The following is a 55,253-nucleotide window of genomic DNA, read 5'->3' as shown; positions in this document are numbered from 1 at the left end:
AGCGGATGGCTTTGCCGTTGCGCTGGGCCCACTCAATGAGCTTGCTCTTGAAGTTGGCCGTCGTTTCGGTGAGGGATTTCACGTCCACAAAAGGCTTCACGAGGCGGCTGAGCACAAATTTACGGGCCGCCTTGTAGCCCTGGTCGAGGTACACGGCGCCCACCAGCGCCTCCAGGGCGTTGCCGTTCACGGAGCGCGAGCGGGCGGCGCGGCCCTGGCCGGGGTCCAGCTGCACCAGCTTATCAAGGCCCAACTTGAGGGCCAGGGCGTTAAGGCTTTCCCGGTTCACGATGCGGCTGCGCATCTCAGTCAGGAAACCTTCCTGCTCGTACGGAAACTTCCGAAACAGGTATTCGGCCACCACTGTGCCCAGCACGGCATCCCCCAGAAACTCCAGTCGCTCGTTGCTTTGGTGGCGCCCAGCGGCCGTGGCCTGCTGCTTCACCACCGACGAATGGGTAAAGGCCAAATGGTAAAGCCGCACGTTTTGAGGCGTGCGGCCGGTTACCGTGGCAATTGCTTGACGGAAGGCCTTATCATGGCCCAGCATCCGCCGAAAAAACCCGAACAAGGGTAAGCCACTCATGGCTGCTACTCCTGAAACTTGCGGAACACCACCGACGTGTTGTGCCCGCCAAAGCCGAAGGTGTTGCTCATGGCCACCTTCACCTCGCGCGGCTGGGCCTTGTTGAACGTGAAGTTCAGCTTGGGGTCCAGTTCGGGGTCGTCGGTGAAATGGTTGATGGTGGGGGGCACGATGCCGTGCTGAATGGCCAGAATGCTGGCCACGGCCTCAATACCGCCCGCACCGCCCAGCAAATGGCCGGTCATGCTCTTGGTGGAGCTGATGTTAAGCTTGTAGGCGTGCTCACCGAACACCTTCTGAATGGCCTTCACCTCGGCGCCGTCGCCGAGGGGCGTGCTGGTGCCGTGGGTGTTGATATAGTCCACATCTTCGGGCTGAATGCCAGCGTCGCGCAAGGCGTTCTGCATCACCAGTACCACGCCTTCGCCCGTAGGGTCGGGCGCCGTGATGTGGTAGGCATCCGACGACAGACCGCCGCCGATGATTTCGGCGTAGATCTTGGCGCCGCGGGCCTGGGCGTGCTCGTAGGCTTCCAGAATCAGAGCCCCGGCGCCTTCGCCCAGCACGAAACCGTCCCGGTCTTTGTCGTAGGGGCGCGAGCCGGTTTCGGCATCGTCGTTCCGCTCGCTCATGGCTTTGAGGGCATTGAAGCCCCCTACTCCGGCCTCCGTAATAGCCGCTTCCGAGCCGCCCGTCACCACCACGTCGGCCATGCCGAGGCGGATGTAATTGTAGGCGGCCACAATAGCATCCGACGACGAGGCGCAGGCCGACGTCGTCACGAAGTTGGGCCCGCGGAAGCCGTTTTTGATGGAAATGTTGCCTGACGAGCTGTCGGCAATCATTTTGGGGATGAAGAACGGGTTGTAGCGCGGCGTGCCGTCGCCTTTAGCGAAGTTGAAGCACTCGTCCTGGAAGGTTTTCAGCCCCCCAATGCCCGAACCCCAGATAACGCCCACCCGGTCCTTATTCACTCCTTCGAGCAAGCCGGCATCCTTGATGGCTTCGTCGCTGGCGATAACGGCAAATTGCGTGAACAAGTCCATTTTCCGACCTTCCTTGGTGGGGAAGTAGTCATCCGGACTGTAGTTCTTCACTTCGCAGGCGAAGCGGGTCTTGAACTTGCTGGCGTCGAAACGGGTGATGGGCGCGGCACCGCTGATGCCTTGGCGCAGCCCTTCCCAGTAAGCAGGAACGGTGCTACCCAGCGGCGTGATGGCGCCCAGGCCAGTAACGACAACTCTCCGAAAAGCCATAGGCGGGGCAGAGATTACGAAAAAGGGGGAAAGCAAAACGGCCGGCGGCAGGCCGGCCGGAATGCACAAAAAACCGAAGGAAGTAGTGAGTATCGAGTAGTTAGTAGGTAGTCATCCGGAGTGCCGGGCTGCCCCAAAGGCAGGCATCACCAACTAAATACGCCATACTGTATACTCACTACTGCTTAATTACTTAGCGTGCTCTTCGAGGTAGCTGATAGCCTGGCCCACGGTGCCGATGTTTTCGGCCTGGTCGTCGGGGATAGACACATTGAATTCTTTTTCAAACTCCATGATCAGCTCCACCGTGTCGAGCGAGTCGGCACCCAGGTCGTTGGTGAAAGAGGCCTCCGGAGTTACTTCCGACGCTTCTACGCCCAGTTTGTCGATGATGATGGCTTTTACTTTTTCTGCAATTTCAGACATTTCCGTGGGGGTTTAGAGAAAACTCGCCACAAATAACATCATCTTCCCTAACATTTTCAAACCTGCCCCCCGATTCTTCCGGGCACAAGATTCTGGCCAGGGTGGTTCGTTTCGGATAAGGGGATGTGTACTTTTGCGCATCACCGCTTCGGCACCTGTCTATGAAAACCCTCACGCTGGACGTAGAATATGAGTGCGACTTCGACCTGTTCGGGGTCGTTTCATCGAGCCGGGAGCACACGCTGGCTTGGCAGCTCAACCAGGCGCTGCGCCTGCGCCTAGTCAAGCAGCAGGACCTGATTTACGACCTGCTTCACCAGGGCCGGCTGGTTATCAGCAACTACCTGCACGCCACTGAGCACCTCACCCTACGCCTGCTACGCAACCGCTCCATCGACCCCTCGGTGCTGAAAAAGCCGTTTCTGGCGCCCGATGTCAAGGAATACGATTACCTGATTCAGGTGAATAACGGCAGCGGCCAGCTCGCCGCCGAGGCACTGCTAGCCGAGCTCACTACGCTGCCCGTGGTGCAGTACGCCTGCCAATTCGACCCGAATTCGTTGAAGTTTAAAGAAAATCTGCTCTTTTGAGTTTACAACGCCCGGCTCCAGCCTGGCGGGCCTTCTGAGCTACTTGTTTCACCTAGCCACTGTCGTGCGCCGACTCGCCAAGCTGGAGCTTGGTGCCCCCTTCTATGGAACCTCTGCCTCATTTTAATAAAACTAAAATCGTAGCCACGGTTGGACCGGCCTCCAACACCTACGAGAAACTAGGCATGCTCATGCGCGAAGGCGTGGACGTATTCCGCCTCAATTTCTCGCACGGCAGCCACGAAGACCACCTGTCGGTTATCAACACGGTGCGCCGCCTCAACAAAGACATGCGCACCAATGTGGGCCTGCTCCAGGACCTGCAGGGCCCCAAAATTCGCCTCGGCGAAGTGGAAGGCGGCGCCGTGGAAATCAAGGCCGGCGACAAGATCAAGCTGGTGTGCGGCGAAAAGGAAATCACCACGGCTACCCGCCTGAGCACCATCTACCTGGGCCTGGCCCGCGACGTGAAGCCCGGCGACATGATCCTCATCGACGACGGCAAGATTGAGCTGCGCGTGCTGGCCACCGACCGCGACAAAGAGGTGGACGTGGAAGTGATTTACGGCGGCCTCGTGAAGCCCCGCAAAGGCATCAACCTGCCCGACTCCGAAGTGTCGGCTCCGAGCATGACCGAGAAGGACATCGAGGACCTGAAATTCGGGCTGGCAAACGACGTGGATTGGGTGGCGCTGTCGTTTGCGCGCCGCGCCGAAGACATCCGCTTCATCAAGGGCCTGATTGCGGAGAGCGGCAAATCGGCCCGCGTGATTGCCAAGATTGAGACGCCGGAAGGCCTCAAAAACCTCGACGAAATCATTGCCATTGCCGACGCCGTGATGGTAGCCCGCGGCGACCTGGGCGTGGAGGTGAAGATGGAAGAGGTGCCGATGGCCCAGAAGCTGATTGTGGAGAAGTGCAACATTGCCGGCAAGCCGGTGATTGTGGCCACGCAGATGATGGAAAGCATGATTACGGCCCCCCGCCCCACCCGGGCCGAAACCAGCGACGTGGCCAACGCCGTCCTCGATGGGGCCGATGCCGTGATGCTGTCGGCGGAAACGGCCGTGGGCGCGTATCCGGCCGAGGTAATCCGCTCGATGGTGGGCACGATTCTGAGCGTGGAAACCCGCCGCGAGTCGCTGTATCACCGCTGGCACCCTATCTCGCCCGAGTCGCCGACGTTCATGGTCGACAGCGTGCTGTCGGCGGCCTGCCACCTGGCCAAGAACACGGGCGCCAAAGCCATTACCGGCATGACGCACCGCGGCTATACGGCTTTCCAGATTGCCAAATACCGCCCCAAGGCCAACATCTTCATCTTCACCGACAACCGCTCTTTGCTCACAACCCTGAGCCTGATCTGGGGTGTGCGCGGCTTCTATTACGACCGAATGGTGAGCACCGACAGCTCGGTTTCGGACATCAAGTACGCCCTGACCGCCACCGGCAACCTCAACAAAGGCGACGTATTCATCAACACCGCCTCCATGCCCATCAACGAGAAAGGCAAGACCAACATGGTGAAAGTAAGCGTAGCCTAACGCTGATGTAGCACAGGCTTTAGCCTGTGCCGCACAACACACGAAAAAGCCCGCCGGAATAGCTTCCGGCGGGCTTTTGGTTTTAGTGCTCAGTATGGAGTACCGAGTACTCAGTACCGAGTATTAAGGCAATCATCAAGCATCTCGATACTCCATACTAAATACTCGGCACTCACTACTCCCGCACGGCACAGGCTGAAGCCTATGCTACTTTTCCAACTGCAGGCGCAGGTGCTGCGGCCGCTCGCCGATGGCCTGTACCTCCACTACGTACATGCCGGCCGCCAGGGCCTGCAGGGGCAGCACCATGGCGGTTTGGCCGGCGGCCAGTGGCCAGGTGCCGGCCGTGCGCCCCAGCGCGTCGAGCAGGCGCACGGTGGTGGCGGTGCGAGCCGGGCCGGCCAGCGTGAGCGTGGCGCTGCTGCCCGCGGGGTTAGGATAGAGCTGGAACGTGGCCGCCGCCCGCGCCGCTCTGGTAGGCAGCAGCGTGGCGAAATCGGTGCGGGAGCCGCAGGTCTGCAGGGTGCCGCTGCTGGTACGGCGGGTATAGGTGAGCTGGTATTCCAAATCACGCACGAAGCCCACGCCCGGTGCGCTCAGGGTTTGCTGATTCAGGGCATCCAGCCCTGGCGTATAGCCAATACCGGTGCGGTTGTACAGCACTTCTGTCTGCAACGCCGCGGGCCCGCTACAGGCGCCGCCCGGCCGGTTGCTGACCACCGGATAGCCCATGAGCACCGCATTAAAAGGCAACTGCTGGTAAGCGTAGGACAGCAACGGGGCGCGCAACGGACTCAGCCGGTCGCTGCTGCTGCCACGCCACTGCCCGGTGCGCAGTGAGGCCGACATGCGCACCCGCGATACGGGCGAAACGGTAGTACTGGCAGGAACGCAGCCCGGCGCGCCACTATACACCGTTCGGCTTTGCTCCTGGCAGATGTAGGTCAGACTGTCGGCCGTGAGCTGACGCATGAGTATGCGGCGCAGTACGTTGCCGCTGCCGCACCCGATTGGATTGCTGGTGAACTGCGTGTACTGGTACCCCAGCTCGTCGCCTAGCTGCAGATTCAGCAGCGTGAGCGGGTTGTAGTAGCTGAGGCCGGCGGGTGCGGGGCGGCGGGCCAGGGTGAGCTGCCGGGCCGCTGGCACCCCAAACCGCAAATCAGCCGGTCCCGATACCAGCCCGTTGTTTTTGCTCAATACCACCAGCACGCCGGGATTATTGCCGGCCCGAAAAGTGGCTACGGAATCCTGCACACCATCAAGCATCATCGTGCCGCGTGACACCAGCGTGGTGGTTAAGCCATAATCGGTGAAAAAGCTGCTCCACGTATCACCAACGCGGGCAAACGGCTTCAATACCAAAGCGTAACTGAGACTCAGGCCGGTATCGGGGCCGCCGTCCCAGAACAGCACGTAGGTGCGCGTGGCGGGCGTGTAGCGCAGCTGCTGCCCGAATTGGTTGTTGCGAGCCTTCTGCCAGGCAAAGCTGCCGGTGCGCCGCATGATGCGGTTGAAGTAGTACACCGAGTCGGTGCCGTGCACGCCGGCTGAGTCGAGTCGCAGGGTCAGGACGGTGTCCGCAGAGGTACCGCGGAAGGCGTGCACGTCGCCGTTGGGCCGGAAAGGGCGCCAGTTCTGGGCGGTGGCGGGCAAGGCTGTGAGGCTGCTCAAGAGCAGCAATAATTGGTACAGATGTTTCATATAGCGCTAGGAAAAGATATGACTGCCAAAAGATAGGAAATAAACTATGCGCCCGAAACACGAGAAGGCCCCGCGCTTGCGCACGGGGCCTTCTCTATCAAAAGAGCAGAAAGTTACTGGTGCTGCTTAGGCGGCCAGCGACTTCACGAACTTAGCCAGCTTCGACTTATTGTTGGCGGCTTTGTTCTTGTGGATGATGTTCTTTTTGGCCAGGCGGTCCAGCATCGACGATACTTTCTTCAGCAGCTCCTGAGCAGCCGAAGCATCGGTGGTGGCGCGCAGCTTCTTAACAGCTGTGCGGGTAGATTTTGCCTGGTAACGGTTCAGCACGCGCTTAGCTTCGTTGGAACGGATGCGCTTGAGGGCTGACTTATGATTTGCCATGTGTAGGAGAAATGAACGTTCTGCTCGGTTTCAATTCGGATTGGGTGGGCAAAGGTAAGGGTTTGGATGGAAAGTGCAAACAGACCGCCCGGAATTTGCGCCTCGGACGCCGAATAATCTCGCGGGACTTGCTTACCTGAGCAGTAGGCATGCCGAACTTTATTTGTAAAACAGGGTTGACAATCGCGCCAGAAGCACTAAATTCTATACAGATCTGCCGGGCATCCTACCAACCACACCGCACCCTAGTTAGCCGCCCTCGCCCATGCCACTCGTTGCCGACTCCCGCTATCAGCCGCCGTTCTATATGTTCAACGGCCACCTGCAAACCATTGTGCCCAGCCTGTGGCGCGAGGTGCCGGAGGTACACTACCAGCGCGAGCGGGTGGAAACGGCCGACGGCGACTTTCTCGACCTCGACTGGTCGCGGCAGCCGCATGCCCCGGCCGATACGCTCTGCATCGTGTCGCACGGGCTGGAGGGCGACGCCTCGCGGCCGTATGTGCGCGGCATGGTGCGAGCCCTTAACCAGGCCGGCTTCGACGCGCTGGCCTGGAACTACCGCAGCTGCAGCGGCGAAATGAACCGCCTGCTCCGCTCCTACCACCTCGGTGACACCGACGACCTCGACTTTGTGGTGCGCCACGCCCTGGCCACGCCCCGCTACCAGCGCATCTTCCTGACTGGCTTTTCAGCCGGCGGCAATGTCACGCTCAAATACCTGGGCGAAAACCCGGCGCGGGTGCCGGACGAGGTGGAGCGCGCCGCCGTGTTTTCGGTTCCTACCGACCTCAGGGCCAGCTCCTATCACATCGGCCGCCTCGAAAACCGGGTGTACCTCAACCGCTTTCTGAAAACACTGCGCGGAAAGATGCGCCAGAAGGCGGCCCTGCTGCCCGACCAGATTGACCTCACCGACCTCGACCAGCTCCTGGATTTCCCACAATTCGACGACCGATTTACGGCACCGATGCACGGCTTCAAGTCGGCGGAGGACTATTACGAGCACGCCAGCTCCGGCCGCTACCTGAGCGGCATCCGCATCCCGACACTGCTCGTGAATGCCGAAAACGACCCGTTTCTGCCGCCTACCTGCTTCCCGCGCGACGCGGCCGCCCGCAGCGAGTTCGTGTTCCTGGAAACGCCCTCCGACGGCGGCCACGTGGGCTTCGGCGAAGGCACGCCGGACGGCGCGTACTATTCCGAGCGCCGCGCCGTGGAGTTCCTGACGGCCGCCGTGCCGGCCTGACTTTTTAGCGGCCGGATGGCACGAACACTACCTTCTTAGTTTCGAAGAAATCCTCGGTGTAGAAGTCGCTCAGGTTGTGGATGGTGGCCTTCAGACCCGATTCGTCGATTTCCTCGGTCAGGTCGCCACCTTTGAGGTAGTAGAGGCCACTGTTGGACGCGGCTTCGTGCTGGGGCTTGTAGCGGTGCGCAATCCAAGTGTGGAAGGTGGCTAGGCGCGCCACGGCGCGGCTCACCACGTAGTCGTATTTGGGGCGCAGCTGCTCGGCGCGGGTCTGCTCGGCCGTGACGTTGGTGAGGCCCAGGTCGCGGGCCATTTCCTGCACGGCATGAATCTTCTTGCCGATGCTGTCGACCAGATGAAACTTCACCTCCGGAAACAGAATGGCCAGCGGCAAACCGGGCAGGCCGCCGCCCGTACCCACATCCAGCACCGACGAGCCCGGTACAAACTCCACCACCTTGGCAATGCCCAGCGAGTGCAGAAAATGCCGCTCGGCCAGGTTATCGACGTCGGTGCGGGCTACCAGGTTAAGCCGCTCGTTCCAGCCGCGAAACTCGGTATCGAGCTGGCTGAACAGCTGGCGCTGGTGGTCGGTGAGGTGCGGGAAGTAGTGGGGAAGCATGTGCATAGTGGGGCAAAGGTAAACACCGACGGCATCTGTCATCCTGAGCTTGCGAAAGACCTTATCACGTTGAACTGACTCGGTCAGCGGCAATGCAGACGTGATAAGATCCTTCGCAAGCTCAGAATGACGGGATAAAAAAAGCCCCTTGCGGGGCTTTTTTTACTTATATGATTTCCTTTTTATTTTTCACCATGTCATAAAGCAGCTCGCGGGCGCGGTGCAGCTGGGCTTTCACGGTGCCAAGGGGCGCTTTCAGCTCCTGGGCAATTTCCTCGTAGCTCAGCTCATCGAAGTAGCGCAGCGTCACGAGGCGCTGATACTTATCAGGCAGCCGGGACACCACGTGCTGCATGATTTCGATCTTCTGGTTTTTGATGGTCGTCTCCTGCGGGTTCAGGTTCTGGTCGCGGAAGTCGATGGTGATTTCGTCGCCGTTGTCAATCTTGATGGCCGAGTCGATGGACATCGTTTTGATTTTATTCTTGCGGATAAAATCAATGCAGTTGTTGGTGGCGATGCGAAACAGCCAAGTGCTGAAGGCAAACTCGGGGTTGAACTTGTGCAGGTTGCGGAAGGCCTTGGCGAAGGCTTCGATGGTAAGGTCGTCGGCGTCGTCGGGGTTGCGCACCATCTTCAGCACCACGTGGTACACCGGCTTCTTGTAAATCTGCATCAGCTCAGCGTACGCCTTTTCGTCGCTGTTTTCCACGGCGGCGCGGATCAGCTTGAAGTCGTGCTTGGCTTTGGCAGAGAATTGTTTTTCCTGATTATTTACTTCCATCGGAGGTTGCGGTAGAGGAACAGCGACATTCCTAAAGCGAGATAATAAAAAAAGTAGACAACGTCTAACACCGGCAGCAGCGCCACCGGCAATGGGTCATCGAGGCGCCGGCTCAGACGCTGGTAGGTGGCGCACACCAGGCCGGTGCGTACCACCCAGAGGCCGGCCAAAGGTATCCAATCGGGCTGGGAAAACAGCAACCCTAAACTAACCGCGTAGAAAAGCAGATTGCTTCCGATAAAGTTTCCCAACCGCAGCCGGTCGGCCAGACGGTAGCTGCGGCCGGCCGACAGATGCCGCCGTTTCTGCCGCCACCAGCCGCCCCAGGTGGTGGCGGGTTCGCTGAGCGTGTGGGCCACCGGCTCGGCCACCACTGCCACGCGCGCACCCCGCGCCACGGCATCCTGCACCAGCAGGTCGTCGTCGCCGGACAGGCTGCGGATGTGGGAAGCAAAGCCCTTAGTTGTGGCAAAGACCCCGCGGGTATAGGCCAGGTTGCGCCCCACGCCCATGTAGGGCTGGCCGCGCCACGCAAACGAGAGGTACTGCGCGCCGGTCAGCAGGGTTTCAAACCGCACCAGCTTGTTGAGAAAACCGGGCTCGGCGGCGTAGGCCGAGTAGCCCAGCACCATATCGGCGGGCTGCCGGAAGCCGGCGGCCAAGTGCTGCACCCACTGGTTGGTGGCCGGAATGCAGTCGGCATCGGTGAAGAGCAGCTGCGGGTAGCGGGCCGACTTGATTCCCAGCGTGAGGGCGTATTTTTTGGGCGACAGGCCGTCGGGCGTGCGGCCGATGGTGACGAGGCGGAAGTTGGGGTAGTACTGGCTGAGCTGCTGGGCGTAGAGGTAAGTATCGTCCTCCGACCGGTCGTCGATGAGCACGATTTCCAAGCCGGCGGGATACTCTTGCCGGAGCAGCAGCGGCAGCAGGCGGCGCAGGTTTTCCAGCTCGTTATGGGCGCACACCAGCACCGAAACCGGCTCGGCCCCGGCCTCGGTGGGCTCGGGCGGGCGGGTGGCGAAGGGCCAGAAGTAGTAGGCGGCGTAGTAGAGCTGCACCAGCACCGTGGCCAGCAGCAGCCAAAGGGCCGGGGAGAAATGAACGGGCAACACGCAGCGTGGGAATTAGCCCGCAAAAGTAGGCATTCGGGATGGGCCGAGTACCTTTGCACGCATAATCAGTTGGCAGTTGCTCGTTGTCAGTTGGCAGTTTGTTCTTCCGATCATAGCAAGGACTATCTGACAATTGACCACCAGCAACCGACCACCGGCTACTGCCCCACCATGACTTTCGACTTAGTAACGCAAGACCCGCACACCAAAGCCCGCGCCGGGGTGGTGCACACGGCCCACGGCGCCATCGAAACGCCCATTTTCATGCCCGTCGGGACGGTCGGCACCGTGAAGGCCGTGCAGCAGCGCGACCTCAAGGACGAGGTGCAGGCCCAGATCATCCTTGGCAACACCTACCACCTCTACCTGCGCCCCGGCCTAGAGGTGCTCAGCAAGGCCGGCGGCCTGCACAAGTTCAACGGCTGGGACCGGCCCATTCTCACCGACTCGGGCGGCTACCAAGTGTACTCGCTCAGCGGCACGCGCAAGATCAAGGAGGAAGGCGTGAAGTTCCGCTCCCACATCGACGGCTCGCAGCATTTGTTCTCGCCCGAGGGCGTGATGGATATTCAGCGCACCATCGGGGCCGACATCATCATGGCCTTCGACGAGTGCACGCCCTGGCCCTGCGAGTACGACTACGCGGCCCGCTCCCTCGACATGACCCACCGCTGGCTGAAGCGCTGCATTGCCCGCTTCGACAGCACCGAAGGCCACTACGGCTACCAGCAGACCCTGTTCCCGATTGTGCAGGGCTCCACGTTCAAGGACCTGCGCGTGCGCTCGGCCGAGTTCATTGCCGAGCAGGGGCGCGAGGGCAACGCCATCGGCGGGCTGAGCGTGGGCGAGCCGGCCGAGATGATGTACGAAATGACCGAAATCGTCTGCGACATTCTGCCCAAGGACAAGCCGCGCTACCTGATGGGCGTGGGCACGCCGGCCAATATTCTGGAGAACATTGCGTTGGGCGTGGATATGTTCGACTGCGTGATGCCGACCCGCAACGCCCGCAACGGCATGCTGTTCACCACCCAGGGCATCATGAACGTGACCAACAAGAAGTGGGCGCTGGATTTCGAGCCGATTGACGCCGAACTCGGTGGCCACGTCAGCACGTTTTACTCGCGCAGCTACCTGCGGCACCTGTTCCAGAGCAAGGAAATGCTGGGGCCGCAGCTGGCCTCCATCCACAACCTGAGCTTCTACCTGTGGCTGGTGAAGCAGGCCCGGGAGCAGATCCTGGCCGGCACCTTCCGCGAGTGGAAGGAGAAGATGGTGAAGCAGGTGATGACGCGGCTGTAAATCGCTGATTCGCGCTGATTAACCGTGATTTCGCTGATTCCCACCTTTCGACAATCGCTGATTCGCGCTGATTAATCGTGATTTCACTGATTTTCACCTTTTGACAGTTGAATTACTGCAACAGCGAGCTTTCTTCCTGCCCTTGTCGATTCCTGCATTTTCGCTGATTTTGCGAATCGATATTTCAACTTCCAAAATCAGCTAAATCACGGTTAATCAGCGCGAATCAGCGATTTATGCGAATTCTCGATAAATACATTCTCCAGAAATTCCTCACGGCCTTCTTCTTCACGGTGCTGGTGCTGGTGATGGTGATTTGCGTGATTGACTTCACAGAGAAGAACGACAATTTCATTCAGCACAACTTGGGCGCGTGGCAGATCATCACGGAGTATTACGTGAACCTGTTTCCGTATTACGCCAACCTGCTCTCCCCCATCACCGTGTTTATTGCGGTGGTGTTCGTGACGGCGCAGCTGGCGGCGCGTACCGAAATCGTGGCCATTCTGTCGTCGGGCGTGAGCTTCAAGCGGCTGCTGGTGCCCTACCTGATGGGCAGCTTCGTGCTGGGCGTCGCCACCGTTGCCCTCACCGGCTGGATCATTCCGTACGCCAACAAGACGCGGGTGGAGTTTGAGCGCAAGTACGTTAAGAATCCCTACCGCTTCAAGGGGCGCGACGTGCACATGAAGATCGGGCCCAGCAGCTACGCCTTCATGGAAAGCTACGACAACGTCAACAACATCGGCTACAAGTTTGCGCTCGAAACCATTGAGGGCACGCTGCTCAAGCGCCGCATGACGGCCGAGGCCATCACCTGGGACTCTACCAAGCGGGCCTGGCGCCTCTCGCCGCAGCTGGTGCGCACGTTCCGGGGCCAGAAGGAGGTGCTGCTGTCGTTGCCGGCCCGCGACACCACGCTCAACCTCTTCCCCAAGGACTTCGCCAGCACCTACCGCCTGAGCGAAACCATGACGCTGCCCGAACTGAACCGCTACATTCAGCAGAAAATAGACCGCGGCTCCGACGACACGCAGGTGTACCTGAGTGAGAAATACGAGCGGTACGCCTACCCCTACGCCATCTTCATCCTCACCATCATCGGCGTGATTATGAGCGCCCGCAAGAGCCGCGCCGGCGTGGGCGGGCAGATTGCGCTGGGCTTCGTGCTGGCCTTTGTGTTCATCATCTTCGTGATTCTGAGCCGCAACTTCGCGCAGGTCGGCTCCCTTTCGCCGCTGCTGGCCGCCTGGATTCCAAGCATCGTTTTCACCGGCATCGGGCTGGTGCTCTACCGCGTGGTGCCACGTTAAAGAGTAACTGAGTAAGGGAGTAGCTGAGTAAGGACTCCTTGCTGGAAAAGCTTACTCAGCTGCTCAATTACTCGATTTTACTCAGCTACTCCCTTACTCAGTTACTCCATGCTGAAAGACTACCTCCGCCTGCATTTTATCGTCCTGCTTTGGGGCTTTACGGCCATTCTGGGCAAGCTGATATCGGTGCCGCCGGTGGAGCTGGTGTTCTGGCGTACGCTGCTGGCCGCCTCGGGGCTGGCGGTGCTGCTGGTGGCGCGCCGCCAGCCCTGGCACGTGGCCGGCCGCGAGGCGCTGAAGATGCTGGGCATCGGGGTGCTGGTGGCCGCCCACTGGATTACGTTTTTCCTGGCCGCCCGCCTGTCATCGGTGAGTGTGTGCCTGGCCGGGCTGGCCACGCTGGCGCTGTGGACCTCGCTGCTGGAGCCGCTGGTGCTGTGGCGGCGGGTGCGCCCGTATGAAGTGGGTTTGGGCCTGCTCACGATGGCAGGCCTGTACTTGGTGTCGCAGGCCGAGCTGGACCAGATGGCTGGCTTGCTGGTGGCTATTGTGTCGGCGGGGCTGTCGGCCCTGTTCAGCGTGCTCAACTCCCAGTTGGTGAAGCGCCACACGCCGTTTCAGCTTACGCTGTATGAAATGACCGGCGCCTGCCTGAGCATCGTGCTGTTTATGCCTGTGTACAGCCACTATTTCACCGACGGCCGGGGGCTGCAGCTGGGCCTGCAGGGCCTCGACTGGCTGTGGCTGCTGCTGCTGGCCGGCGTGTGCACGGTGTATGCGTTTTCCGCATCGGTAGAGCTGATGAAGCGCATTTCGGCCTTCGTCGTGAACCTGACCATCAACCTGGAGCCGGTGTATGGCATTCTGCTGGCCGTGCTCATGTACACGCTGCGCATCCCCGGCTTCGGTCAGGAAAAGCTATCCACCGGCTTCTACCTGGGCACCGTGGTCATCCTGCTCAGCGTGCTCATCCACCCCGTCCTCGACCAGTGGATGAAGCGCCGCCAGCGTAAAGCTGAAGCCGCCGAGGTGTTGGTGGGCAAGTAGCCCGACGGTAGCACGATAGTAGCGCGAACTTTGTAGTTCGCGCTACTGCTGTATTACAGCCGCCCCCGCCACACCTGATACTCCGTCGGCAGCTCCAGTTGCGGCGGCAGCTCCAGGCCCGGAAACAGGCCGTACACCGCCGAGCCGGAGCCGGAGAGACTGGCGTACACCGCACCAGCGTCATAAAGCTGCTGCTTGATGTTAGCCAGAACGGGATAAAAAGGCGTCAACGCGTCCTCGAAGTCGTTGCTGACGGTGTCGCGCCATGTGTTGAGGGGCTGGCTGAGGGCCGTGCGCAGGTCGTGGCGCGGGTTGCGGGGCTGCACGCGGCTGTACGCTTCGGCGGTGCTGATGTGCAGGCCGGGGTACACCACCAGGCAGGCCATGCCGGTCAGGTCCAGCGAAACGGGCTCAAATACGTCGCCTTTCTCGTAGGCAAAAACCGGTTTGTTGCGAATAAAAAAGGCGCAGTCGGAGCCCAGCCGGCGGGCGTAGCTTTCCAGGGTTTCGGCGGACAGGTTCAGCGTAAATTGCTCGTTGAGGGCCCGCAGCGCAAACGCGGCATCGGCCGAGCCGCCGCCCAGCCCGGCCCCAATGGGCACCACCTTATGCAGGTGCAGCTGCACGGGCGGCAGGTCGAAATCGGCCTGCAGCAGCTCGTAGGCCCGCACGCAGAGGTTGGTGGCCGGGTCGCTGGGGATGGGCAGGCCGGTGAGCGTCAGGGCCGTGTCGGCGCCGGCCGGGGCGGGCAGCACCTCCAGCGCATCGGCCCACGGCAGCGGCACAAACACCGATTCGAGGTTGCGGAAGCCGTCGGGCCGCTGGCTGGTGATGTACAGGCCCAGGTTGAGTTTGGCGTTCGGAAAAACGAGCATGGCGCAAATGTAGTGCTAGCTTTGCGGATGCGGCCGCCGCAGCGGCCGGCATTTTTTGCGTCGCAACCGCCATTGGCCCCGCCGTTTTTTCGTTAGCTGCGCTGAGCCGTGGCCGGCCCCGACCAGAGCCGTTTCCCAAACCACTTCCACCGCCGCCCGCGTATGTCTACCGCTGCTACCTGGTACCGCCGCTGGGGCAAGCGCCTGCTGGATGTAGCACTGGCCGGACCGCTGCTGCTGCTGGCACTGCCGCTGCTGCTGCCCGTGGCGCTGGCGCTGGCCGTCCAGAACGGCGGGCCGTGGCTGTTTCGGCAGGCGCGACCGGGCCGGCACGGGCACCTGTTCACGCTCTACAAGCTCCAGACCATGACCTCCACCCGCGACGCCCACGGCCAGCTGCTGCCCGATGCCGCGCGCCTGCCGCGCCTGGGCCGCTGGGTGCGCGCCACTAGCCTCGATGAGCTGCCCCAGCTGTGGAACGTGCTGCGCGGCCACATTAGCCTGATCGGCCCCCGGCCGCTGCTGCCCGAGTACCTGCCGCTGTACTCCGCCACGCAGGCCCGCCGCCACGAGGTGAGGCCCGGAATTACGGGCTGGGCGCAAGTAAACGGGCGCAACGCCATCAGCTGGGAACAGAAATTTCTCTACGACGTCTGGTACGTCGATAACCTCAGCCTGCGCCTCGACCTGCGGATTCTGCTGCGTACCGTAGGCCGCGTGCTGGGGGCCCACGGCATCACGGCAGCCGGCCAGGCTACCACCGAAGCCTTCCGGGGCTCTTCTACTGTTTGATGCACGCCATGCCCGTTTCTGCCTCCCCTGCTTCTGCTGCGCCGCTGGCCCCGCTCGTTATTTTTGGCGCGGGCGGGCTGGGGCGCGAAGTACTGATGCTGGTTCACCAGATCAATGCCGCCGCGCCCACCTGGCATGTTCTGGGATTTTATGATGACGCGCCCATCACCGCCGCCACCGCCCTGCACGGCCTGCCCTACCTCGGCACCGCCGCCGACCTCAACGCCACGCCCGGGCCGCTGCACGTGGCCGTGGCCGTGGGCAGCAGCAGCAGCCGGGCCGCCGTAGTAGCCCGCCTCACATCCCCCAACCTCTCCTTCCCCACCCTTATTCACCCCGGCGTGGCGTGCGCCCCGTACCAGCAGCTCCGGATCGGGGCCGGCTGCATCATCAGCCAGGGCTGCATTCTCACCTGCGACATCACGCTGGGCCGCCACGTGCTGCTCAACCTGGGCTGCACCATCGGCCACGACGCCGTGCTGGAAGATGGCTGCTCGCTGATGCCGCACGTCAACGTGGGCGGCGAAGCCCACTTGGGCGCGGGCGTCTACCTCGGCACCAACGCCACCGTCCTCCACCAGGTAAAAATTGGGGCGGGCACCATCCTGGGCGCGGGCGCCGTAGCCATCCGCGACCTGCCGGCCCACTGTACGGCCGTGGGCGTGCCGGCTCAAATTATCAAACAGCATGTAGCATAACCCCGCCCGTTGCCGTTTACCTCCTGCTACAGGCACTTATTCCACTACCTGAGAATGGCGGCCTGCCGGCCCTGTTTTCGTGTTTCCCCGCTTACAGTTTAGGCCAGAGCCTGAGCTATACTTTCTCCGATGCGCAGCCAGGATTACGACCGAATTTACCTTTCCCCGCCCCACCTCGGCCGCCACGAGCTGAACTACCTGCACAAGGCCATCGAAGACAACTGGGTGGCCCCGGCCGGCCCCAACCTGGATGGATTTGAGCGCGACATCTGCGAGTTTACGGGCGCGGCGCACTGCGTGGCCCTCACCTCGGGCACGGCCGCCATTCACCTGGGTCTGCGGCTGCTGGGCGTCGGCCCCGGCGATACGGTGCTGTGCCCATCGTTTACGTTTGTGGCCACCGCCAACCCCATCAGCTACCTCGGGGCCACGCCGGTGTTCATCGACAGCGAAGCCACCACCTGGAACCTGTGCCCGCAGCGGCTGCGCGAGGCCATCGAGGCCAGCCTCCGGCAGGGCCGCCGCCCCAAAGCCCTCATCATCGTGCACCTGTATGGCATGCCGTGTCAGCTGCGCGAAATCCTGGCTATAGCTGCCGAATTTGACATTCCGATACTGGAAGATGCCGCCGAAGCCCTGGGCGCCCGCTACGACGGCCAGCCGCTGGGCACCTTCGGGGCAGTGGGCGTTTTCTCCTTCAACGGCAACAAGATCCTGACCACCAGCGGCGGCGGCGCCCTCGTCACCAACAACGCCGACTGGGACAAAAAGGCCCGCTTCTGGGCTACCCAGGCCAAGGACGATGCCCCGCACTACCAGCACTCCGAGCTGGGCTACAACTACCGCCTCAGCAACCTGCTGGCCGGCATCGGGCGCGGCCAGATGGGGCTGCTGGATGACCGGGTGAAAAAGCGCCGCGAGATATTCAGCTGGTACCAGAAGCATCTGGCCGACCTGCCGGGCCTGTCATTCGGGCCCGCCGAGCCCACCGGAGGCCGCGCCAACCGCTGGCTGACCTGCGTGCTACTCGACCCCACCCAAACCACCGTCACGCCGGAGCTGCTGCGGCAGCACCTGGAAGCCCGCAACATCGAGAGCCGGCCGCTGTGGAAGCCGCTGCACCTGCAGCCGCTCTTTGCTGGTGTGCCCATGTTCGGCGGTGAGGTTTGTGCCGATTTATTTACCCACGGCTTATGCCTCCCTTCGGGCTCGGCCCTTACCGAAGCCGACCTGCAGCGCATTGCGGAAACCATCCGCGACGCCTTTGCCTGCCACCACCACGCCTGACAGCCCCTGCCCGCTGCCGGTGGCCGCCAAACGCAAACGGGCCGCGCCTGTTGCAGCAGGCGCGGCCCGGGAGCAGCTTTGAGCAGGAAAGTGGAGCCCGGCCGCCGGAAAAGGCAGACCGGCCAGCACACCACCTGTCAGGGGCTAACCAGGTTGAGGCTCAGGTTGAAGTACAACGGGTTGCCCAGCTCGTTTTCATACAGCGGGTCGTTGTCGCCGCTGGGGTTCTGCTTGCTGAAGGCATCGAAGCGGTAGTTGTAGCGGAAACCCGCCTGCGCCGACAGCCACACGAAGCCCGCCAGCTGGCGCTCGTAGGTGATGCGCGGCTTCAACTCGCCGCGCCGCAGGTACACGTCCTGGCCGTTCACGGGGCCTAGGTAGTAGGCGTTGCCTTCCAGCTCGTAGCCGAGCATGAGCAGCGAGTTGGCCCCGAAGCTGCGCCGCACGTTCACGCGGGCCGGGAAGATGGCCTCCACGCCCCACTTCGGGTTGAAGGTGCGGAAGTAGTACACCACCGGAATGTGCAGCAGCTGCCCGGCCCGGTAGGTGCGCGTCAGGCCCAGGCCCCACATATACGATTCGCTGGGTTTCCAGCCGTAGATGGCCGTGCCGCTGTAGGTCAGGGCCTTGGTGCTGATGGCGTCGAAGTTGCGGTAGGTACCGTTCAGGTCGACGTTGCCCTGCACCAGCAGGAAGTTCTTGTCGTTGAGCGGCCGAAACACCGTGGCGTTGAAACCCGTGGAGCGCAGCCCGTCTTCCAGACGCCGAAACAGCGGTATACGCTCGGCGTTGGCTACCCGCACGCCGGTATTCCAGTACGTGAGGCCCAGGTTTAGAATCAGGCTGGAATTGGATATCACCGGGGCATTAAAGCCCAGGCGCAGGCCTGCGAAGCGGTCCACCTGCTCGGTAACCTTTTGAGGACCGCCGGTAGTATTTGTCAAAGGGCCGATCGACGTCAGATCAAAGGGCAGCTGCGCCTCGTAGCCCACCGAAATCAGCTTGGTGGGGCTTTGCAGCAGTACTTTCTGGCTGGCGTAGGGGCGGTTGGCGGTGGCGTCGGCATTGCCGAAGCTGCTGAAATCGTCCAGCCCCAGCGAGTCGGCGGGGGCGGTGGGCAGGTCCTGGGCCCAGGCCGGCGCGGCCAGCACCGTGCTCAGCGCCAGAAGGGCGCCGGGAAGCAGGAAACGGGAGAGATGCTGCATGAGGCTACTTCTTTACCTGCCGCTTCCACACGTCGGTCCGGCCGAAGAGCGACACCCCGATGTAGCCACGCACTTCCAGCGTGTTCGGGTCGGTCAGGGCCATCTCGCAGGAATAGTCGCTGCCGTTTTTGGGGTCGTAGATCTGGCCGCCCTCCCACTTATTTTCCCCAACGTACTTGAAGTCGCGCATGTTCACCAGGCCGCGCAAAGGCTTGGTGCGGGCCGATTCGGTGGGGTTGTTGACGTCGGTGCGGGGCGTGCCGTCGGGGTTGTTGAGCACTTTCAGCCACACAATACGGCCGAAGTACTTGTCGCCGCTTTTGTAGATCTGAATCATACCCGTTCCTTCCCCGTTTTTCCACACGCCCAGTACGGCGTCGGGGTTATCTGCCAGGGCGGCGGCCGCCGTCAGCACAACAAGCAGTAAAGTGAGCAGGCTTTGTTTGATCAGCTTCATAATAGGTACTGAAAAAAGAGGGTGAGAGGAGAAAAGAGGAGCAATGATTTTCCAAATAGAAGTAATAAAACAGAATCATAATAATGTTAATCTCCTTTTAATATTATTATAACGCTATTTTAATCTTCTCTCTCAGGCACTGCTGCCAACAGGAAGCCGGGCGATACGGCCGCACCCGAAAGCGCGCAGCACCGGGCAGCGGGAGCCGGCCGCTCTGGAAGCCGCCAAATTTGGCCGCTCTTTGTCGGCGGGCGCATATTCGGCGGTAAGGTCATTGCCAGTTTATTTACCGGCGGGTTGTACCTTCCTTCCGGTTCGGCCCTTACCGAAGCCGACCTGCAGCGCATTGCGGAAATCATCCGCGACGCCTTTGCCTGCCACCACCGCGCCTGAAATCAGCACAAAGCCCAGATTGGCGGTATATAAAGTTCAAACGGCAGTACACCCAGCACAAAACGTCAGCCTGCCAGTACAAGCTCCCGGCAGGCAGTATTAAACTACCGTAGCTTCCAGCGCCTGATGCAGGTCGACCAGCAGTTCTTCCACGGGCTCGATGCCCACGCTCAGGCGCACCAAACCAGCCGTAATGCCCAGCTCCTGCCGCTGCTGTTCGGTAAGTGCCCGGTGCGAGGTGCCCGCCGGATACGACAGCGACGAGTCGACGCCGGCCAAGGACGGTGCGAACGGGAACCGCTGGCTGGCCCGCATGAAGCGGCTCACGGCGTCGGTGCTGTCGTCCAGCAGCCGGAACGAAACCATGCCCCCGAATCGGCCCGCCCCCTGCTCCCGCGCCAACGCCTGCTGCGGGTGCTGCGCCAGCCCCGGATAAAACACCTCCTGCACCGCCGGATGCTGCGCCAGCAGCTCGGCTACGGCCTGGGCATTGCGGCTGTGCGCTTCCATCCGCAGCCGCAGCGTCTTGATACCACGCACGGCCAGCCAGCTTTCCATGGGGCTCAGCGTGAGCCCAAACAGCGTCCCGATTTGCCGCAGGCGGGCGGCATCCTCAGGAGTGCGCGCCACTACCACCCCGGCCGTCACGTCGGAGTGGCCCGCCAGATACTTCGTAACGCTGTGCATCACCAGGTCGGCGCCGTACCCAAAGGGCTGCGTAAGCACCGGCGAGGCAAACGTATTGTCCACCACCAGCTTCAAACCCAGCGCATGGGCGGCCGCGGCCGCGGCACGCAGATCCACCACGCGCAACAGCGGGTTGCTGATGGTTTCGCAAAGCAGCAGCCGGGTGCGGGGCTGTGTGTACGTGGCCAGATTGGTGGTCAGGTCGTCGAAAGGCACGTAGCTGACGGCAATGCCCAGCCGGTCCAGCTCCTGGTTGAGCAGCGCGGCCGAGCCGCCGTAGATGTCGGCCGCACACAGTACATGGTCGCCGGCCGTACAGTAGGTCATCAGAGCCGCGAAGATGGCCGCCATACCCGAGCCCGTGGCCACCGCCCCGGCGCCGCCTTCCAGGTGCGTCACGGCCTCGGCCAGCTCGTCGGAGTTGGGGTTGCCGTTGCGCGAGTACAGGTAGCGGCTGCCGGGCTCCCCGAAGTACAGCTCCAGCTCGTTGAGGTCTTCAAACTTGAAGACGGAGGTCTGGTAAATCGGGGTGATTTTGGGGTGGATGTGCATGGGCGGGAGAGTGGGCGGAAAATTGGGCGCGGGGCAAAACAACGGCAAAGTACGGCGCTGGTTGCAGCCGGGCACTATTTCATCTGCCGCACCTCCTTGCCCAGCTGAGCAGCAGCCGGCCGCCCCGCCGGCAGCTTCTGCAGCGCCGCCAGGTACTGCTGAGCTTCGGTTTTGTGGTTGAGGTTGATGGCCAGACGGGTGAGGTTGGCCAGCGTCTGCCAGTCGTTGGGTTTGCTGGCATTGGCCCGCTGATACAGCGCGTAAGCCTTGTCCTCCTGCCCATGCAGGCTGTGGTACATGGCTAGGTTGAAAGGACCGAGGGAGCTTTCCGGGTAATACTCGCTGACGAGCTCCGCCAGCTGCCGCGCTACCTCGGCGTCTTCGGGCGTGTCGGCCTGCCAGTAGGGCAACATGTATTCTTCCAGATTTTCGGGCAGAAAAACTGCTTCCGGCCCCGGCAAAGGTTTGCCTTCCTGCCAGCGCCACGGCTGGCCGCTGGCTTTGCGCGCAGCCAGGGCCTCGCGCAGCACCTGCACTTCCGGCGCCGGCTCGTGGGTCATCTCGTAAGTCTTGGCCAGCCCAAACCGCATATCCAGCCGGTCCGGGGCCAGCCGTATGCCTTCGCGCAGCGTGTTGCGGGCGGCCTCCAGCAGGCGCGGCTCGTAGCCCTCGTTGAGAGAGCCGGCGGCACTGCCATCCTGCTTCTGCAGCGCCACGCCCCGCCCGGCAGCCGGGGACGTGCTCACCACTACACGGCAGGACTTGCGCAGCAGGTAGTTGAACTGGGCCACGTACCGGTCGGGGTTGTTGGGCTCTTTCAGCTGCCAGGCCTCCAGCACCCGCCGCTGCTTGGCGGTATCCTGGGCCTGCGCGGCCCGCCGGTAGTCAATGGGAAAGGTTTGGGCAACAACCGGGGCCGCCGCAAGCAGCAAACCCATCAGGGGTAGAATAGCGCGCACAGTAGCTGGCAGAGCGTAAAAAGAGTGGCGCAAGCTACGCGCCGTGGCAGATTTCCCGGTTAGCGAAGCCACATAATTTCTACCCCAGCCTCCTCCCCTACCAGACGCACAAAGCCCCGCACCTGCTGGCAGGTACGGGGCTTTGCTGAAACTGCTTCGGGCCGCGCTTACGCCGAAGCGCCTTCTGCCAGCACGATTACGTTGTTGCGCAGCACCTCTACCACCCCACCGTCGATGCGGAAAGTAGTAGCGCCGCCGTTCAGCACCACGTTGCCGGCTTTCAGGGCCGAAATCAGCGGGGCGTGGTTGTTGAGAACCTCGAACAGGCCATCGGTACCCGGAAACTGCGCCGACGTAACCTCGCCTTCAAAAACCTTGCGGTCGGGGGTGATGATTTCTAAATGCATGATGTATGGAATTATCAGGCTAAAAAAGAACGTCATGCTGAGCTTGTCGAAGCATCTCTACCGCAGCAGTAATTAAATACTTGCGCGGTAGAGATGCTTCGACAAGCTCAGCATGACGTTCCGCTTGACGTTCTGACGACTACTTGGCTTCTGCTATCAGACGCTCACCTTTGGCTACGGCATCCTCGATGTTGCCCACCAGGTTGAACGCCGCTTCTGGCAGGTGGTCGTGCTTGCCGTCGATGATTTCGTTGAAGCCGCGGATGGTGTCCTTGATGTCAACGAGTACGCCTTTGAGGCCCGTGAACTGCTCAGCCACGAAGAAGGGCTGCGACAGGAAGCGCTGCACGCGGCGGGCGCGGTTTACTACCTGCTTGTCCTCCTCGGAGAGTTCGTCCATACCCAGGATGGCGATGATGTCCTGCAGTTCTTTGTAGCGCTGCAGAATCTCTTTCACGCGCTGAGCGGTGTTGTAGTGCTCTTCGCCCAGTACCTCTACCGACAGAATGCGCGAGGTGGAGTCCAGCGGGTCAACGGCTGGATAGATGCCCAGCTCGGCGATTTTGCGGCTCAGTACCGTCGTGGCATCCAAGTGAGCAAAGGTGTTGGCCGGGGCCGGGTCAGTCAAGTCATCGGCAGGCACATATACGGCCTGTACCGACGTGATGGAACCGCGCTTGGTGGAGGTAATCCGCTCCTGCATGGCACCCATTTCGGTGGCCAGCGTGGGCTGGTAACCTACGGCCGACGGCATCCGGCCCAGCAGAGCCGATACTTCGGAGCCAGCCTGCGTGAAGCGGAAGATGTTGTCGATGAAGAACAGGATGTCGCGGCCAGCGCCGGTGCCATCACCGTCGCGGAAGCTTTCGGCAATCGTCAGACCCGACAGGGCTACGCGGGCACGGGCTCCGGGAGGCTCGTTCATCTGGCCGAACACGAGAGTCGCCTGCGACTTCTCCATCTCAGCCATGTCTACTTTGCTCAGGTCCCAGCCGCCTTCTTCCATCGAGTGCTTGAACTCCTCGCCGTAGCGAATGATGTTGGCTTCGATGAATTCGCGCAGCAGGTCATTGCCTTCGCGGGTACGCTCACCAACACCGGCAAACACCGACAGACCCGAGTAGGCCTTGGCTACGTTGTTGATCAGCTCCTGAATCAGTACGGTTTTGCCTACGCCGGCACCACCAAACAAACCAATCTTGCCACCCTTTACATAAGGAGCCAGCAAGTCGATTACTTTAATGCCGGTGAAGAATACTTCCGAGGAAGTAGCGAGGTCTTCGAAGCGCGGAGCCTGGCGGTGAATCGGCAGGCGCGTGGTGCTCGTGGGCTGTGGAATGCCGTCGATGGCGTAGCCAATGACGTTGAACAGACGGCCCTTGATGCTGTCGCCGGTGGGCATGGAGATAGGAGCGCCCAGGTCGCGCACGATGGCGCCACGGGTCAGGCCCTCAGTCGAGTCCATGGCGATGGTGCGCACACGGTCTTCGCCCAGGTGCTGCTGGCACTCCAGGATAACGACCTGGCCGTTGTCTTTGATGACTTCGAGGGCGTCGAGGATGTTGGGGAGCTTAGAGCCTTCACCCGCGAAGCTCACGTCCACAACGGGACCGATAACCTGGGTGATTTTGCCGGTATTCGCCATTACTTTTTATGTATGGAGTGGGATGCAACGTTTCAGGCCGCAAAACTACGGCTTAATACCCGCTTTGCCAAAGCAGGTTTTTTCGAGAAATTTAACGGCGCTGATCCGACGCCTCCAACCCTGAAAATCAGGCACTCACAGCCCTCAAAACGCCTTTTACACGCTACTGAGGCCAAATTTTCTGAAAAAATTTTCCACCGAAAGTTTGCCTTGAAAAAAAGCCGTACTACATTTGCAAACCCAAACGGCACACCGGCAACGGAAACGGATGGGAAATTGTCCGATGGTGTAACTGGCAACACGCTTGATTTTGATTCAAGAAAGTCCAGGTTCGAGCCCTGGTCGGACAACCGACTAACCCAACGCGAAAGGCGCTGATTCTTCCTCCCCGGAAGAGTCGGCGCCTTTCGCTTTTTCAGTTTCTGCCATTCCGGGCATAGCACGTAATCTGAGTCATCGTTGTTGACCAACTTTTCCCGGATTCCTCGCTTCGCTCGGAATGACAGGCGTTTTTCACCTTTCCCTTCTTTTCAAGTACCCCATGTCACAGCAGGTAAAAATATTCGCGGGCAACGCCTCCCACGAACTGGGTTTGAAAATTGCCGAAGCTTTCGGCCAGCCGCTCGGCGACCTGAGCATTCAGCGCTTCGCTGATACGGAGCTGGGGCCGAGCTTCAATGAAAGCATCCGGGGCTGCGCCGTGTTCCTGATTCAGAGCACTAACCCGCCCGCCGAAAACCTGATGGAGCTGATGCTGATGGTAGACGCCGCCAAGCGCGCCTCCGCCGCCTCCGTTACCGTGGTGATGCCCTACTACGGCTACGCCCGCCAGGACCGCAAAGACAAGCCCCGCGTAAGCATCGGCGCCAAAGTGGTGGCCGACTTCGTGCAAAGCGTGGGCACCGACCGTCTGATGACCTGCGACCTGCACGCCGGCCAGATTCAGGGCTTCTTCGATATTCCCGTCGATCATCTGGACGGCGCCACCGTCACGGCCCCTTATATAAAGTCGCTCAACCTCGAAAACCTCATCTTCGCCTCGCCCGACGTGGGCGGCGTGGTGCGCACCCGTGGCTTCGCCAAGAAGTTCGGGGCCGAAATCGTAGTCTGTGACAAGATGCGTCTGCGGGCCAACGAAATTGCCTCGATGCAGGTAATCGGCGACGTAACCGGCATGAACGTGGTGCTCGTGGATGACATCGTTGATACGGCCGGCACCATCTGCAAGGCTGCCGAGCTGCTGATGGAGCGCGGCGCCAAATCGGTACGGGCCGTAATTACGCACGGCGTACTGTCGGGCCCGGCCCACGAGCGGATTCTGAACTCGGCGCTGGAGGAACTGGTCATCACCGACACGATTCCGCTGAAGCAGGAGAACCCCAAAATCAAGGTAATTTCCTTGGCGCAGCTGTTTGCGCAGGCCATCCACAATGTCGTGTCGCACGAGTCGATTAGCTCGTTGTTCGTGTAGGGAACGTCTCTTCTGTCATCCTGAGCAGAGCGAAGGATCTTATCACGCCACTACAAGTCGTTGGCACGCCAATCGTTCTTGCGTGATAAGGTCCTTCGCTCCGCTCAGGATGACAATTGTTTGCGAAACCACAACCATTTCCCAAACTATCCGCTTATCTTTGCGGCCCGTTTGCCTGCTTTGGGTAAGCGTTTTTTCCTCAAAAGCACACTTTTATGAAAAGCCTCGAGATTGTAGGGTTTAAAAGAGCGAATCTCGGTAAGAAGGACGCCAAGGCTATCCGCCTGGAATCGTACGTACCATGCGTACTGTACGGTGGTGCAGAGCAGGTTCACTTCTCCGCCCCCGCTATCCTCTTCCGCGAATTGCTGTACACGCCCGAAGTTCACATCGTGGACCTGAACGTGGAAGGCACGCACTACAGCGCCATCGTGCAGGATGCTCAGTTCCACCCCGTGAACGAAATGCTGCTGCACGTTGACTTCCTGGAGCTGCAGGAAGGCAAAGAAGTGAAGATGGACGTTCCAGTAAAGTATGTAGGCGTTTCGCCAGGCGTGCTGGCCGGTGGCAAACTGGTGAGCAAGCTGCGCAAAATCAAAGTGCGTGCTACCCCCGAAAACCTGCCCGAATACGTAGAAGTGGACATTTCGGAGCTGGCTCTCGGCAAGTCGATCAAGGTGAACAAAGTAGTCCCTAACAACTACACCATCCTGACCAACGAGCAGGCGCCGATTGCTACCGTGGCTATCCCACGTGCGCTGAAAGGCCAGATGTCGGCCGACAAATAAGGATCACGGATTGGCACGGATGTAAGCGGATTTCACGGATTTTGTGGACGACGCGGCGTACCTGCCATTCCAACCCAAAAAGCCGTCCTGCTCGCAGGGCGGCTTTTTTTGTGTGCGTTGCACGGCCGAGCCAGCAGGCTCCCGCTGGGCCGGCCGCGCAACCTTGCATCCGTGAAATCCGAAGAATCCGTCTAAATCCGTGATATGAAGTTTCTTGTGCTGTGCCTGGGCAACATCGGGCCGGAATACGCTAATACGCGCCACAACGTGGGCTTCATGGTGGGCGACTACTTGGCCCGCAAGCACGATGCCGCGCCCTGGCAGCTGGGCCGCCACGCCTTCACCACCGAAATCAAGCACAAAGGCCACACCTACGTGCTGGTGAAGCCCACCACCTACATGAACCTAAGCGGCAAAGCAGCGGCCCACTGGCTCAGCACGCTCAAGCTTACGAAAGAGCAGATGTTGGTCGTCACCGACGACCTGGCTTTGCCCTTTGGCAAGCTGCGGCTGAAAGCCAAAGGCTCGGCCGGCGGCCAGAACGGTCTCAAGCACATCCAGGAAACCCTGGGCTCCGACGAATACGCCCGCCTGCGCTTCGGCATCGACTCCAGTTTCTCGAAGGGCCGGCAGGTGGATTACGTGCTCAGCCCGTTCTCGGCGGATGAAAATATTGACCTGGAAGGCCGCCTGGAAAAAGCTGCCGAAGCCGTGCTGGCCTTCGGGGCAATGGGCGTGGAGCGCGCCATGAACGTGGTGAACGTGAAGTAGGGGCGCGTTGCACGCGCCCGCCCGGCATTAGCTATCCAACAGGAAAAAGCCAGTTTCTACATGCGTAGAAACTGGCTTTTTTGCTTGTAGAACGACGTTTGTGGCTCGCAACCACCGGGCGCGTGCAACGCGCTCCTACGCTACCGAACTGCCGGGGCGTACGGGGCTGCTGGGCTGCATCAGGCTAAGCACGCCGTCAGCGTTTTCGGCCATCAGGAGCATGCCCTGGCTTTGTATACCCTTGATTTCGCGGGGGGCAAGGTTGAGCAGCACCTGCACCTGCTGGCCGATAAGGGCCTCGGGCAGGAAGTGCTCGGCAATGCCCGAGACGATGGTGCGGGGCTCCTCGAAACCGAGGTCAACCGATAGCTTGAGCAGCTTTTTGGTTTTGGCGACCTTCTCAGCGGCTACGATGGTGCCGATACGCAGGTCCATCTGCTGGAACTGCTCGAAGCTCACATCCTCTTTTGCGGGAGCGGATACGGCGGCGGCCAGCTCGTTGGCTTTCTTGGTGTCGAGCAGCTTCTGCACCTGGGCTTCTACGGTGGCGTCCTCGATTTTAGTGAACAGCAGCGCGGCTTCGGCCAGCTGGTGGCCGGCAGGCAGCGCGTCGGGGCGGCCGGCCTGGGGCCAGGTGCCTTTCTCGGTGTTGAGCATGCCACCCAGGCGGGCGGCGGCTTCGGGCAGGAAGGGCTCCAGCAGCGTGACCAGGGCGGCGGCCAGCTGCAGCGACACGTGCAGCACGGTGCCAGTGCGGGCCTCGTCGGTTTTGATGAGCTTCCAGGGCTCCTGGTCGGCCAGGTACTTGTTGCCGAGGCGCGAGAGGTTCATCAGCTCGTTCAGGGCGTCGCGGAAGCGGTAGTTGTCAATCAACTCGCCGATGCGGGCCGGGAACTCCTGCAGCTGACGCAGCACGTCCTCGTCCTCGGTGGTGAAGCCCACGGCGGCGGGTACTTTGCCTTCGAAGAACTTGTGGGTGAGCACCACGGCCCGGTTCACGAAGTTGCCGAGGTTGGCCACCAGCTCGTTGTTGTTACGGGCCTGGAAATCCTTCCAGGTGAAGTCGTTGTCCTTGGTTTCGGGGGCGTTGGCGCAGAGCACGTAGCGCAGCACGTCGGCCTGGCCGGGGAAATCCTGCAGGTACTCGTGCAGCCACACGGCCCAGTTGCGGCTCGTGCTGATTTTGTCGCCTTCCAGGTTCAGGAACTCGTTGGCGGGCACGTTATCGGGCAGGATATAGTCGCCGTGGGCCTTGAGCATCGTGGGGAAGATGATGCAGTGGAACACGATGTTATCCTTGCCGATGAAGTGCACCAGCTTGGTTTCGGGGTCTTTCCAGTAGGTTTCCCAGGTGTTGGGCAGCAGGTCCTTGGTGGCCGAGATGTAGCCGATGGGCGCATCAAACCACACGTAGAGTACCTTGCCCTCGGCCCCGGCCACCGGCACGGGCACGCCCCAGTCCAGGTCGCGAGTAACGGCGCGCGGGTGCAGGCCCTGATCAATCCAGCTCTTGCACTGGCCGTACACGTTGGCTTTCCAGTCCTGCTTGTGGCCTTCCACAATCCACTCGCGCAGCCAGGGCTCGTATTGGTCGAGGGGCAGGTACCAGTGCTTGGTTTCGCGCAGCACGGGGTGGTTGCCCGAGAGCATGGAGCGCGGGTTGATGAGCTCGGTGGGGCTGAGCGAGGTGCCGCACTTCTCGCACTGGTCGCCGTAGGCGTTTTCGTTGCCGCAGTTGGGGCAGGTACCCACGATGTAGCGGTCGGCCAGAAACTGGTCGGCCTTCTCGTCATAGTACTGCTCAGAAGTCTGCTCGATGAACTTGCCTTCCTCGTAGAGCTTCTTGAAGAAGCCGCTGGCTACCTCGGCGTGGGTGGCATTGGATGTACGCGAGTAGATATCGAACGACACGCCGAAATCCTGGAACGAGTCGCGGATGATGGCATGGTATTTATCGACTACCTGCTGGGGCGTGACGCCCTCCTTCTGGGCCCGGATGGTGATGGGCACACCGTGCTCGTCGGAGCCGCAGATGAATTTTACGTCGCGCTGCTGGGCGCGCAGGTAGCGCACGTAGATGTCGGCGGGCAGGTACACGCCGGCTAGGTGGCCGATGTGCACGGGGCCATTGGCGTAGGGCAGCGCGGCCGTAACGGTGTAGCGTTGGGGAAGAGAGGCCATATCGGGGGCAGAAAGCAACTAAAGCAAGAGAAAACCGCGGCCGGAAAGCCAACGGGAGTGCAAAGGAACGAGGAATAAAGAGGAATGCCGCCGGTTGGTTTGCCTGAACTATACCAGCGCCAGACTACCGCAACCGATTGATGGCAAGGCGGCCGCCAGGCAGCGGAATGATGTGGTCAGCAACATTACCTATTAATCCTTCTATATTTCGGATACCGACGGCGGCATTTTGCGTACTACGGGCCACCAACCTCCCCCTCCCTAATCTTTCAAATCATGAAAAACCCCGACCAGGAGAAACCTGCCAAAAAAGTCAAGAAGGAAAAAGATCCGGCCGAAAAAACCCAGCGCAAAGCCGCTAAAGCTGCCAAGGCCACTTCCAGCGCCCTTTCTGACACCGGCTCCGGCAAGAAGGCCTCGCAGAAGAAGGCCCTGAAATCGGCGGCCAAGCAGCTGCAGAAGGAGCTGGATGGCCGCATCAGCGAGGTGGTGAAGCGCATCCGCAAGGAAGCAAAAGCCAAGCTGCAGGAAGTGGTGAAAGATGCCAACCAGCGCCTCGACGCCGACATGGAGCACCTGTTTGAGCAGGCGCTGCACACGATAGTTCGCCGTCACGAAAACGGCACCGCTGCCGCCTCCGACAGCATCTCCACCGAATCTGACCCAACTACAGCCGCTGCGGCCAAACCAGCCGCGCGCCCGGCGGCCAAGTCGGCGGCCAAGCCAGCTGCTTCCCGCTCGCAGCCAGCCGCAAAAGCCCCGGCCACGAAACCAACTGCCGCCAGCAAACCCGCCGCTGCCAAACCTGCAGCAAAGCCCGCAGCCACCCGTTCACGCACGGCCGCGGCACCCAAGCCAGCCGCTACCGGCGCCAACAGCGCCCCAGCTACTTCCGACTCGCCTGACGCCTAGCCGTTGCGCCTGCTCTGCCTAATACAATGGCCCGCTGCTTCTTAGGAAGCAGCGGGCCATTGCATGTATGGGGCACCGATAATCTATGGCCGCCGTACGGTGTCTACCGGGGCGCCATTGAGGCGGCGCAGGCGGGTTTCCTGCGAGGTGGTGTTGGCTTCGTTGGTATTGAGGCTTTCCGGACGCTTGCGCGAGTTGATGCCGCTGGCTTGCTCGCCAAGCTGCACGCGGCCCGGCGTAGCGTCGGGTACGGAGCCCCCGTAACCACCACCGCTGTTGTAGGCCGCCTGCCGGTCGGCGTCGGTGCGGATTTCGGCCGGCATGGCCGTGGGACGGGCCACCTCATTGGAGGTTTCCTGCGACGTAAAGCAAGCACTCAGCACGCCTGAAGCGCCGAGCAGCAGCAACCCGCACAACGGATAAACACGAATCGTTTTCATAAAGCAGAGAAAGCCGGCCGCTCCGAAGCTGGCGCGGCTTTCCTTACAACGACTTACGGCCCTGTTGGGTTGGCCCGGCTGGCACTACCCGGCCACCGGCACCGCCAGCGCCGCCCGAATTCCGTCCCAGAGGCCCACGCGGGCCTGCATGCAACGCACGGCGGTTGCCTCGGCCTGCTGCCAGCGGGTGGCATCGTCGGCGCATAGGTCGCGCACCATTTGCTGGGCCAAAGGCGTGTGCACCTCCTCGTCGAGCTGGATGTGGCGGTCCAGGTAGTACGTAAAGGTGTCGAGTTGGCCGGGGAAGCGCTGGCGCAGGTCGTGCACGAGGTGGCGGAACATGTCGGGAATGACGTCTTCGCGGCCAAACGTGAAGGCGGCGGCCACGGCGTGCGGCTGGCCCGACTCGATGATGCGGAACGTATCAAGCACGAATTCGCGCACTGTGGCTGGCGCGTCGGCCGCTTCCAGGGCCTGCGCTACGGTGGCGCCCTGCGCCAGGGCGGCCAGCAGGCGCTCAATGGGGGCGGTATCGGCGCCGCACTCGCGCATGGAGCGCAGGTACAGTTCGAAGTGGCTGGACGGATGGCCTTCGGGGTCAACGTCGGTTTCCTCTTCCAGCACGATGTCGTTGATGAGGCGGCGCGTGGCGGGGTTGCCGCGGGGCACCCACGGCACCTCCACGCAGGTCAGTTCCCGCTGCAAGGCCTTCAGCAGCGACATAAAATCCCAGACGGCAAACACGTGGTGCTGCATAAACACGCGCAGATCGGCGAGCGAGTGCAACGACTGGTACACGCCGTGGGCTACCAGCTGCTGCCGGGCCGGGGCAAGGGCCCCCTGCAGGCCGGCGATGGCATCAGAATGAACTTGAGTGGACATGAGAATCGCGGATTGATTGGATTGCAAAGATTCCTGTGGCTGGTGAAAAATGCGCCAACCACAGCTTGCGACTATAACAAACGAAACGGCCCGCTGGCTTAGGTTGCTAGCAGGCCGGACGCAAAATTAGTTGTCAGTTGTCAGTTGTCAGTTGTCAGAAAGTACGCTCATCGACTAACAACTGACAACCAGCAACTGACAACTACCTTATTTGGCTTTCTCGAACACCATGCCGTAGGAATCCATGCAGTAGCGCTGGCCGGTGGGCTTGGGGCCGTCGTTGAAGACGTGGCCGAGGTGGCCGCCGCACTTGGCGCACACCAGCTCGTCGCGGCTCATGCCCATGGTGTTGTCGGCGGTTACTTTCAGGCTGTTTTCGGTGGCCGGCGCCCAGAAGCTGGGCCAGCCGGTGCCCGACTCAAACTTGGTTTCCGAGGAGAACAACAGGTTGTGGTCGGCGGCACAGTAGTAGTTGCCCTTCTCGTGGTTGTCGTGGTAGGGGTTGTTGAAGGGCCGCTCGGTGCCCTGCTCGCGCAGGATGTAGTACTGCTCCTTGGTGAGCTGGGCTTTCCACTGCGCGTCGGTTTTGCGCACCGGAAACTCGTCGGGCTTGCCGGTTATGGGCTTGGGTTTGGGGTAGGCTTTTGCCGCGCCGGAAGGAGCCGTGGCGGACCGGGGCGAATCGGCGGCGTCCATTTTGGTATCGGTGCGGGCAGTTTTTTTCTGCGAGCAGGCCGTGTTCAGGGTCAGCACCGACAGCAGCATAATCAGGAGGGAGGAGCGCATGAGGCGAGGAAAAGAAAAACAGGTGAAAATGAAAGCACAGGGCCACTTTGGAGCGGCTGCGGCTAGAACATACGCAACCGGGCGCTGGTTCGGCCTTGCGGGTCGCAATCTTCCGGAAGCGCCGGGCCAGGGCTCAGCAGCCCAATCAGTTGGCCTGTTGCTGCTGCCCGTTTCTTCCTCACTCATTAACAATTGATTACTGTAATTTATTTGCGACAAACATTCCGTACCTTTGCACCCGGAAAAACCTTTGTATGCAGAACATTCGGAACATCGCCATTATCGCCCACGTTGACCACGGCAAAACGACGCTCGTGGACAAGATCATCCACGCCTCCAAGCTGTTCGACGAGCACCAGCAGTTCGACGACCTGATTCTGGACAACAATGACCTGGAGCGTGAGCGGGGCATTACCATCGTCTCCAAGAACGTATCGGTACGTTACAAGGACGTTAAAATCAACATCATCGACACCCCTGGTCACGCCGACTTCGGCGGCGAGGTGGAGCGCGTACTGAAAATGGCCGACGGCGTTTTGCTGCTCGTCGATGCCTTCGAAGGTGCCATGCCCCAGACCCGCTTCGTACTGGGCAAAGCCATCGACCTGGGCCTGAAGCCCATCGTGGTGGTGAACAAAGTCGACAAAGAAAACTGCCGTCCCGACGAGGTGTACGAGCAGGTGTTCGACCTCATGTTCAACCTGGGTGCTTCGGAAGACCAGCTGGATTTCGTGACGCTGTACGGCTCTTCGAAGCAGGGCTGGATGAGCACCGACTGGAAGGTGAAGACCGACAACATTATTCCGCTGCTCGACGCGGTTGTGGCTTCCATCCCTCCCGCTCCTACCCTGGACGGCACGCCCCAGATGCAGGTTACCTCGCTCGACTACTCGTCGTTCGTGGGCCGTATCGCCATCGGCCGCGTGCACCGCGGTACGCTGAAGGAAGGCGCCAACATGAGCCTCGTGAAGCGTGATGGCACCATCAAGAAAGTAAAAATCAAGGAGCTGCAGGTGTTCGAAGGCCTCGGCCGCACCAAGGTTTCCGAGGTTAGCTCCGGCGAAATCTGCGCCGTAACCGGCATCGAAGGCTTCGACATCGGCGATACGCTGGCTGACGCCGATAACCCCGAGGGCCTCGCCGTTATCAGCATCGACGAGCCGACGATGAACATGCTGTTCACCATCAACAACTCGCCGTTCTTCGGTAAGGAAGGTAAATTCGTGACCTCGCGTCACCTGCGTGACCGTCTGTTCAAGGAAACCGAGAAAAACCTGGCCCTGCGCGTAAAGGAAACCGATAAGGAAGACACGTTCCTCGTGTACGGCCGCGGTATTCTTCACTTGTCGGTACTCATCGAGACCATGCGTCGCGAAGGGTTCGAACTGCAGGTAGGCCAGCCCCAGGTACTGTTCCAGGAAGACGACAAAGGCCACCGTCTGGAGCCGATTGAGCACCTGGTAGTGGACGTACCCGAGACGACGGCCGGCAAGGTAATCGAGCTGGTGACGATGCGTAAGGGTGAGCTGACCATCATGGAGCCTAAGGGCGACCTGCAGCACCTGGAGTTCAACATTCCGGCCCGCGGCCTGATCGGCCTGCGTAACAACGTGCTGACGGCCACCGCTGGTGAGGCCATCATGAACCACCGCTTCTCGGCCTACGAGCCGCACAAAGGCGTAATCCCCGGCCGTATTGCCGGCTCGCTGATTTCGATGGATACCGGTGTTGGTACCGCTTACACCATCGACAAGATGCAGGACCGTGGCGAATTCTTTGTTGATCCGGGCGAAGAGGTATACGCCGGCCAGGTTATCGGCGAGCACACCCGCCCCAACGACCTGACCATCAACATCCAGAAAGGCAAGAAGCTCACCAACATGCGCGCGTCGGGCACCGACGACAACGCCAAGATCATCCCGAAGCGCCAGTTCTCGCTGGAAGAAGCCATGGAATACATCCAGAAGGATGAATACCTGGAGGTAACGCCGAAGTCGATCCGGATGCGCAAAATTCTGCTCGACGAAAACGAGCGTCTGCGCTCGGCCAAGAAAGTAGACTAACTGCCCGTCAGCTAGTTTGCAAAGGGGAGCAGCCGGTGGCTGCTCCCCTTTTTTATTGCCGGACTTGCTTGGTAATGAGCTGATTGCTTATATTCGCAGAGCCCTCGCCAACCTCTATCTGCAATGGATTCCGAAAACCGCAATAAGCGCGACCTGCCCGAAGTGGTAGCTGATATTCTGATTACGCTGGACAAAGTGCAGCGCGACGTTTCCGCCCTGCAACAGGAAATGGGCGGCCTGCGCCAGGAAATGGGTCACGGCTTCAACCGGCTGGAAAGCGCCTTCAACAACATGACCACGGCCGTGCTGGACGCCATGAACCGGCAAACGGAGCGCTTCGACCGGGTGCAAACCACGTAGACCACCCAGGAAACCGAGGTACGGGAGCTGCGGCAGCGGCTGGAGAACCTGGAGAAAGTGGTGTACAAACAAGCCGGCTAAGCTTACCGGCAGACTATAATACAGCAACAGGCGCGGCCAATGGCCGCGCTTTTTTGTTGCCGGAAGGCCAGATGCGGGCTGTGTTTGTTGTATTGCTACCTGCCATTCCACTCCTGAACTACCCCCGTGCTTCCTGATTTCTCCCCTACTCCGATGCGCAGCCGCCTGCACCTGATGCGGCAGCGCTGGAGCAACCTGCTGTTTGCGCACTGGCCCGTGCCGCCCGAGCTGCTCCGCCCCTATCTGCCGGCCCGGCTGGAAGTGGACACGTTTGAGGGGCATGCGTGGCTGGGCGTGGTGCCGTTCACGATGAGCCACATCCGGCCGCTGGGCCTGCCGGCCGTGCCGGGCCTGAGTGCCCTGCACGAGCTTAACGTGCGCACCTACGCCACCCTCGACGGTGTGCCCGGCGTGTGGTTTTTGTCGCTGGATGCCACGCAGCCGCTGGGCGTGTGGGCGGCCCGCACCTTGTTTCACCTGCCGTATCTGCACGCCCGCATCAGCCTGACGGAAGCGGCGGGCAGCCTGCGGGCGGTGGCCGAGCGCACCCACCGGGGCGCGGCCCCCGCCACCTTCGCGGCTACCTGGACGCCGGGCGCGACATTACCCCTGGCCCAGCCGGGTACGCTGGCCTATTTTCTCACGGAGCGGTATTGCCTGTACACGGCCGGCGCCGACCTGCAGCAAGGCGTGCAGGGTAATAATTTGTGGCGCGGCCGCCTGTGGCACGAGCCCTGGACGCTGCGGGAAGCCACGCTGCAGGAGTGGGACTCGACGCTGGTGGAAAGCCACGGCCTGCCCACCCCGCTGGGGCCACCGCTCCTCTACGCCGCCGATCCGCTGGATGTGCAGGTGCAGGAGCTACGCCGCGTGTAAGCCGGCGCCGGTGCAGCGCTACCGCCGCACCTCAAACGTAGTGTAGCGCTGCACCGGCCCAGCCGATACCTCCACCTGAGTTACGTGCGCCGCGGGCGGGCCGTGGTGGCACCAGGCCTGCAGAGCGTCCAGCGCTTCGGCCGGGCCTTCCGCTTCGATGGTGACGGTGCCGTCGGGGTTGTTGCGGGCGTAGCCGTGGAGGCCCAGTTGCCGGGCCTGCTGCACGGTGCTCTGGCGGTAGAAAACGCCCTGGACGCGGCCATGAACGAGAAACGTGCGGTGCTGAATGGCCATAGAAAGGCAGGGAAACGGGTACGAAAGTTCAAAGGTGGCAAACGGCCATAACACCGCGCAACCTGCGTGCTGCATCCGGGGCTGGGGCGTCTGGCATTTTATGCGTTGATTCGCGGCCAAGCATCTTATCGATACCCTATGCCGGCGCCTGAATTCTTCTATACCCTCACCGTCGTTCTGCCCATTCTGGCGGTTGCCCTAACGCTCTGGACTGGTGGCTGGCTGCGGAGGGTATATCTGATAAGTGTCCGGCTCTTGCTGGGGGCTTTCATGCTGAGCGCCGGCCTCTACAAGCTCTCCGACAACCAGATACCGTGGCTGATGGGCCCACCGATGAACCACACCTTGCTGGCGAAGTATGGCTTGCAGCTTTTCGCCCAATTCATTGGGGTAGCGCAACTGATCATTGGTTTGTTACTGCTAACGGGCCGGTTTGCGCTGTTGGGAGCCCTGATGCTGGTGCCGATATGGGCAGGCATCATTATGTTTACTTGGTCTCAGGACTGGCAGGGAGTTGAGGATTGGCGGGGCACTCCATCCCTTGTCTGCGGCTTTCTGATTCTAACCCTGGGTTTGCTGCTGCACGACTACCACCGGCTCAAGTACGTGTTCTACCCGCCCGCACAGCCCGAAACCATCCGGGCGGTGCCGCTGCGCACCGGGCCGCGGGGCCTGGAGGCGCTGTGGTGGCTGGGGGCGGCCGTATTTATGGGCGGCAGCCTGCTCTACCCGGTTTCGCTGCGCGTGATGGTGGGCACCATGCTGGCGGGCCTGCTGCTCCTGCTGGCGGCCGGCGGCCTGCTGCTGTGGCGCCGCCGCCGCACCGCCGCCGCGCCCGGCGTCTAGCCGCGCTGGCGCACGGCCTCAAACGTGAGGATGGCCGTGGCGGTGCTCACGTTCAGCGAATCAATGTAGCCGCCCATCGGGATGATGATGGTTTCGGTGCAGGCCTGCATGAGCTCGGGCGTGAGGCCGTCGGCTTCGGTGCCCATCACGAAGGCGGTGGGGCCGCGGAAGTCATACTGGGTGTAAGGGCGGGCGTGGTCGGTGAGGGCGGCGGCGTAGGTGCGGATGCCGTGCTGCTGGCACCAGCCGAGCAGTTCCTGCCGGGTAGTGGCTACGGTGGGCACCGTGAAAATGCAGCCGATGCTGCTGCGGATGGCGTTGGGATTATACAGGTCGGTGCGTGGGTCGCAGATGATGACGGCGTCGGCGCGGGCGGCGTCGGCGGTGCGCAGGATGGCACCCAGGTTGCCGGGCTTCTCCACAGCCTCCAGCACCAGCAGCAGCGGCGAGGCCGGCAGCTTCAGCCCGGCCAGCGTGTGGCGCGGCGGCTGCGCCAGGGCCAGCACGCCGTCGGAGCCTTCGCGGTACGCCACTTTCTCAAACACCGCCTTCGACACCTCAAACCACTCCGTCGGGCCTTCTCCAAACAGGGCCTGCAGCTGCTGCTGCCGCTCGGGGCCGGCTAGCTCGGGGCACACAAACAGCGTGGGCACAGCCACGCCGGCAGCCCGGGCAATGGTCAGCTCGCGCAGGCCTTCAATGATGGTGAGGCCCTGCTCGCGCCGCTCCGACGATTTTTGCTGCAGCTTGAGCAGATTTTTGATGCGCGGGTTCTGGGGACTGGAAAGGAGGTCGGGCATAACGAAAGACGAGCCCGGCAATCCGGCGGGCGCCCCAAAGATACAGCACCGGGGCCGAGAGGCGGCGTGCTTTTCCGTGCCCCAACCGTTATCCTTGCAGGCGCGTAAGCGTGCTGACTTTCGGTTTCGCCTTTTTCCTGCAGATGCGGCTACAACTCAATACCAAGATTCTTCTCGGCTTCACGGTGGCGCTGCTGGTGCTCACGCTCACCTCGCTGCTGGCCTACCGCAGCATTCAGCAACTGAGCTTTTACACGCGGCAGGTGGAGCACACCTACCAGGTGATGCAGCACACCTCCGACATGCGCATGCGCACCCGCGACGCCCAGCTGGCCGTGCGCAACTACCTGCTGCTGAACGACACCACCCGCCTGGACGAGGTGCAGAGCAGCCTCGACGGCGCCCTGCGCAACTTCGACTCGCTGCTGCTGCTCACCCGCGACAACCCCACGCAGCAGGGCCGCCTCGACAGCCTGCGGCAGCTGATTGCCTTTGAGCGGGCCCTGCTCACCAAGTGGCAGCGCGCGCCAGCCTCGCTTGAGGCCGCCCGCGACTTGGTGCTGGCCGACAAAAACACGCTGAACGATATCCGGCGGCTGCTGGATGAAATAACGGTGGACGAAACGGTTCTGCTCGACCAGCGCCGCCAGAACCAGGATTTCTACGAAAACACCAGCCCGCTGGCCATCGTCGTGTCGGCGGTGCTGGCCGTGCTGATTGTGCTGTGGCTGTTCTCGAAAATCTCGCGCGAGCTGCGCGCCAACCAGCGCCTGCAGCAACAGCTGACCACCGTGAACGACGACACGGCCCAGCGCATCGAAATCATTGAGAACCTGGCCAACCAGGTGGTGCAGGGCGACTTCAGCGTGAAGATCAGCCAGGACCAGCAGCGCGACACGCTGGGCAAGCTGGCCACCTCGCTCAACCGCATGACCCAGACGCTCGATGAGAACTTCACGGCTCTCAAAAACCGCAACCTGGAGCTGGACCAGTTTGCCTACGTAGCCTCCCACGACTTGAAAGCGCCGCTGCGGGGCGTGATGACGGTGGTCAAGTGGATTGAGGACGAGCTGCACGGCGAGCTGAGCGAGCAGATGCGCCAGTACCTGGACATGATGAAAGGCCGTCTCAGCCGCCTCGAAGACCTCATCAACGGCCTGCTGGCCTACGCCCGCGCGGGCCGCACCGAGCAGCACATCGAGGAAGTGAACGTGGCGCAACTGGTGAGCGAAATCACGGAAATGGTGGTGCCGCTTAGCTTCCGGGTAGAGCTGGCTGACTCGCTGCCGGTGCTGCACACCGACCGCCTGAGCCTGCAGCAGGTGTTCACGAATCTGATGAGCAACGCCGCCAAATACCACGACAAAGAGGCGGGCACTATCACCGTCGGCTGCCGCGACGTGGGCAAGTGCTACGAGTTTCGGGTGCAGGACGACGGCCCGGGCATCGCGCCCGAATACCACGAGAAGATCTTTCTTATTTTCCAGACCCTGCGCGACCGGCACACGGCCGAAAGCACCGGCATCGGCCTGAGTATCGTTAAGAAAATCATCGACGAGCAAAAGGGCAGTATCCACGTCGAGTCGGCCGTGGGCCAAGGCGCCGCCTTCGTGTTTACTTGGCCGAAAGAGGCGGTGAAGTGATTTTGGGTGGTGAGGTAATGAATTGATGAGGTGAAAGATGATGGAGTAATGAGGTGATGGAGTGATATGCTTGCCCTGATTTCCAATCATCCCGTCCATTCATCTGCCCATCACTGCTTCACCATCATCCTATTACCTCACTGCCCAATCACCTAACCGCCTCATCCCCCACCACCCCATTACCCCATCCCTATCATGCGCTCCGTACTGCTTGTAGAAGACGATTTCTTTGACACCATGACGGTGAAGAAGTCATTTGAGAAATTCAGCGTGCAGCACAAGCTGTACACCGCCTTCAACGGCCTGGAGGCCCTGGACCTGCTGCTGGGCCAGAACGGCGTGGAGCCCATCCGGCCGCTGCCCGAGGTGATTCTGCTGGACCTGAACATGCCCAAAATGAACGGGCACGAGTTTCTGGCCGAAATCCGCCGCAACCCCGACCTAGCCGGCATTCCGGTGTTCATCACCACCACCTCCGGCATGGACGTGGACCGGCTCAATGCCCAGAACCTGGGCGTGAGCGGCTACATCCTCAAGCCCATTGACTTTGAAACCACGACCGACATGGTGGACAGCATGAGCCTGCTCGAGAAGCTCCTTAAATAGCACCGCGCAATCATGACGCTGAAGTTCGAAAACGACACCACCCGCATTTACTACGACGACACCATTCCCGGCCTGGTTCAGGTCTGGAACGGCTTTGCCAACGGCGCCCCCCTACGGGCAGCTCACGAAGCCCTGCTGCAACTGCAGCAGCAGTATGGCACGGCCAAATCCCTGAGCGACCTGCGCCTGATGCGCGTTATTCCGCGCGCCGACCAGCAGTGGATTCAGGAGGTGTTTTTTCCGCAGGCCCTGGCGGCCGGCTACCGTGCCGTGGCCATCATCACCAGCGAGGACGTCTTCAACCAGACGTCTGTGAAGAATATCCTGCTGCATGTCGGGCAGAACGATACCTTTCAGGCGGAATATTTTCAGGAAGAAGCTACGGCGCGGGCTTGGCTGGCGCAACTGCCGTAGCAAAACCCCAAACCGGGCACTTATTTTGCTGCTCCTGCACACTTGTCTATTCTGAGGCGACGTTTCTTCCTGGCGCCTTATTCTTCGCCCTTCTGCCCTCCTCGTATGCTACTTCGTTCTGCCTTGCTGATGTCGTTGGGGCTGGGACTGGCCGCGCCCGCTGCCGTGCGGGCCCAGCAGGTTCCGCGTGAGCTCAACACGCTGCCGCCGGCCCCCGCCACCCGCCCGCCAGCGGCCGCCGTCCCGGCTGCCACTCCCGACACTACGCGCCAGGCCGCGCCGCGCCAGCTGGCTGCGCCCCCGGCAGCCCCCGCTACGGCGCCGCAGCAGGCACCTTTGCCGCCGGCCGCCACCACCCGTTACAGTGTGGGTCTGAAAAGCGGGCAGGTCTATAAGGGCTTCGACGTGCTGGTGAAGCAGCCCCTGCTGGGCCGCCCCTACCTACTGATGGACGGGCAGCAGCGCTTCGAGCTGGAACAAGTGCGCTATTACGAAGACGAAACCGGTTTCTACGTGCGCACCACGCTGCCCGGCCGCTCCTCCCGCGAGTCCACGCTGCGCCGTGATAAAGTAGGCCGCATCAGTCTGTATTCCATCACCAGCACGCAGTACGCCGGCAACGGCATGGGCGGGTTCGGCGGGGGCTATGGCCGCTACGGCGGGTTTGGGGGCTACCCCTACGGCTTTGGCGGGCCGGCGTACCGCACCACCAAAACCGAGTATTTCAGCAAAGACAACGGCCCGATTGAGAACCTGAACGTACGCACCCTTGCCCTGGCCACCGCCGACAACCAGGCCGCTACCAGCCTGCTGCTGCAGGCCCGCCAGTACCAGACCTACACCACGCTGAGCTACGTGGCGGCCGGGGGCCTGCTGGTGGCCGGGCTGGTGCAGTCGCTCAACCAGAACAGCAACGGGCCCTCCATTTCGCCGCTGGTGTATGCCAGCCTACCGCTGATGATTGTGCCGCTGGTGCTGGGCGGCAAAACCCAGAACAACGTCCGCCAAGCCATCAGCCTCTACAACCGCGGGCAGTAGCTGGGAGACGGAGCGCGCCAAAACCGGCCGCCCTGCCAACGCCGGGGCCCGTGCCTGCGTAGGCTGCAGGTGTGATACCAGACCTTTTTTCGGCAGTGGATGCCGACACGGAAGCGCGCCGCCGCAAAGCCCTGCTGGTGCATGCGCGCCTGTGCGCAGAGTACGGCGCTCCTTTCCCGTTTTTCAGCACCAAAGACCCGCTCAGCGAGCTGGTCAGCGCGCTGCTGTCGCACCGCACCCGCAACCACGACTCGCACCGGGCCTATCAGGAGCTAAGGAGCCGCTTTCCTACCTGGGAGGCCGTGCGCGATGCGCCTACTGAAGAAGTGCAGCAGGCCATCAGCGCCTGCACCTGGCCCGAGCAGAAGGCGCCGCGCATTCAGGCTGTGCTACGCGAAGTGAGCACCCGGTGCAATGGTGGCCCCTGCCACCTGGAGTTTCTGGCCGACCTGCCGGTGCCCGAGGCGCGGGCCTGGCTGGAGGCCATTCCGGGCATCGGGCCCAAAACCAGCGCCGCGGTGCTGCTCTTCAGCACTCTGCGCATCGCGGCCATGCCCGTCGATAGCCACCACCACCGCGTGGCGCAGCGCCTGGGCCTCATCGGCCCGAAAGTGGGCGAGGCGGCCGCGCACAAGCTGCTGGAGGCCCTGCTCCCACCCGGCTGGGATGCCCAGCAGGTCTACGACCACCATGAGGCGCTGATGTTCCACGGCCAGAAGTGCTGCTATTTCCACACGCCTGCCTGCGGCCGCTGCGTCGTCCTCGACCAATGCCCATTCGGCCAGGCGCGGGTGAGGTGATGAGGTGATGAGGTGATGAAGAACATCATGCAGAGGCGTAGCCGAAGCATCTCGCGTGCTGATGTTGGAGTACTACTGCAACATCAGCACGCGAGATTCCTCGCTCCACTCGGAATGACGTTATTGCGTCATCACCATTCACCTCATCACCTCATCACTAACATTCACCTCATCCCATGAAACCTACTTACGGCGTACCGGCTTTGCTTTCGTTTTTCATTCCCGGCCTGGGGCAGCTCATCAAGGGGCAGATTTTGAAGGCCTTCCTGATCTGGGCTGTGGGCGGCGCACTGAGCTTCTTCCTGGTCTGGACTATCGTGGTGCCGTTCGTTATCTGGGCCTGGAACGTGTACGACGCCTACAACGACCCGGCGTAGCGGCATGGCCGTGCTTCATCTGAAGGCCAAACCCAACGCCCGCCAAAATGCCTTGCTGGTAGCCCCGGATGGCACCATTACGGTGCGCCTGCACGCGCCCCCGCAGGACGGCAAGGCCAACGCCTGCCTGCTGGCGTACTTAGCGGAGGTGTTCGGGCTGCCCAAGTCGCAGCTGAACCTGCTGAGCGGCCACACCGCCCCGTTCAAGAAAGTGGAACTGGCCGGCCTCTCCAACGAAGCCCTGCAGGCCACGCTGGCGCGCTATTCCGCTGCCTGAAGGCGGCATTACAGTGGGTACTGAGTATTGGGTATTGAGTACCCAATACTCAGTACCCAATACTAAATACTAAAAGAAACCAACGAGTTATGACTTTTCCGATGTGGGCGCAGGCCGGATTTTGGGGGCTTGTGTCGGGGTCGGCGCTGCTGCTGGGCGCGGCTGCGGGCTATTTTCTGCGGGTACCGCAGCGGCTTATTGCCGCCATCATGGCCTTTGGCAGCGGCGTACTGATTGCCACTCTCTCCCTGGAGCTGATGGAGGAAGCCTACCATAAGGGCGGCTTTATGGCCACGGCGCTAGGCTTTCTGGGCGGAGCAGCGGCCTTCACGCTGGCCAACTGGCTACTGGCCCGCCACGGCGCCAAGCACCGCAAACGCTCCGGCGAGCACCAACAGCAGGAGCGCACCGCCGTGCAGCAGGGCCATACGGAAGCCTCCGGAGGCGGCGACGACAACAGCCTGGCTCTGGCCATCGGGGCTTTGCTGGATGGTATTCCTGAGAGCATCGTTATCGGGCTGAGCATGCTGGCGGGCGGCGGGGTGAGCGTGGTAGCGGTGGTGGCCATCTTCCTCTCCAACCTACCCGAGGGCCTTTCCAGCGCCTCGGGCATGCGCAAGGCCGGCCGCCCGGCCCGCTACGTGCTGCTGCTGTGGGCCGGCATTGCCCTGATTTCGGGCCTGGCCTCGCTGGCGGGCTACACGGTGTTCAGCCATTTTTCCAACGAGGTAGTAGCCGCCACCATGGCCGTATCGGCCGGGGCCGTGCTGGCCATGATTGCCGACACGATGATTCCGGAGGCCTTTGCAGTGGCCCACAATTTCACGGGCTTTATTACGGTACTGGGGTTCCTGGTGTCGTTTTTCCTGAGCAAGATGGAGTAAACGGCATCTATCATTTTGAGCCTTCTGTCATCCTGAGTTTGCGAAGGACCCTATCATGTCTGAACGGTGCGTCAGATAATGGCTTGTGCCAGCGTGATAAGGTCCTTCGCAAGCTCAGGATAACAGATTACGCTACACGAAAAAGCCGTCAGATTCCCCCCTGACGGCTTTTTCTCCCCACTCCTCAACACACCCGGCGTTGGCCACCCCCGCTTTCCGGAGCCGGAGGGCCAGTGGCCGGGTGATACTTACACGCCCTCTACCACCGGCTCGCGGCGGTAGCTGCGCTCAAATTCTTCATCGATGTGGTAGGTGGACTCCTCGTGCTGGCTCAGGTCTAGGCCCAACTCTTCGTCCTGCAGCTTCACGCGCAGCCCGAAGAGGCGGTCGGTGAGCTTGAGCAGTAGCCAGGAGCCCACGAACGAGTAGGTCACCACAATCACCAAACCCAGCACGTGGTAGCCGAAAACCGTGGCCGAACCGTGCACCAAACCCACTTTATCGGCGAATACGCCGGTAAGCAGCATGCCCACGATGCCGCCCAGGCCGTGGCACGGAAACACATCCAGCGTGTCGTCGAGGGTGGTGCGGTTGTTTTTCCAATGCACGGCCCCGTAGCTGATCAGCGACGCCACGACGCCGATGAAAATGCTGTGGCCGTACTGCACGAAGCCCGCTGCCGGCGTGATGCCTACCAGCCCTACCACGGCCCCGATGCAGGCGCCCAGCGCGGTAGGCTTGCCGCCGTGCACCGTTTCGACCAGCAGCCAGGCCGTGAGGGCCGCGCCCGAGGCCAGCATGGTGTTCACGAAGGCCAGCGCGGCCACTTCGTTGGCAGCCAGCGAAGAGCCGGCATTGAAGCCGAACCAGCCGAACCACAGCAGCCCGGTACCCAACAGCACGTAGGGCACATTGGGCGTGGAAAAAGCCGCTTTGCGCACGTGCGTGGTGCGGCGGCCCAGCACCATGGCGCCGGCCAGCGCCGCAATGCCCGCCGAAATGTGCACCACCGTGCCGCCAGCAAAGTCAAGCACGCCCCACTGCCGCAGGAAGCCCTCGGGGTGCCAGGTCCAGTGGGCCAGCGGGCAGTAGATGAACAGGCAAAACAGCACCATAAAGGCCAGGTAGCCCTTGAAGCGCACCCGCTCGGCAAACGAGCCGGTAATAAGCGCCGGCGTGATAACGGCAAACTTGAGCTGAAACGCGAAGTAGAGCACAAACGGAATGGTAGCCGCAAACGCCGGATTTGGCGCGGTGCCTACGTTGCGCAGCATCATAAACGTCAGCGGATTGCCGATCAGGCCGTGCCAGGAGTCGCCGTAGGCCAGTGAGAAACCCACAAAGTAGAATACCAGCGTAATCACGCCCATGGCCACGAAGCTCTGCAGCATGGTGCTGATGACGTTTTTGGGCCGCACCATGCCGCCGTAGAAGAACGACAGGCCCGGCGTCATGATCAGCACGAAGGCCGTGGCCGTCAGCATCCAGGCCACGTCGGCGCCGTTGAGCGAGCCCGCCAGCGCGGCCGGATGCGCCACTTCCGTGAAGGCCGCCACCGCCGCCAGCCCGATCAGCGTAACCAGCGAAAACATGCTCAGACTGGTAAGCTTTTTTGAGGGAGCAATCATGTCTACAGGAATCGGTGCAGTGCGTTATGCAAAGGCAATTTAACAATAAAACACCCTTATCAGCAACTACTACCCTCGGAATTTACCCTACATCAGCTTAATTTATAAGATTTACTAAGAAAGCACCCCTAAATTATAACCCAATATCCAGACAAAACACATTTTTGGGATAAAACACCTATCAGCGCACCAGTGGCACGGTGCCGGCAGGATTATCTGGCAGTTGGGCGAGGCCGCTGTAGCTAGCGGCTCAAACGGGAAGGCACCGAAATCCGTCCCGTTTGGCAGCCGCACGATTTTTACGGGTACCTGCTGCTGCACCAACTGCCGAACGCGCTGCGTAGCGCCAGCACTACGCGGCGGTCAGATGCACGACATAGCTCACCTGACCAACGACAAAACTGGCGGTAGCACGCGCAGAATACGCGTGAGAAACAAGGCAGCCGGGCTGGCAGGCAAAACCATTAAACCCCGCAAGGGACTCACGGGCCAGACTGGCCTCTACCTGCCACCAGGCGCCGGCAAGCCTTGTATTTGCGGCGGTAAGGATGCCGGTTCTGCCGCGCCAATTGGCCGCAAAACCCGTAGCTTGCGGCCTCTCTTTATCGTGTAGATTATGGCCGCCTTACCCAATCCATCCGACTTACAACCCCTGCTCGACGCCCTGCAGTTTTCCCCCGAAAACGTGCCGTTGCGCCGCCACGTAGCTGGCCTGCTGCGCCAGATGGGCCGTTTTGCCGAAGCCGAAGACCACTACCGCCTGGGGTTGCGCCAGGCCCCCGACGACGTGGAGCTGCAGCTGGGTTTGGCCGAAACCTACGCCGCCCTGCTCAAAACCTCGGCCGCGCTGGTGGTGCTGGAAGAGGTGCTGCGCGCCCACCCCGACCACGCCCGCGCCCACCTGCTGCACGCTCGGGTACTGGCCCGCGCCGGCGGCCCGCCCGACGAAGCCCGCGCCGCCTACCAGCAGGCCCTGCACCTCGACGGCAGCCTCCGCGACACCAACCTCGACGAGCAGCTGGGGTTGCGTCCGGCCGCCCAGCCCGCCACCGGCGGCGCCCCGGCCGACTACAATGCCACCCACGTTTCGGACCAGGGCCTGGATGAGCGCGCCCTGTTTGCGGGCCTGGAGAAGCCGAAAATCACGTTTCAGGACGTGGGCGGCATGGAGGCGGTGAAAGAGGAAATCGGGATGAAGATGATTCAGCCACTGCTGCACCCCGACCTCTACAAAGCCTACGGCAAGGCGGCCGGGGGCGGGCTGTTGCTCTACGGCCCGCCCGGCTGCGGCAAAACCTACTTGGCCCGCGCCACAGCCGGCGAGGTAAAGGCCTCGTTTATCCACGTGGGCATCAACGACATTCTGGACATGTGGATGGGCCAGAGCGAGAAGAAGCTGCACGAGCTGTTCGAGCTGGCCCGCATGCAGGCACCCTGCGTGCTGTTTTTCGACGAGGTGGATGCCCTGGCCGCCAACCGCCACGACCTGCGCCAGAGCGCCGGCCGCACCCTCATCAACCAGTTTCTGGAGGAGCTGGACGGGGCCCGCAGCTCCAACGACGGCGTACTGATTCTGGCCGCCACCAACGCCCCCTGGCAGCTCGACCCTGCCTTCCGCCGCCCCGGCCGCTTCGACCGGATTGTGCTGGTGACGCCGCCCGACGAACCCGCCCGCGTGGCCATCCTGGAAGTGCTGCTGCGCGGCAAGCCCGTAGCCGACGACCTGCGCCTGCCTGCCCTGGCCGCCCAGACCGCCGGCCTCTCCGGCGCCGACCTGCAGGCCGTAGTGGATACGGCCGTGGAAGCCTGTCTGCGCGAGTCGATGAAGGCCGGCCAAGTGCGGCCGGTGCAGCAGAGCCATTTGCTGGCCGCCGCCAAACAGGTGCGCCCCAGCACCAAGGAGTGGTTTGCCACGGCCAAAAACTACGCCCTCTACTCCAACGAAGGCGGCACCTACGACGACATCCTGACCTACCTCGGCATCAAAAAATAGCTTTGTCATGATGCCCAGAACCCCGGCCGCGCGGTGGCAGAGCGCGGTGCAGAACCTGCTGGATATACACCGGCCGGAGCAGGCCGAGCAGCTGGTTCGGCAGCAGCTGGCGCGCAATCCGCAGGATGTATTTGCGCACATCCTGCTCAGCTTTGCGTTGTACCAACAAAACCTGCTGGAAGGGGCCCGGGAAGTAGCTCAGCAGGCGTTGGCCCTGGCCCCGGCCGCCAGTGAGGCATTTTATGTACTGTTTCTGGTGGAAGACCAGGCCGGACAGGCGCCTGCCCGGGCAAGGGCGCTGCAGGAAGCACTCCGCCTGCAGCCCTTCAACCCCAAATACCTGGCGGCTCAGGCTCAGCTTTACTTGCATCAAAACCAGCCAGCCGCGGCGCAGCAAGTTGCCGCGCAGGGCCTCGCCAACCACCGGGGCCACGCCGGCTGCCTGATAGCGCTAGCGAATGCGCTGCATGAGCAGCAGCGCTGGCCAGATCTGGCGCCGGTGCTGCAGCAGCTGGTGGCGGCTCATCCCAACCTGCCGAAAGCGCACCAGCTGCTGGGCCGCGAGGCTATGCGGCAGCAGCACTATGCAGCAGCCCAGGCGCATTTTCAGGAGGTGCTGCGCCTGGCTCCCACCGATGCCACGGCCCTGCAGGGAGCCCGTCAGGCCATCCGCCGCCAACTCTGGATTGGTCGGGCGGCCGTGTGGCTGGATGTTTATCTGACGTTCATCTCAGAAGGCACCAAACAAGGCAAGCTGAAAGCCTGGGGCCACTTTCTGCTGATTCTGATTCCGCTGAGCCTGCTGTGCATACCTATACTGCTCTTCATGGGATTTGAGGCCGTGTACTGGCGCCTGCACCCGCAGGTGCGGCGCCTGCGCAACCGCCCCGACGCGGCCCTGCCTTACGCGCAGCAAACATTCTGGCGGTACGGACCGGTGGCGGCCTTTACGCTGTTGCTGCTGGCCTGGCTCACGGGGATGTTCTGGTTGCTGGTGTGGCTGGGCGTGCCGGAAAGCAGCCTGGGGCCGGGCCTCACGGGCGGGCTTACCACGGTGGCAATGGCCATCTGGGCCGCCTCCAAACAAGCCTCCGAACAACCTTTACCCGAAAAGTCGCCCCTGGGAAAGGTGCTGGTAGCCGCGCTGGCGCTGGCACTCAGTATTACGTGCGCAAGCTGGCCGGCAACTTGGCCATATGGGCCGCTGGGAGTACTGGGGCTTACCAGCTGGGCTGGATTTCTGGCCATTCGCCGAGCCCGGGCGGCAGCACAGTAGCCGCCGCTTTGGCCTTCTCTATCATGCATTCCATGAACACGCTCCAGCCGCGCCGGATTCAGGTTTTGCTGCGCCAGCTGCGCCCCGATCTGGCCGAAGCCGAAGCCCGGCGCCAGCTGGCCCGGTTTCCGGAATCCAGCCAGCTGCAGGCGCTGCTGGGGTTGAGTCTGATTCGCCAGAACAAGCCGGCCGAAAGCCGGCCGGCCGCCGAGCGGGCCGTGGCGCTGGACGCGCAGAACGACTTCGCCTTTTACGTGCTCAGCCTGGCGTGCCTGCAGGGCGGGCAGCTGCAGGAGGCCGCCCTGCACATTGCCACGGCCCTGCAGCTGCAGCCCGTCGTGCCTGACTACCATTTCCTGCAGGGTTCCGTGGCCTTTGCCGAAGGCCATACGCAAGCCGCCCTGACCGCCGCCGACCAAGGCCTGTGCCTGCATCCGCAGCACGTGCAGTGCCTCAACCTCCGGGCGCGGGCCCTGTCGCGGCTGGGTGGCGGGGCCGACTGGCAGCCGGAGTACCAGCAGGCGCTGCGCGAAGCTCCCACGTTTGCGCCCACGCACGTCAATCTGGGGTTCAGCCACCTCGAGCACGCCCAGTTTCAGCAGGCGGAAGCGCATTTTCTGCAGGCCCTGGCCCTCGACCCCACTTCGCAGGAAGCCCGGGCGGGCGTGGTATCCACAGCGGTGTCAAGGGCAGGGCTTGCTCTGCCGCCGAAGGCGCCCAGGCCGTGGTTTGTAGAAGACAAACGGGCCGGTTTTTTCCTGCTTTTCCCGTTTGTGCTGATGTTTCTGGTGGTGTTTTATGCCGCGCTGGAAGACGTGGAAGCTGCCACCCTGCGGCAGTATGCGCTACCGGTGCTGGCCGGGGCAGTGCTGCTTTTTTTCCTGCCAGCTTTGCTGATTGTCAGCTTCAAAACCCTGCACCTGAGCTGGCAGCTGCTGCGGCCCGCTACCCGCCACGTGCTGCCGCCTCCCCACGGCCGGCTACTGGCTGTGGAGGCCGGGGCTATACTGGCGTTCTACCTCACCCTGGCGGCCCTGCTGCTGCCAGGCACTGCGGGCGTGGCCGGGCTATTGCTGGTGCTAAGTTTGGCCGCAGTGGCTCTGGGCCAGCAAACCCTCAGCACCGTGCAGGGCCGCCGCGCGGGCTACCTTTGCGCAGGCGGGCTGCTGGTGCTGGCCGTGGTGCTGGGCGCCTTACAGCCCGCGTACGGCTTGAGTTGGCGGGCCGTGCTGCTGTATTTCAACCTGGGAACCTGGCTCTATCTGCTGGCCTTCTCTTATCTCGATTAACTGCCCTTTCCTGTATTCATGGATTCCTACCAGTCGATTAGCCGCGTGCAACTTCTATTGCAGCATAAGCGCCCCCAGGAGGCCGAGCAGGAAGCCCGCCGCCAGCTCCGCGACGACCCCGACAACAGCTTTCTGCACTGTTTGCTGGCGTTGGCTTTGATGGAGCTGACTCAACTGCCCGAGGCCCAGGCCGAAGCCCAGCAGGCAATCCACCTCGACCCCGAAAGCAGCTTCGCCTTCTACGTGCTGAGCGCCACCCTGCAGCGCCAGCACGAGCTACCGGCGGCGTTGGAAGCCATTGAACAGGCCCTGGCCCTCGACCCCGAAGATGCCGACTACCAGCACGTGCTGGGCCAGCTCCGGTTTCAGCAGGGGCAGCTGCACGCTGCCTTGCGCGCCGCCGAAGCCGGCCTCCAGACCGACCCCACCCACGTTGACTGCCTGGGGCTGCGGGCGCGCTGCCTGGCCCGCCTCGGCCGCCGCGACGAAGCCTCCGCCGACCTCGATGAAGCCCTGCGCCACAGCCCCTCCGACGCCGGCACCCACGCCGACCTGGGCTGGGTGGCCCTGGAGCGCGGCCGCGCCAAGCAGGCCGCCGGCCACTTCCGCGAAGCCCTGCGCCTCAACCCCACCTCCGACTACGCCCGCGAAGGCCTGGTATCGGCCCTGAAAGCCCGTTTCTGGCTCTACAACGGCTTCTACCGCTTCATGGTCTGGACCCAGACGCTGAGCCCAGGCACCCGGCAGGGCCTGTTTATCGGGCTGTTTCTGCTCTCGCGGGTGGTGCCGGGGCTACTGCCGCTGTACTTGGTGCTGGTGTACATGAGCTGGTTTGCCGAGCCGTTGTTCAACTCGCTGCTGCGCTTCAACCGCTACGGCCGCTTTGCCCTCAGCGAGGCTGATACGCGCTATTCCAACCAGTTTCTGGCCTTGCTGCTGAGTGCCCTGACCCTGCTGGGCGCGGGCCATTACGGCCACCTCAGTCCGCTTACTACGGCCGGTATTGTGGGGCTGGGGCTGCTGTTTCCGCTGGTGGGCACCCAGCGGCAGTGGCACCCGAAACGACGTCAGCAGTCGAAGTGGTTTGGCTGGGGGCTGGCGGCCGCGGGCGTGCTGGCCATCTGCTTCGATGCGCTGGCGCTACCGGGTGAGGGGCCGTTGTTCCTGACGTTTCTGGGCGGCACGCTGGTGTACGTGTGGGTGATGGGTTTGCGTGGTTAGATGCTGCGGCAGTTGAGGGCATGACCGTCATGCTGAGCTTGTCGAAGCATCTCTACCGCTTCATTGCCCGGCCATAGAGACGCGACACTTCGCGTCGCGTCGTCTGCGCCGTTAGGTCCGTTTGAACAGCCCAACATCAGCAAGACGCGAAGTGTCGCGTCTCTACACCGTTCATCAACCCAACATCAGCAACGACGAGACGCAAAGTATTGCGTCTCTACATCGTTCCGGTTGCTAACCTTTTGCCCGGCCCAGCACGTTATCCAGGTACTTCTGGGCCGAGCCGGTGTTGAGCAGCAGAATCTGCTCCTCGGGCCGGATCTGGCCAGTGTGTAGCAGATGCAGGGCCGCGCTCCAGAGCGCCCCGCCTTCGGGGGCCACGAACAGGCCTTCCAAGTGGCTTAGCTCGCGCATGCCAGCCAGCATCTGCTCGTCGGTAATGGCCAGGGCCAAGCCGTTGGATTCATCCAGCACATCCAGCATCAGCGGTTCGCCCAAGGGGCGGGGCACGGCCAAGCCGTTGGCAATGGAGGGCTGGCCCACGTAGGCGTGGCAGTTGGGCTGGCGGCCGGCGCGGGTTTCCACCAGCGGGCAGCAGCTGGCGGCCTGCACGGCTATCATGCGGGGCAATTTGGCGTGGCGCGGCAGCCAGCCCAGCGCCTGCATTTCGCGCAGGGCCTTCCAGATGCCGATGAGGCCGGTGCCGCCCCCGGCCGGGTACAGCAGCACGTCGGGCAGTGACCAGTTGAGTTGTTCGGCCAGCTCGTAGCCCATGGTTTTCTTGCCTTCGAGGCGGTAGGGTTCCTTCAGCGTCGAGACGTCGAGCAGTTCGCCGGCGGCGTTCAGCTCCCGCACCCGGGCAGCGCAGTCGTTGATGAGGCCGTCCACGAGGTGTACCTCGGCCCCGTACCAGTAGCATTCCTCCTTAAAGGCCGTGGGCGTGTGGCGGGGCATCACCACCACGCAACGCAGGCCGGCCCGGGCGCAGTACGCCGCCAGCGCAACACCCGCATTGCCGGCCGTGGGAATGATGCAGCCGGTTACGCCTAATTCTTTGGCCTTGGAAACCGCCATGCTCAAACCCCGGGCCTTAAACGAGCCGGTGGGGTTCTGGCCTTCATCCTTGAGCAGCAGACTACGCAGGCCATGGCGGGCCGCCAGGCGCGGCAAAGGAAGCAGCGGCGTCCAACCTTCGCCCAGCGTTACGAGGTTGCTGTCATCGAGTAGGGGCAGCAGAGCGCGGTACCGCCACATGGAGTTATCGGCCGGGTTTATGACGTCGGCGGGGGTGAGTGGGGCGCTGAGGTCGTAGCGGGCCAGCAGGGGCTGGGCGCAGCATTCGGACAAGCGCTGGAGCGTGAAGGCATCGTGGGGGGCGTGGCAGGCGGCGCAGTGCAGCGCGTGCAAACGGGATTGGGTGGCAGTTTCGAGGGCGGTCATAGCAGGGAGTTGAACGCAAAACTCCCCGTCGCATATGCCGAAACCAAACGCCTTATTGGAATAGGCTATGCCTGTTTGGAATGACAACCGGACTATGTATAGTCGCGACACTTCGCGTCTCGCCGTTGCTGATGTTGGGTAGAAAACAGCCGAACGTCATGCAGAGCGCAGCGAAGCATCTCGCGTGCTGATGTTGCAATGGTAACTCAACGTCAGCATGGGAGATGCTTCGCCTCCGGCTCTGCATGACGTTCAATGTAATTTGGTGTCTTTTTGAACGGCGCCGTTACGGCCGTTCAACGACGAGACGCGAATACGCGTCTCTACACCCGTCAGGCATCAGCACGCGAGATTCCTTGCAGGCTCGGAATGCCGTTCTGGGTTTGCCCCTGCTTTACTAACGCTGCGCGTTGCCGTAATACCGCCGCGCGAACTGCACAAAGGTCTTGTAGGGCAGGTTGTTTTCGGTGCCTTTGCGCTGCACGAAATCGAAGTGGCGCACCAAGTTCAGGTCGCGCACGGGCACTTCCACCAGTTCGCCGGCGGCCAGCTCCTTCATCACCGACTGCCGGGGCAGAAACGCCAGGCACGTATCTACCCGCACAAAGTTCTTGAGGGCCTCGGTGCCGCCCAGGCGCACTTTCACCGGCAAATCGGTGAGGCGGATGCCGTGGGTTTGCAGGGCTTCTTCCAGCACGGCCAGCGTACCCGAGCCGGTTTCGCGCAACGCCACGGGCGTGCGGCGCAAATCCTGGGCTTCCAGCTCGCGGCGGTGCAGCGGGTTGCGGGCCGAGCACACGGCCACCACCTCATCGGTGAGCAGCGGGGTGTAGGTGACGTGGCTGACTTTGTGGATGCCTTCGATGATGCCCAGGTCGATTTCGTGCTCCAGCAGGGCCTTGAGGATGTTCTCGGAGTTGCGGTTTTTGAGCGTAAGCTGGGTGTGCGGGTAGCGGCCCAGGTACGCCGACAGCACCGGCGGAATCACGTAGAGCGAAATGGTGGTGCTGGCCCCAATCACCATCTGCTGGCGCGGCTGAAACTCGGGGCTCAGCTCGGTAAACTCCTGCTCCAGCTCGTGCTGCAGCTGCCGGGCCAGCAGCAGCTTGCGGTACAGCAGCTCACCGGCGGCCGTGAGCTGCACCGCATTGCCGAGCCGTTCAAACAGGCCCGTTTTGTAGTGCTCCTCCAGCGCCCGCACTCGCTTGCTCACCGCCGACTGGCTCAGAAACAACGTCTGCCCCGCCTTGGTAAAGCTCAGCTGCCGGGCAACTTCCAGAAAGACTTCGTGGGCGTGGGAAAGCATGGCGGCGAAGGTACGCGTCCGGCCGGCTTTTGGACGGTGTTGGCGCACGAACTGCGCTGCGCAACGTCTGCCATTGGATAGCCAGTGCGAATGGAGGCGCAGATACCAGCGGCACAATCGTACGTTCTCGTAGAGGTTTGCATCGAGGGCAGCAAAAACGCTAAATCTGTCCTGCTGCGAACTAAAAAAATCAGGGGGCTAGTCCGCCTCTCCCTATCTTAGCCACAAACTATACAATTGCTTTATTATGGAAACTGCTGTACAACAGCCTAATCAGGAAGTGTATGATTTCGCCGCCGGCCTGATGGCCAAAGGCCTGCCTGATGAAACGATTCAAAGTCAGCTGCAAGAGCAAGGACTGGACACTGAAAGTGCTACGACAATCACCAGCGGCCTACGTGCGGAGTTTGTTGCCTACCAACGCGAGGAAGCCCGCAAAAACATGCTGCACGGCGGCTTGTGGCTGCTGGGCGGCTGCGCAGTTACCGGCGTGACGTTCGCGCTGGCTTCCGACGGCGGCTCTTACGTTATGACCTGGGGCGCTGTCATTTTTGGTGGCTTTCAGTTTCTGAAAGGCGTCTACCAGCACTTCACCCGGCGCTAAGTTTTAGGTGCTTTCTGCCAGACAGCAGCCTACTCACATGCGTGGGTAGGCTTTCTGCATTTCTATCTACCTTCTGCAACACACATGTTGCCGGAGTTAGACGTTGAGTGGCTGGAGACAGCGCTAAACTATTCAAGACTTCCCCAGACAGCATAATTCGAGTCTCCTGATGAGGCTATAAGCAAAATACCGCCCTCATCTACGCTTGTACCATCTGACAATTGCCAAGGCTCATTTCCTTCCTCAGAAGTACCGTTAATTCTGAACCATGAGCCGTCATCAAAACGCACTTCCAAATCTGCGGTATCGGTACAGAAAGCATCCACTACTCGCTTCAGATTAACGCTATTCATTCCCAGCAACATACGTTCTGCTTCACTCAACTTATCATCCCGCTGAGGATAGAAAGTAACACCAGCATCGAAGTAAAGCTCTATATCGCCCTGTTCCTCCCTAAACTGGATGTATGGGCTTTGATGAAGTACACCAAAGCTTTCAACATTCGTGTTAACCAAAAGTGTGCTCACTATACGAGTAGCTACCTCCACTATATTATTCGTCATCACTCATTTATCGGTTGGCAGAAACCCAATAACTATTCCCACTCAAACCTATACAAAACCTAGTAGGAACGCCGTTTTTATATACCTTCCGGCGTCTTTCCTAACTCCTCCCCCTTCCATGCTGTTTCGCTCCTTTTCCCGCCTGCCGCTGCTGGTGTTGCTGGCTTTGCTGTGCGCCTGCTCCAAGTCCGGTTCTGATGCCGGCCAGGACCCCAACGGCGAGGAAATTGACCCGTACCAGAACCTCGTGTTTCAGTTTGCCGATGCCGTGGTAACGCCCGAGTTGCAGGACCGCTGGGACACGGTGCAGGTGGTCAGCTTCGAGCCGGCCGTGCGTGGCAAGTTCAAGTGGAACAGTGACCGGGAGTTGGTGTTCTCGCCTAGCACGCCCTTCAAGCCCAGCACCGCCTTCAAGGCCACGCTGCGTAAGGAGGCGCTGCCGGAAGCCCGGCGCAACGCCGAGC

At 61.7% G+C, this 55,253-nt stretch carries 56 protein-coding genes and 1 tRNA gene (2 of these 57 cut by a window edge); 32 read left to right on the top strand and 25 right to left on the bottom strand.

The annotated features are described in order from the left end of the window. From rnc to O3303_RS19110, 3 genes are all read right to left on the bottom strand, one after another. Positions 1-469 carry the 5' portion of a ribonuclease III gene (gene rnc, locus O3303_RS19120; protein ID WP_269559964.1) on the bottom strand. 155 nt of this gene lie to the left of the window's left edge, so the window shows 469 of its 624 coding nt (coding positions 1-469); the start codon lies at positions 467-469; its stop codon lies beyond the left edge, outside the window. Positions 470-591: 122 nt separating this feature from the next. After that, the gene (gene fabF / locus O3303_RS19115; protein WP_269559963.1) at positions 592-1,842 is read right to left on the bottom strand and encodes a beta-ketoacyl-ACP synthase II; all 1,251 of its coding nucleotides are present in this window, start codon (positions 1,840-1,842) and stop codon (positions 592-594) included. Positions 1,843-2,031: 189 nt separating this feature from the next. Further along, positions 2,032-2,268, bottom strand: coding sequence for an acyl carrier protein (locus O3303_RS19110; RefSeq protein ID WP_019948606.1), 237 nt, complete (start codon positions 2,266-2,268; stop codon positions 2,032-2,034). A 161-nt stretch (positions 2,269-2,429) separates the two neighbouring features. Here O3303_RS19110 and O3303_RS19105 point away from each other — a divergent pair, with 161 nt between their 5' ends. Together O3303_RS19105 and pyk are read left to right on the top strand one after the other, a co-directional pair. Further along, complete coding sequence (locus tag O3303_RS19105; RefSeq protein ID WP_269559962.1) at positions 2,430-2,858, top strand: IPExxxVDY family protein; 429 nt, start codon at positions 2,430-2,432, stop codon at positions 2,856-2,858. A 104-nt stretch (positions 2,859-2,962) separates the two neighbouring features. Further along, a complete protein-coding gene (gene pyk / locus O3303_RS19100) occupies positions 2,963-4,402 on the top strand; it encodes a pyruvate kinase (protein ID WP_269559961.1) in 1,440 nt (479 codons plus the stop codon). 207 nt (positions 4,403-4,609) lie between these two features. Here the strand turns inward: pyk and O3303_RS19095 are convergent, their stop codons facing one another. Together O3303_RS19095 and rpsT are read right to left on the bottom strand one after the other, a co-directional pair. Then, positions 4,610-6,106, bottom strand: coding sequence for a T9SS type A sorting domain-containing protein (locus O3303_RS19095; protein ID WP_269559960.1), 1,497 nt, complete (start codon positions 6,104-6,106; stop codon positions 4,610-4,612). Between the two features lie 126 nt (positions 6,107-6,232). Continuing rightward, positions 6,233-6,490 (bottom strand): 30S ribosomal protein S20, encoded by a 258-nt coding sequence (rpsT, locus tag O3303_RS19090; protein WP_044013973.1) that lies wholly within the window; start codon positions 6,488-6,490, stop codon positions 6,233-6,235. A gap of 265 nt (positions 6,491-6,755) precedes the next feature. Here rpsT and O3303_RS19085 point away from each other — a divergent pair, with 265 nt between their 5' ends. Further along, complete coding sequence (locus O3303_RS19085; RefSeq protein ID WP_269559959.1) at positions 6,756-7,739, top strand: YheT family hydrolase; 984 nt, start codon at positions 6,756-6,758, stop codon at positions 7,737-7,739. Between the two features lie 4 nt (positions 7,740-7,743). Here O3303_RS19085 and rsmG read toward each other — a convergent pair whose 3' ends face one another. From rsmG to O3303_RS19070, 3 genes are all read right to left on the bottom strand, one after another. After that, the gene (gene rsmG, locus O3303_RS19080; protein WP_269559958.1) at positions 7,744-8,370 is read right to left on the bottom strand and encodes a 16S rRNA (guanine(527)-N(7))-methyltransferase RsmG; all 627 of its coding nucleotides are present in this window, start codon (positions 8,368-8,370) and stop codon (positions 7,744-7,746) included. Positions 8,371-8,530: 160 nt separating this feature from the next. Continuing rightward, entirely contained in the window at positions 8,531-9,148 is a 618-nt protein-coding gene (locus O3303_RS19075; protein WP_269559957.1) for an RNA polymerase sigma factor, read from the bottom strand. Further along, on the bottom strand, positions 9,139-10,260 hold the full coding sequence (locus O3303_RS19070) for a glycosyltransferase (protein WP_269559956.1): 1,122 nt from the start codon (positions 10,258-10,260) through the stop codon (positions 9,139-9,141). The genes O3303_RS19075 and O3303_RS19070 overlap by 10 nt, the downstream gene beginning before the upstream one ends. Positions 10,261-10,431: 171 nt before the next feature. On the opposite strand from O3303_RS19070, the gene tgt reads away from it, so the two are divergent. The 3 genes from tgt (at position 10,432) to O3303_RS19055 (ending at position 13,922) form a co-directional block, all read left to right on the top strand. Continuing rightward, positions 10,432-11,562 carry a tRNA guanosine(34) transglycosylase Tgt gene (tgt, locus tag O3303_RS19065; RefSeq protein WP_269559955.1) on the top strand — a complete coding sequence of 377 codons (1,131 nt, stop codon included), beginning with the start codon at positions 10,432-10,434 and terminating at the stop codon, positions 11,560-11,562. A gap of 236 nt (positions 11,563-11,798) precedes the next feature. Then, the gene (locus tag O3303_RS19060; protein ID WP_269559954.1) at positions 11,799-12,875 is read left to right on the top strand and encodes an LptF/LptG family permease; all 1,077 of its coding nucleotides are present in this window, start codon (positions 11,799-11,801) and stop codon (positions 12,873-12,875) included. Between the two features lie 108 nt (positions 12,876-12,983). Further along, positions 12,984-13,922: a DMT family transporter gene (locus tag O3303_RS19055; RefSeq protein ID WP_269559953.1), complete on the top strand. Its 939-nt coding sequence runs from the start codon at positions 12,984-12,986 to the stop codon at positions 13,920-13,922. Between the two features lie 53 nt (positions 13,923-13,975). On the opposite strand, the gene ispE is transcribed toward O3303_RS19055, so the two are convergent. Then, positions 13,976-14,797, bottom strand: coding sequence for a 4-(cytidine 5'-diphospho)-2-C-methyl-D-erythritol kinase (ispE, locus tag O3303_RS19050; RefSeq protein ID WP_269559952.1), 822 nt, complete (start codon positions 14,795-14,797; stop codon positions 13,976-13,978). A 162-nt stretch (positions 14,798-14,959) separates the two neighbouring features. On the opposite strand from ispE, the gene O3303_RS19045 reads away from it, so the two are divergent. From O3303_RS19045 to O3303_RS19035, 3 genes are all read left to right on the top strand, one after another. Continuing rightward, a complete protein-coding gene (locus tag O3303_RS19045) occupies positions 14,960-15,589 on the top strand; it encodes a sugar transferase (RefSeq protein WP_269559951.1) in 630 nt (209 codons plus the stop codon). An 8-nt stretch (positions 15,590-15,597) separates the two neighbouring features. Beyond that, positions 15,598-16,287 (top strand): acetyltransferase, encoded by a 690-nt coding sequence (locus O3303_RS19040; RefSeq protein ID WP_269559950.1) that lies wholly within the window; start codon positions 15,598-15,600, stop codon positions 16,285-16,287. A 129-nt stretch (positions 16,288-16,416) separates the two neighbouring features. Then, a complete protein-coding gene (locus O3303_RS19035; RefSeq protein WP_269559949.1) occupies positions 16,417-17,574 on the top strand; it encodes a DegT/DnrJ/EryC1/StrS family aminotransferase in 1,158 nt (385 codons plus the stop codon). Positions 17,575-17,711: 137 nt separating this feature from the next. Here the strand turns inward: O3303_RS19035 and O3303_RS19030 are convergent, their stop codons facing one another. The 6 genes from O3303_RS19030 to atpD all read right to left on the bottom strand — a co-directional run bounded on the left by O3303_RS19030 (position 17,712) and on the right by atpD (position 23,879). Then, positions 17,712-18,779 carry a DUF6268 family outer membrane beta-barrel protein gene (locus O3303_RS19030; RefSeq protein ID WP_269559948.1) on the bottom strand — a complete coding sequence of 356 codons (1,068 nt, stop codon included), beginning with the start codon at positions 18,777-18,779 and terminating at the stop codon, positions 17,712-17,714. Between the two features lie 4 nt (positions 18,780-18,783). Further along, the gene (locus tag O3303_RS19025) at positions 18,784-19,236 is read right to left on the bottom strand and encodes a DUF2147 domain-containing protein (protein WP_269559947.1); all 453 of its coding nucleotides are present in this window, start codon (positions 19,234-19,236) and stop codon (positions 18,784-18,786) included. Positions 19,237-19,728: 492 nt separating this feature from the next. Continuing rightward, the gene (locus tag O3303_RS19020; protein ID WP_269559946.1) at positions 19,729-20,868 is read right to left on the bottom strand and encodes a trans-sulfuration enzyme family protein; all 1,140 of its coding nucleotides are present in this window, start codon (positions 20,866-20,868) and stop codon (positions 19,729-19,731) included. A gap of 74 nt (positions 20,869-20,942) precedes the next feature. Further along, the gene (locus O3303_RS19015) at positions 20,943-21,827 is read right to left on the bottom strand and encodes a tetratricopeptide repeat protein (RefSeq protein WP_269559945.1); all 885 of its coding nucleotides are present in this window, start codon (positions 21,825-21,827) and stop codon (positions 20,943-20,945) included. Positions 21,828-21,994: 167 nt separating this feature from the next. After that, positions 21,995-22,234: an ATP synthase F1 subunit epsilon gene (gene atpC / locus O3303_RS19010; RefSeq protein ID WP_044013995.1), complete on the bottom strand. Its 240-nt coding sequence runs from the start codon at positions 22,232-22,234 to the stop codon at positions 21,995-21,997. 139 nt (positions 22,235-22,373) lie between these two features. Continuing rightward, positions 22,374-23,879 carry a F0F1 ATP synthase subunit beta gene (gene atpD / locus O3303_RS19005; RefSeq protein WP_269559944.1) on the bottom strand — a complete coding sequence of 502 codons (1,506 nt, stop codon included), beginning with the start codon at positions 23,877-23,879 and terminating at the stop codon, positions 22,374-22,376. A 277-nt stretch (positions 23,880-24,156) separates the two neighbouring features. Here atpD and O3303_RS19000 point away from each other — a divergent pair. The 4 genes from O3303_RS19000 (at position 24,157) to pth (ending at position 26,909) form a co-directional block, all read left to right on the top strand. Continuing rightward, a tRNA-Gln gene (locus O3303_RS19000) sits at positions 24,157-24,229 on the top strand. A 191-nt stretch (positions 24,230-24,420) separates the two neighbouring features. Continuing rightward, complete coding sequence (locus tag O3303_RS18995; protein WP_269559943.1) at positions 24,421-25,350, top strand: ribose-phosphate pyrophosphokinase; 930 nt, start codon at positions 24,421-24,423, stop codon at positions 25,348-25,350. A 215-nt stretch (positions 25,351-25,565) separates the two neighbouring features. Next, positions 25,566-26,138 carry a 50S ribosomal protein L25/general stress protein Ctc gene (locus O3303_RS18990; protein WP_269559942.1) on the top strand — a complete coding sequence of 191 codons (573 nt, stop codon included), beginning with the start codon at positions 25,566-25,568 and terminating at the stop codon, positions 26,136-26,138. A 204-nt stretch (positions 26,139-26,342) separates the two neighbouring features. Continuing rightward, the gene (gene pth / locus O3303_RS18985) at positions 26,343-26,909 is read left to right on the top strand and encodes an aminoacyl-tRNA hydrolase (protein WP_269559941.1); all 567 of its coding nucleotides are present in this window, start codon (positions 26,343-26,345) and stop codon (positions 26,907-26,909) included. A 135-nt stretch (positions 26,910-27,044) separates the two neighbouring features. On the opposite strand, the gene metG is transcribed toward pth, so the two are convergent. Then, a complete protein-coding gene (metG, locus tag O3303_RS18980) occupies positions 27,045-29,090 on the bottom strand; it encodes a methionine--tRNA ligase (protein ID WP_269559940.1) in 2,046 nt (681 codons plus the stop codon). A gap of 276 nt (positions 29,091-29,366) precedes the next feature. Here metG and O3303_RS18975 point away from each other — a divergent pair, with 276 nt between their 5' ends. Continuing rightward, positions 29,367-30,002 (top strand): hypothetical protein, encoded by a 636-nt coding sequence (locus O3303_RS18975; RefSeq protein WP_269559939.1) that lies wholly within the window; start codon positions 29,367-29,369, stop codon positions 30,000-30,002. 83 nt (positions 30,003-30,085) lie between these two features. Here the strand turns inward: O3303_RS18975 and O3303_RS18970 are convergent, their stop codons facing one another. From O3303_RS18970 to msrB, 3 genes are all read right to left on the bottom strand, one after another. Beyond that, positions 30,086-30,442 carry a hypothetical protein gene (locus tag O3303_RS18970; protein WP_269559938.1) on the bottom strand — a complete coding sequence of 119 codons (357 nt, stop codon included), beginning with the start codon at positions 30,440-30,442 and terminating at the stop codon, positions 30,086-30,088. An 84-nt stretch (positions 30,443-30,526) separates the two neighbouring features. After that, positions 30,527-31,324, bottom strand: a complete 798-nt coding sequence (locus O3303_RS18965; RefSeq protein WP_269559937.1) for a DUF3050 domain-containing protein — start codon at positions 31,322-31,324, stop codon at positions 30,527-30,529. Between the two features lie 207 nt (positions 31,325-31,531). Continuing rightward, positions 31,532-32,110 carry a peptide-methionine (R)-S-oxide reductase MsrB gene (msrB, locus tag O3303_RS18960; RefSeq protein WP_269559936.1) on the bottom strand — a complete coding sequence of 193 codons (579 nt, stop codon included), beginning with the start codon at positions 32,108-32,110 and terminating at the stop codon, positions 31,532-31,534. Positions 32,111-32,364: 254 nt separating this feature from the next. Between msrB and typA the strand changes: the two genes are divergently transcribed. From typA to O3303_RS18945, 3 genes are all read left to right on the top strand, one after another. Continuing rightward, on the top strand, positions 32,365-34,173 hold the full coding sequence (typA, locus tag O3303_RS18955; protein WP_269559935.1) for a translational GTPase TypA: 1,809 nt from the start codon (positions 32,365-32,367) through the stop codon (positions 34,171-34,173). A 123-nt stretch (positions 34,174-34,296) separates the two neighbouring features. Next, positions 34,297-34,533, top strand: coding sequence for a hypothetical protein (locus tag O3303_RS18950; protein WP_269559934.1), 237 nt, complete (start codon positions 34,297-34,299; stop codon positions 34,531-34,533). 207 nt (positions 34,534-34,740) lie between these two features. Continuing rightward, positions 34,741-35,490, top strand: a complete 750-nt coding sequence (locus tag O3303_RS18945) for a YqjF family protein (RefSeq protein ID WP_269559933.1) — start codon at positions 34,741-34,743, stop codon at positions 35,488-35,490. Positions 35,491-35,508: 18 nt separating this feature from the next. Here the strand turns inward: O3303_RS18945 and O3303_RS18940 are convergent, their stop codons facing one another. After that, positions 35,509-35,784 carry an acylphosphatase gene (locus O3303_RS18940; RefSeq protein ID WP_269559932.1) on the bottom strand — a complete coding sequence of 92 codons (276 nt, stop codon included), beginning with the start codon at positions 35,782-35,784 and terminating at the stop codon, positions 35,509-35,511. Between the two features lie 138 nt (positions 35,785-35,922). Between O3303_RS18940 and O3303_RS18935 the strand changes: the two genes are divergently transcribed. Next, positions 35,923-36,630 (top strand): DoxX family membrane protein, encoded by a 708-nt coding sequence (locus tag O3303_RS18935; protein WP_269559931.1) that lies wholly within the window; start codon positions 35,923-35,925, stop codon positions 36,628-36,630. On the opposite strand, the gene O3303_RS18930 is transcribed toward O3303_RS18935, so the two are convergent. Then, positions 36,627-37,430 (bottom strand): TrmH family RNA methyltransferase, encoded by an 804-nt coding sequence (locus O3303_RS18930; RefSeq protein WP_269559930.1) that lies wholly within the window; start codon positions 37,428-37,430, stop codon positions 36,627-36,629. The two genes, O3303_RS18935 and O3303_RS18930, sit on opposite strands and share 4 nt — an antisense overlap. A 110-nt stretch (positions 37,431-37,540) precedes the next feature. Here O3303_RS18930 and O3303_RS18925 point away from each other — a divergent pair, with 110 nt between their 5' ends. From O3303_RS18925 to O3303_RS18890, 8 genes are all read left to right on the top strand, one after another. Continuing rightward, complete coding sequence (locus O3303_RS18925) at positions 37,541-39,073, top strand: sensor histidine kinase (RefSeq protein WP_269559929.1); 1,533 nt, start codon at positions 37,541-37,543, stop codon at positions 39,071-39,073. 195 nt (positions 39,074-39,268) lie between these two features. Continuing rightward, positions 39,269-39,679: a response regulator gene (locus O3303_RS18920; RefSeq protein ID WP_269559928.1), complete on the top strand. Its 411-nt coding sequence runs from the start codon at positions 39,269-39,271 to the stop codon at positions 39,677-39,679. A gap of 12 nt (positions 39,680-39,691) precedes the next feature. Continuing rightward, a complete protein-coding gene (locus O3303_RS18915) occupies positions 39,692-40,093 on the top strand; it encodes a hypothetical protein (protein WP_269559927.1) in 402 nt (133 codons plus the stop codon). A 105-nt stretch (positions 40,094-40,198) separates the two neighbouring features. Then, on the top strand, positions 40,199-41,131 hold the full coding sequence (locus O3303_RS18910) for a hypothetical protein (protein ID WP_269559926.1): 933 nt from the start codon (positions 40,199-40,201) through the stop codon (positions 41,129-41,131). A gap of 71 nt (positions 41,132-41,202) precedes the next feature. Continuing rightward, the gene (locus tag O3303_RS18905) at positions 41,203-41,931 is read left to right on the top strand and encodes an endonuclease III domain-containing protein (RefSeq protein WP_269559925.1); all 729 of its coding nucleotides are present in this window, start codon (positions 41,203-41,205) and stop codon (positions 41,929-41,931) included. Positions 41,932-42,107: 176 nt separating this feature from the next. Continuing rightward, the gene (locus tag O3303_RS18900; RefSeq protein ID WP_044014034.1) at positions 42,108-42,308 is read left to right on the top strand and encodes a DUF5683 domain-containing protein; all 201 of its coding nucleotides are present in this window, start codon (positions 42,108-42,110) and stop codon (positions 42,306-42,308) included. A 10-nt stretch (positions 42,309-42,318) separates the two neighbouring features. Further along, positions 42,319-42,585 (top strand): DUF167 domain-containing protein, encoded by a 267-nt coding sequence (locus O3303_RS18895; RefSeq protein WP_269559924.1) that lies wholly within the window; start codon positions 42,319-42,321, stop codon positions 42,583-42,585. Positions 42,586-42,674: 89 nt separating this feature from the next. Next, positions 42,675-43,469, top strand: coding sequence for a ZIP family metal transporter (locus O3303_RS18890; protein WP_269559923.1), 795 nt, complete (start codon positions 42,675-42,677; stop codon positions 43,467-43,469). Positions 43,470-43,717: 248 nt separating this feature from the next. On the opposite strand, the gene O3303_RS18885 is transcribed toward O3303_RS18890, so the two are convergent. Continuing rightward, a complete protein-coding gene (locus tag O3303_RS18885; RefSeq protein ID WP_269559922.1) occupies positions 43,718-45,097 on the bottom strand; it encodes an ammonium transporter in 1,380 nt (459 codons plus the stop codon). Positions 45,098-45,713: 616 nt separating this feature from the next. Between O3303_RS18885 and O3303_RS18880 the strand changes: the two genes are divergently transcribed. The 4 genes from O3303_RS18880 to O3303_RS18865 are packed head-to-tail and all read left to right on the top strand — an operon-like array spanning position 45,714 to position 50,876. Further along, positions 45,714-47,090, top strand: coding sequence for an ATP-binding protein (locus O3303_RS18880; RefSeq protein ID WP_269559921.1), 1,377 nt, complete (start codon positions 45,714-45,716; stop codon positions 47,088-47,090). Positions 47,091-47,097: 7 nt separating this feature from the next. After that, positions 47,098-48,366, top strand: a complete 1,269-nt coding sequence (locus tag O3303_RS18875) for a tetratricopeptide repeat protein (protein ID WP_269559920.1) — start codon at positions 47,098-47,100, stop codon at positions 48,364-48,366. A 32-nt stretch (positions 48,367-48,398) separates the two neighbouring features. Continuing rightward, positions 48,399-49,655, top strand: coding sequence for a tetratricopeptide repeat protein (locus O3303_RS18870; protein WP_269559919.1), 1,257 nt, complete (start codon positions 48,399-48,401; stop codon positions 49,653-49,655). 18 nt (positions 49,656-49,673) lie between these two features. Continuing rightward, positions 49,674-50,876: a tetratricopeptide repeat protein gene (locus O3303_RS18865; protein ID WP_269559918.1), complete on the top strand. Its 1,203-nt coding sequence runs from the start codon at positions 49,674-49,676 to the stop codon at positions 50,874-50,876. A 234-nt stretch (positions 50,877-51,110) separates the two neighbouring features. On the opposite strand, the gene O3303_RS18860 is transcribed toward O3303_RS18865, so the two are convergent. Beyond that, on the bottom strand, positions 51,111-52,316 hold the full coding sequence (locus tag O3303_RS18860; protein WP_269559917.1) for a threonine synthase: 1,206 nt from the start codon (positions 52,314-52,316) through the stop codon (positions 51,111-51,113). A 397-nt stretch (positions 52,317-52,713) separates the two neighbouring features. Continuing rightward, positions 52,714-53,622 carry a LysR substrate-binding domain-containing protein gene (locus O3303_RS18855; protein WP_269559916.1) on the bottom strand — a complete coding sequence of 303 codons (909 nt, stop codon included), beginning with the start codon at positions 53,620-53,622 and terminating at the stop codon, positions 52,714-52,716. A gap of 247 nt (positions 53,623-53,869) precedes the next feature. Between O3303_RS18855 and O3303_RS18850 the strand changes: the two genes are divergently transcribed. After that, positions 53,870-54,226: a hypothetical protein gene (locus tag O3303_RS18850; RefSeq protein WP_269559915.1), complete on the top strand. Its 357-nt coding sequence runs from the start codon at positions 53,870-53,872 to the stop codon at positions 54,224-54,226. 128 nt (positions 54,227-54,354) lie between these two features. Here O3303_RS18850 and O3303_RS18845 read toward each other — a convergent pair whose 3' ends face one another. After that, complete coding sequence (locus O3303_RS18845) at positions 54,355-54,753, bottom strand: hypothetical protein (protein WP_269559914.1); 399 nt, start codon at positions 54,751-54,753, stop codon at positions 54,355-54,357. A gap of 154 nt (positions 54,754-54,907) precedes the next feature. On the opposite strand from O3303_RS18845, the gene O3303_RS18840 reads away from it, so the two are divergent. Further along, positions 54,908-55,253, top strand: the start of a protein-coding gene (locus O3303_RS18840; RefSeq protein ID WP_269559913.1) for an alpha-2-macroglobulin family protein. It continues 5,198 nt past the right edge of the window; only the first 346 of its 5,544 coding nucleotides appear in the window; its start codon is at positions 54,908-54,910; its stop codon lies off the right edge, out of view.

The organism is Hymenobacter canadensis (assembly GCF_027359925.1).
In the GTDB taxonomy this organism is placed as follows: Bacteria; Bacteroidota; Bacteroidia; order Cytophagales; family Hymenobacteraceae; genus Hymenobacter; species Hymenobacter canadensis.
Note: the sequence above shows the minus strand (reverse complement) of the source record. Positions and strands in the feature narration are given on the sequence as shown.

What these genes read in the sequence shown, in the direction of transcription:
- fabF (WP_269559963.1), bottom strand. Translation starts at nt 1,842, where the DNA reads ATGGCTTTTCGGAGAGTTGTCGTTACTGGCCTGGGCGCCATCACGCCG.
- O3303_RS19110 (WP_019948606.1), bottom strand. Translation starts at nt 2,268, where the DNA reads ATGTCTGAAATTGCAGAAAAAGTAAAAGCCATCATCATCGACAAACTG.
- O3303_RS19105 (WP_269559962.1), top strand. Translation starts at nt 2,430, where the DNA reads ATGAAAACCCTCACGCTGGACGTAGAATATGAGTGCGACTTCGACCTG.
- pyk (WP_269559961.1), top strand. Translation starts at nt 2,963, where the DNA reads ATGGAACCTCTGCCTCATTTTAATAAAACTAAAATCGTAGCCACGGTT.
- O3303_RS19095 (WP_269559960.1), bottom strand. Translation starts at nt 6,106, where the DNA reads ATGAAACATCTGTACCAATTATTGCTGCTCTTGAGCAGCCTCACAGCC.
- rpsT (WP_044013973.1), bottom strand. Translation starts at nt 6,490, where the DNA reads ATGGCAAATCATAAGTCAGCCCTCAAGCGCATCCGTTCCAACGAAGCT.
- O3303_RS19085 (WP_269559959.1), top strand. Translation starts at nt 6,756, where the DNA reads ATGCCACTCGTTGCCGACTCCCGCTATCAGCCGCCGTTCTATATGTTC.
- rsmG (WP_269559958.1), bottom strand. Translation starts at nt 8,370, where the DNA reads ATGCACATGCTTCCCCACTACTTCCCGCACCTCACCGACCACCAGCGC.
- O3303_RS19075 (WP_269559957.1), bottom strand. Translation starts at nt 9,148, where the DNA reads ATGGAAGTAAATAATCAGGAAAAACAATTCTCTGCCAAAGCCAAGCAC.
- tgt (WP_269559955.1), top strand. Translation starts at nt 10,432, where the DNA reads ATGACTTTCGACTTAGTAACGCAAGACCCGCACACCAAAGCCCGCGCC.
- O3303_RS19060 (WP_269559954.1), top strand. Translation starts at nt 11,799, where the DNA reads ATGCGAATTCTCGATAAATACATTCTCCAGAAATTCCTCACGGCCTTC.
- O3303_RS19055 (WP_269559953.1), top strand. Translation starts at nt 12,984, where the DNA reads ATGCTGAAAGACTACCTCCGCCTGCATTTTATCGTCCTGCTTTGGGGC.
- ispE (WP_269559952.1), bottom strand. Translation starts at nt 14,797, where the DNA reads ATGCTCGTTTTTCCGAACGCCAAACTCAACCTGGGCCTGTACATCACC.
- O3303_RS19045 (WP_269559951.1), top strand. Translation starts at nt 14,960, where the DNA reads ATGTCTACCGCTGCTACCTGGTACCGCCGCTGGGGCAAGCGCCTGCTG.
- O3303_RS19040 (WP_269559950.1), top strand. Translation starts at nt 15,598, where the DNA reads ATGCCCGTTTCTGCCTCCCCTGCTTCTGCTGCGCCGCTGGCCCCGCTC.
- O3303_RS19035 (WP_269559949.1), top strand. Translation starts at nt 16,417, where the DNA reads ATGCGCAGCCAGGATTACGACCGAATTTACCTTTCCCCGCCCCACCTC.
- O3303_RS19030 (WP_269559948.1), bottom strand. Translation starts at nt 18,779, where the DNA reads ATGCAGCATCTCTCCCGTTTCCTGCTTCCCGGCGCCCTTCTGGCGCTG.
- O3303_RS19025 (WP_269559947.1), bottom strand. Translation starts at nt 19,236, where the DNA reads ATGAAGCTGATCAAACAAAGCCTGCTCACTTTACTGCTTGTTGTGCTG.
- O3303_RS19020 (WP_269559946.1), bottom strand. Translation starts at nt 20,868, where the DNA reads ATGCACATCCACCCCAAAATCACCCCGATTTACCAGACCTCCGTCTTC.
- atpC (WP_044013995.1), bottom strand. Translation starts at nt 22,234, where the DNA reads ATGCATTTAGAAATCATCACCCCCGACCGCAAGGTTTTTGAAGGCGAG.
- atpD (WP_269559944.1), bottom strand. Translation starts at nt 23,879, where the DNA reads ATGGCGAATACCGGCAAAATCACCCAGGTTATCGGTCCCGTTGTGGAC.
- O3303_RS18995 (WP_269559943.1), top strand. Translation starts at nt 24,421, where the DNA reads ATGTCACAGCAGGTAAAAATATTCGCGGGCAACGCCTCCCACGAACTG.
- O3303_RS18990 (WP_269559942.1), top strand. Translation starts at nt 25,566, where the DNA reads ATGAAAAGCCTCGAGATTGTAGGGTTTAAAAGAGCGAATCTCGGTAAG.
- pth (WP_269559941.1), top strand. Translation starts at nt 26,343, where the DNA reads ATGAAGTTTCTTGTGCTGTGCCTGGGCAACATCGGGCCGGAATACGCT.
- metG (WP_269559940.1), bottom strand. Translation starts at nt 29,090, where the DNA reads ATGGCCTCTCTTCCCCAACGCTACACCGTTACGGCCGCGCTGCCCTAC.
- O3303_RS18975 (WP_269559939.1), top strand. Translation starts at nt 29,367, where the DNA reads ATGAAAAACCCCGACCAGGAGAAACCTGCCAAAAAAGTCAAGAAGGAA.
- O3303_RS18970 (WP_269559938.1), bottom strand. Translation starts at nt 30,442, where the DNA reads ATGAAAACGATTCGTGTTTATCCGTTGTGCGGGTTGCTGCTGCTCGGC.
- O3303_RS18965 (WP_269559937.1), bottom strand. Translation starts at nt 31,324, where the DNA reads ATGTCCACTCAAGTTCATTCTGATGCCATCGCCGGCCTGCAGGGGGCC.
- msrB (WP_269559936.1), bottom strand. Translation starts at nt 32,110, where the DNA reads ATGCGCTCCTCCCTCCTGATTATGCTGCTGTCGGTGCTGACCCTGAAC.
- typA (WP_269559935.1), top strand. Translation starts at nt 32,365, where the DNA reads ATGCAGAACATTCGGAACATCGCCATTATCGCCCACGTTGACCACGGC.
- O3303_RS18950 (WP_269559934.1), top strand. Translation starts at nt 34,297, where the DNA reads ATGGATTCCGAAAACCGCAATAAGCGCGACCTGCCCGAAGTGGTAGCT.
- O3303_RS18940 (WP_269559932.1), bottom strand. Translation starts at nt 35,784, where the DNA reads ATGGCCATTCAGCACCGCACGTTTCTCGTTCATGGCCGCGTCCAGGGC.
- O3303_RS18935 (WP_269559931.1), top strand. Translation starts at nt 35,923, where the DNA reads ATGCCGGCGCCTGAATTCTTCTATACCCTCACCGTCGTTCTGCCCATT.
- O3303_RS18930 (WP_269559930.1), bottom strand. Translation starts at nt 37,430, where the DNA reads ATGCCCGACCTCCTTTCCAGTCCCCAGAACCCGCGCATCAAAAATCTG.
- O3303_RS18920 (WP_269559928.1), top strand. Translation starts at nt 39,269, where the DNA reads ATGCGCTCCGTACTGCTTGTAGAAGACGATTTCTTTGACACCATGACG.
- O3303_RS18915 (WP_269559927.1), top strand. Translation starts at nt 39,692, where the DNA reads ATGACGCTGAAGTTCGAAAACGACACCACCCGCATTTACTACGACGAC.
- O3303_RS18910 (WP_269559926.1), top strand. Translation starts at nt 40,199, where the DNA reads ATGCTACTTCGTTCTGCCTTGCTGATGTCGTTGGGGCTGGGACTGGCC.
- O3303_RS18900 (WP_044014034.1), top strand. Translation starts at nt 42,108, where the DNA reads ATGAAACCTACTTACGGCGTACCGGCTTTGCTTTCGTTTTTCATTCCC.
- O3303_RS18890 (WP_269559923.1), top strand. Translation starts at nt 42,675, where the DNA reads ATGACTTTTCCGATGTGGGCGCAGGCCGGATTTTGGGGGCTTGTGTCG.
- O3303_RS18885 (WP_269559922.1), bottom strand. Translation starts at nt 45,097, where the DNA reads ATGATTGCTCCCTCAAAAAAGCTTACCAGTCTGAGCATGTTTTCGCTG.
- O3303_RS18880 (WP_269559921.1), top strand. Translation starts at nt 45,714, where the DNA reads ATGGCCGCCTTACCCAATCCATCCGACTTACAACCCCTGCTCGACGCC.
- O3303_RS18875 (WP_269559920.1), top strand. Translation starts at nt 47,098, where the DNA reads ATGATGCCCAGAACCCCGGCCGCGCGGTGGCAGAGCGCGGTGCAGAAC.
- O3303_RS18870 (WP_269559919.1), top strand. Translation starts at nt 48,399, where the DNA reads ATGAACACGCTCCAGCCGCGCCGGATTCAGGTTTTGCTGCGCCAGCTG.
- O3303_RS18865 (WP_269559918.1), top strand. Translation starts at nt 49,674, where the DNA reads ATGGATTCCTACCAGTCGATTAGCCGCGTGCAACTTCTATTGCAGCAT.
- O3303_RS18860 (WP_269559917.1), bottom strand. Translation starts at nt 52,316, where the DNA reads ATGACCGCCCTCGAAACTGCCACCCAATCCCGTTTGCACGCGCTGCAC.
- O3303_RS18855 (WP_269559916.1), bottom strand. Translation starts at nt 53,622, where the DNA reads ATGCTTTCCCACGCCCACGAAGTCTTTCTGGAAGTTGCCCGGCAGCTG.
- O3303_RS18850 (WP_269559915.1), top strand. Translation starts at nt 53,870, where the DNA reads ATGGAAACTGCTGTACAACAGCCTAATCAGGAAGTGTATGATTTCGCC.